This is a genomic window from Nonomuraea turkmeniaca, assembly GCF_005889735.1.
Taxonomy (GTDB): domain Bacteria; phylum Actinomycetota; class Actinomycetes; order Streptosporangiales; family Streptosporangiaceae; genus Nonomuraea; species Nonomuraea turkmeniaca.
This window is the reverse complement of the sequence record NZ_VCKY01000009.1, coordinates 1-57,671: the sequence shown is the minus strand read 5'-3', so window position 1 is coordinate 57,671 and position 57,671 is coordinate 1. Positions and strand designations below refer to the sequence as shown.

Annotated in this window: 55 protein-coding genes (1 of these 55 running past the window's edge); 46 read left to right on the top strand and 9 right to left on the bottom strand. The window is 69.9% G+C overall.

The features are described from left to right. The 22 genes from pgsA to ETD86_RS04155 all read left to right on the top strand — a co-directional run. A protein-coding gene (pgsA, locus tag ETD86_RS04260) for a phosphatidylinositol phosphate synthase (RefSeq protein ID WP_138664754.1) crosses the window boundary here: on the top strand, positions 1–583 show its 3' portion. 41 nt of this gene lie to the left of the window's left edge; 583 of the gene's 624 nt are visible here — the last part of the coding sequence; its start codon lies beyond the left edge, outside the window; its stop codon occupies positions 581–583. After that, complete coding sequence (locus tag ETD86_RS04255) at positions 580–1,503, top strand: phosphatidylinositol mannoside acyltransferase (RefSeq protein ID WP_138664753.1); 924 nt, start codon at positions 580–582, stop codon at positions 1,501–1,503. The genes pgsA and ETD86_RS04255 overlap by 4 nt, the downstream gene beginning before the upstream one ends. Next, positions 1,500–2,630 carry a glycosyltransferase family 4 protein gene (locus ETD86_RS04250; protein WP_138664752.1) on the top strand — a complete coding sequence of 377 codons (1,131 nt, stop codon included), beginning with the start codon at positions 1,500–1,502 and terminating at the stop codon, positions 2,628–2,630. The genes ETD86_RS04255 and ETD86_RS04250 overlap by 4 nt, the downstream gene beginning before the upstream one ends. 37 nt (positions 2,631–2,667) lie before the next feature. After that, positions 2,668–3,198: a LemA family protein gene (locus ETD86_RS04245; RefSeq protein WP_170222878.1), complete on the top strand. Its 531-nt coding sequence runs from the start codon at positions 2,668–2,670 to the stop codon at positions 3,196–3,198. Between the two features lie 62 nt (positions 3,199–3,260). After that, on the top strand, positions 3,261–4,274 hold the full coding sequence (locus ETD86_RS04240) for a DUF3048 domain-containing protein (protein ID WP_246147609.1): 1,014 nt from the start codon (positions 3,261–3,263) through the stop codon (positions 4,272–4,274). A gap of 120 nt (positions 4,275–4,394) precedes the next feature. Beyond that, positions 4,395–5,309, top strand: a complete 915-nt coding sequence (gene pdxS, locus ETD86_RS04235; protein WP_138664792.1) for a pyridoxal 5'-phosphate synthase lyase subunit PdxS — start codon at positions 4,395–4,397, stop codon at positions 5,307–5,309. Between the two features lie 217 nt (positions 5,310–5,526). Then, on the top strand, positions 5,527–7,206 hold the full coding sequence (locus tag ETD86_RS04230; protein ID WP_138664750.1) for an alkaline phosphatase D family protein: 1,680 nt from the start codon (positions 5,527–5,529) through the stop codon (positions 7,204–7,206). Positions 7,207–7,277: 71 nt separating this feature from the next. Continuing rightward, on the top strand, positions 7,278–7,592 hold the full coding sequence (locus ETD86_RS04225; RefSeq protein WP_246147607.1) for a MarR family winged helix-turn-helix transcriptional regulator: 315 nt from the start codon (positions 7,278–7,280) through the stop codon (positions 7,590–7,592). A gap of 83 nt (positions 7,593–7,675) precedes the next feature. Then, the gene (locus ETD86_RS04220; RefSeq protein ID WP_246147606.1) at positions 7,676–8,122 is read left to right on the top strand and encodes an MFS transporter; all 447 of its coding nucleotides are present in this window, start codon (positions 7,676–7,678) and stop codon (positions 8,120–8,122) included. Between the two features lie 23 nt (positions 8,123–8,145). Next, entirely contained in the window at positions 8,146–8,985 is an 840-nt protein-coding gene (locus tag ETD86_RS04215) for an endonuclease/exonuclease/phosphatase family protein (protein ID WP_170222875.1), read from the top strand. Between the two features lie 63 nt (positions 8,986–9,048). Continuing rightward, on the top strand, positions 9,049–9,627 hold the full coding sequence (gene pdxT, locus ETD86_RS04210; protein ID WP_138664748.1) for a pyridoxal 5'-phosphate synthase glutaminase subunit PdxT: 579 nt from the start codon (positions 9,049–9,051) through the stop codon (positions 9,625–9,627). Between the two features lie 3 nt (positions 9,628–9,630). After that, positions 9,631–10,386 (top strand): YebC/PmpR family DNA-binding transcriptional regulator, encoded by a 756-nt coding sequence (locus tag ETD86_RS04205; protein WP_138664747.1) that lies wholly within the window; start codon positions 9,631–9,633, stop codon positions 10,384–10,386. Positions 10,387–10,528: 142 nt separating this feature from the next. Then, a complete protein-coding gene (locus ETD86_RS04200) occupies positions 10,529–12,157 on the top strand; it encodes a sugar ABC transporter permease (protein WP_138664746.1) in 1,629 nt (542 codons plus the stop codon). Between the two features lie 28 nt (positions 12,158–12,185). Next, positions 12,186–13,343 (top strand): GNAT family N-acetyltransferase, encoded by a 1,158-nt coding sequence (locus ETD86_RS04195; protein ID WP_246147604.1) that lies wholly within the window; start codon positions 12,186–12,188, stop codon positions 13,341–13,343. A 126-nt stretch (positions 13,344–13,469) separates the two neighbouring features. Further along, positions 13,470–14,000, top strand: a complete 531-nt coding sequence (gene ruvC / locus ETD86_RS04190) for a crossover junction endodeoxyribonuclease RuvC (RefSeq protein ID WP_138664745.1) — start codon at positions 13,470–13,472, stop codon at positions 13,998–14,000. Between the two features lie 25 nt (positions 14,001–14,025). After that, entirely contained in the window at positions 14,026–14,646 is a 621-nt protein-coding gene (ruvA, locus tag ETD86_RS04185; RefSeq protein ID WP_138664744.1) for a Holliday junction branch migration protein RuvA, read from the top strand. 134 nt (positions 14,647–14,780) lie between these two features. After that, positions 14,781–15,821: a Holliday junction branch migration DNA helicase RuvB gene (gene ruvB, locus ETD86_RS04180; RefSeq protein WP_138664743.1), complete on the top strand. Its 1,041-nt coding sequence runs from the start codon at positions 14,781–14,783 to the stop codon at positions 15,819–15,821. 217 nt (positions 15,822–16,038) lie between these two features. Then, positions 16,039–16,413, top strand: coding sequence for a preprotein translocase subunit YajC (gene yajC / locus ETD86_RS04175; RefSeq protein WP_138664742.1), 375 nt, complete (start codon positions 16,039–16,041; stop codon positions 16,411–16,413). 43 nt (positions 16,414–16,456) lie between these two features. Next, positions 16,457–18,244: a protein translocase subunit SecD gene (gene secD / locus ETD86_RS04170; protein ID WP_342779224.1), complete on the top strand. Its 1,788-nt coding sequence runs from the start codon at positions 16,457–16,459 to the stop codon at positions 18,242–18,244. A gap of 1 nt (position 18,245) precedes the next feature. After that, a complete protein-coding gene (gene secF / locus ETD86_RS04165; RefSeq protein ID WP_138664741.1) occupies positions 18,246–19,232 on the top strand; it encodes a protein translocase subunit SecF in 987 nt (328 codons plus the stop codon). A 137-nt stretch (positions 19,233–19,369) separates the two neighbouring features. Then, positions 19,370–19,888: an adenine phosphoribosyltransferase gene (locus ETD86_RS04160; RefSeq protein WP_138664740.1), complete on the top strand. Its 519-nt coding sequence runs from the start codon at positions 19,370–19,372 to the stop codon at positions 19,886–19,888. Between the two features lie 219 nt (positions 19,889–20,107). Beyond that, a complete protein-coding gene (locus ETD86_RS04155) occupies positions 20,108–22,294 on the top strand; it encodes a RelA/SpoT family protein (protein ID WP_138664739.1) in 2,187 nt (728 codons plus the stop codon). A 15-nt stretch (positions 22,295–22,309) separates the two neighbouring features. On the opposite strand, the gene ETD86_RS57895 is transcribed toward ETD86_RS04155, so the two are convergent. The 3 genes from ETD86_RS57895 to ETD86_RS04135 all read right to left on the bottom strand — a co-directional run bounded on the left by ETD86_RS57895 (position 22,310) and on the right by ETD86_RS04135 (position 25,639). Then, positions 22,310–23,401 carry a cupin domain-containing protein gene (locus ETD86_RS57895; RefSeq protein WP_246147603.1) on the bottom strand — a complete coding sequence of 364 codons (1,092 nt, stop codon included), beginning with the start codon at positions 23,399–23,401 and terminating at the stop codon, positions 22,310–22,312. Between the two features lie 70 nt (positions 23,402–23,471). Then, complete coding sequence (locus ETD86_RS04140) at positions 23,472–24,701, bottom strand: DUF349 domain-containing protein (protein ID WP_138664738.1); 1,230 nt, start codon at positions 24,699–24,701, stop codon at positions 23,472–23,474. Between the two features lie 62 nt (positions 24,702–24,763). Next, positions 24,764–25,639: a peptidylprolyl isomerase gene (locus ETD86_RS04135; RefSeq protein ID WP_342779223.1), complete on the bottom strand. Its 876-nt coding sequence runs from the start codon at positions 25,637–25,639 to the stop codon at positions 24,764–24,766. Positions 25,640–25,777: 138 nt separating this feature from the next. Between ETD86_RS04135 and ETD86_RS04130 the strand changes: the two genes are divergently transcribed. The 3 genes from ETD86_RS04130 (at position 25,778) to aspS (ending at position 29,524) form a co-directional block, all read left to right on the top strand. Next, positions 25,778–26,458, top strand: a complete 681-nt coding sequence (locus ETD86_RS04130) for an MBL fold metallo-hydrolase (RefSeq protein ID WP_138664736.1) — start codon at positions 25,778–25,780, stop codon at positions 26,456–26,458. Next, positions 26,458–27,714 (top strand): histidine--tRNA ligase, encoded by a 1,257-nt coding sequence (gene hisS / locus ETD86_RS04125; protein WP_138664735.1) that lies wholly within the window; start codon positions 26,458–26,460, stop codon positions 27,712–27,714. The genes ETD86_RS04130 and hisS overlap by 1 nt, the downstream gene beginning before the upstream one ends. Before the next feature lie 64 nt (positions 27,715–27,778). Next, complete coding sequence (gene aspS / locus ETD86_RS04120; protein WP_138664734.1) at positions 27,779–29,524, top strand: aspartate--tRNA ligase; 1,746 nt, start codon at positions 27,779–27,781, stop codon at positions 29,522–29,524. A gap of 50 nt (positions 29,525–29,574) precedes the next feature. Here the strand turns inward: aspS and ETD86_RS04115 are convergent, their stop codons facing one another. Further along, positions 29,575–30,480 carry a peptidylprolyl isomerase gene (locus ETD86_RS04115; RefSeq protein WP_138664733.1) on the bottom strand — a complete coding sequence of 302 codons (906 nt, stop codon included), beginning with the start codon at positions 30,478–30,480 and terminating at the stop codon, positions 29,575–29,577. A 169-nt stretch (positions 30,481–30,649) separates the two neighbouring features. On the opposite strand from ETD86_RS04115, the gene ETD86_RS04110 reads away from it, so the two are divergent. The 18 genes from ETD86_RS04110 (at position 30,650) to ETD86_RS04025 (ending at position 49,187) form a co-directional block, all read left to right on the top strand. Further along, the gene (locus tag ETD86_RS04110; protein ID WP_138664732.1) at positions 30,650–31,132 is read left to right on the top strand and encodes a DUF2231 domain-containing protein; all 483 of its coding nucleotides are present in this window, start codon (positions 30,650–30,652) and stop codon (positions 31,130–31,132) included. Positions 31,133–31,201: 69 nt separating this feature from the next. Continuing rightward, positions 31,202–32,452: a replication-associated recombination protein A gene (locus tag ETD86_RS04105; RefSeq protein WP_484213958.1), complete on the top strand. Its 1,251-nt coding sequence runs from the start codon at positions 31,202–31,204 to the stop codon at positions 32,450–32,452. Positions 32,453–32,496: 44 nt separating this feature from the next. Then, entirely contained in the window at positions 32,497–33,360 is an 864-nt protein-coding gene (locus ETD86_RS04100; protein ID WP_170222874.1) for an oxygenase MpaB family protein, read from the top strand. Between the two features lie 85 nt (positions 33,361–33,445). Continuing rightward, positions 33,446–33,835 (top strand): DUF948 domain-containing protein, encoded by a 390-nt coding sequence (locus ETD86_RS04095; RefSeq protein WP_138664729.1) that lies wholly within the window; start codon positions 33,446–33,448, stop codon positions 33,833–33,835. Continuing rightward, positions 33,832–34,062, top strand: coding sequence for a hypothetical protein (locus ETD86_RS04090; RefSeq protein WP_138664728.1), 231 nt, complete (start codon positions 33,832–33,834; stop codon positions 34,060–34,062). The genes ETD86_RS04095 and ETD86_RS04090 overlap by 4 nt, the downstream gene beginning before the upstream one ends. A gap of 22 nt (positions 34,063–34,084) precedes the next feature. Beyond that, positions 34,085–36,757: an alanine--tRNA ligase gene (alaS, locus tag ETD86_RS04085; RefSeq protein WP_138664727.1), complete on the top strand. Its 2,673-nt coding sequence runs from the start codon at positions 34,085–34,087 to the stop codon at positions 36,755–36,757. 1 nt (position 36,758) lies between these two features. Further along, positions 36,759–37,238, top strand: a complete 480-nt coding sequence (gene ruvX, locus ETD86_RS04080) for a Holliday junction resolvase RuvX (protein WP_138664726.1) — start codon at positions 36,759–36,761, stop codon at positions 37,236–37,238. A gap of 193 nt (positions 37,239–37,431) precedes the next feature. Further along, positions 37,432–38,652, top strand: a complete 1,221-nt coding sequence (gene mltG, locus ETD86_RS04075) for an endolytic transglycosylase MltG (RefSeq protein ID WP_246147601.1) — start codon at positions 37,432–37,434, stop codon at positions 38,650–38,652. A gap of 211 nt (positions 38,653–38,863) precedes the next feature. Further along, positions 38,864–40,021, top strand: a complete 1,158-nt coding sequence (mltG, locus tag ETD86_RS04070) for an endolytic transglycosylase MltG (RefSeq protein ID WP_138664725.1) — start codon at positions 38,864–38,866, stop codon at positions 40,019–40,021. Positions 40,022–40,366: 345 nt separating this feature from the next. Beyond that, the gene (locus ETD86_RS04065) at positions 40,367–41,221 is read left to right on the top strand and encodes a shikimate dehydrogenase (RefSeq protein ID WP_138664724.1); all 855 of its coding nucleotides are present in this window, start codon (positions 40,367–40,369) and stop codon (positions 41,219–41,221) included. Between the two features lie 399 nt (positions 41,222–41,620). Beyond that, entirely contained in the window at positions 41,621–42,271 is a 651-nt protein-coding gene (infC, locus tag ETD86_RS04060; protein WP_281286871.1) for a translation initiation factor IF-3, read from the top strand. Positions 42,272–42,396: 125 nt separating this feature from the next. After that, positions 42,397–42,591 carry a 50S ribosomal protein L35 gene (gene rpmI, locus ETD86_RS04055; RefSeq protein WP_090761693.1) on the top strand — a complete coding sequence of 65 codons (195 nt, stop codon included), beginning with the start codon at positions 42,397–42,399 and terminating at the stop codon, positions 42,589–42,591. A gap of 24 nt (positions 42,592–42,615) precedes the next feature. Beyond that, the gene (gene rplT / locus ETD86_RS04050) at positions 42,616–42,999 is read left to right on the top strand and encodes a 50S ribosomal protein L20 (protein WP_127934456.1); all 384 of its coding nucleotides are present in this window, start codon (positions 42,616–42,618) and stop codon (positions 42,997–42,999) included. 86 nt (positions 43,000–43,085) lie between these two features. Then, positions 43,086–43,889, top strand: a complete 804-nt coding sequence (locus tag ETD86_RS04045) for a TrmH family RNA methyltransferase (protein ID WP_138664723.1) — start codon at positions 43,086–43,088, stop codon at positions 43,887–43,889. Positions 43,890–43,939: 50 nt separating this feature from the next. Beyond that, positions 43,940–45,040, top strand: coding sequence for a sensor histidine kinase (locus tag ETD86_RS04040; RefSeq protein ID WP_138664722.1), 1,101 nt, complete (start codon positions 43,940–43,942; stop codon positions 45,038–45,040). Positions 45,041–45,195: 155 nt separating this feature from the next. Continuing rightward, positions 45,196–46,236 carry a phenylalanine--tRNA ligase subunit alpha gene (gene pheS, locus ETD86_RS04035; protein ID WP_246147613.1) on the top strand — a complete coding sequence of 347 codons (1,041 nt, stop codon included), beginning with the start codon at positions 45,196–45,198 and terminating at the stop codon, positions 46,234–46,236. Next, positions 46,236–48,800, top strand: coding sequence for a phenylalanine--tRNA ligase subunit beta (locus ETD86_RS04030; protein ID WP_138664720.1), 2,565 nt, complete (start codon positions 46,236–46,238; stop codon positions 48,798–48,800). Before pheS ends, ETD86_RS04030 begins: the two co-directional genes overlap by 1 nt. A 153-nt stretch (positions 48,801–48,953) precedes the next feature. Continuing rightward, positions 48,954–49,187, top strand: a complete 234-nt coding sequence (locus tag ETD86_RS04025; protein WP_138664719.1) for a hypothetical protein — start codon at positions 48,954–48,956, stop codon at positions 49,185–49,187. Positions 49,188–49,198: 11 nt separating this feature from the next. Here the strand turns inward: ETD86_RS04025 and ETD86_RS04020 are convergent, their stop codons facing one another. Then, complete coding sequence (locus ETD86_RS04020; RefSeq protein ID WP_138664785.1) at positions 49,199–49,777, bottom strand: Uma2 family endonuclease; 579 nt, start codon at positions 49,775–49,777, stop codon at positions 49,199–49,201. A 145-nt stretch (positions 49,778–49,922) separates the two neighbouring features. On the opposite strand from ETD86_RS04020, the gene ETD86_RS04015 reads away from it, so the two are divergent. Next, positions 49,923–50,669, top strand: coding sequence for a metallophosphoesterase family protein (locus tag ETD86_RS04015; RefSeq protein ID WP_138664718.1), 747 nt, complete (start codon positions 49,923–49,925; stop codon positions 50,667–50,669). Here the strand turns inward: ETD86_RS04015 and ETD86_RS04010 are convergent. From ETD86_RS04010 to ETD86_RS03995, 4 genes are all read right to left on the bottom strand, one after another. Beyond that, a complete protein-coding gene (locus ETD86_RS04010; protein ID WP_138664717.1) occupies positions 50,666–51,970 on the bottom strand; it encodes an MFS transporter in 1,305 nt (434 codons plus the stop codon). The genes ETD86_RS04015 and ETD86_RS04010 overlap by 4 nt on opposite strands. Before the next feature lie 102 nt (positions 51,971–52,072). Next, positions 52,073–52,432, bottom strand: coding sequence for a nuclear transport factor 2 family protein (locus ETD86_RS04005; RefSeq protein ID WP_246147598.1), 360 nt, complete (start codon positions 52,430–52,432; stop codon positions 52,073–52,075). Positions 52,433–52,442: 10 nt separating this feature from the next. After that, complete coding sequence (locus ETD86_RS04000; RefSeq protein WP_138664715.1) at positions 52,443–52,850, bottom strand: hypothetical protein; 408 nt, start codon at positions 52,848–52,850, stop codon at positions 52,443–52,445. Between the two features lie 278 nt (positions 52,851–53,128). Beyond that, entirely contained in the window at positions 53,129–54,790 is a 1,662-nt protein-coding gene (locus tag ETD86_RS03995; protein WP_138664714.1) for a class I adenylate-forming enzyme family protein, read from the bottom strand. Between the two features lie 300 nt (positions 54,791–55,090). Here ETD86_RS03995 and ETD86_RS03990 point away from each other — a divergent pair, with 300 nt between their 5' ends. Further along, the gene (locus tag ETD86_RS03990; RefSeq protein ID WP_138664713.1) at positions 55,091–56,752 is read left to right on the top strand and encodes an endo-1,4-beta-xylanase; all 1,662 of its coding nucleotides are present in this window, start codon (positions 55,091–55,093) and stop codon (positions 56,750–56,752) included. Positions 56,753–57,027: 275 nt separating this feature from the next. After that, positions 57,028–57,671: maleylpyruvate isomerase family mycothiol-dependent enzyme (locus ETD86_RS03985; protein WP_138664712.1), on the top strand; the 644-nt coding region annotated here is incomplete at its 3' end.

Genomic DNA, 57,671 nt, shown 5'->3' with positions numbered 1-57,671 from the left:
GGCCATGACCCGGATACTCACCCCGCTGGGCAGGGCCCTCGTCGGCCGCGGGATCGGCCCGAACGCCGTCACGGCGATCGGCACCCTCGGCACCGTCGTGGCCGCCCTGACCTTCTTCCCCCTCGGCCACCTGACCGTGGGGGCCCTTGTGATCACGGTTTTCGTGCTGTTCGACCTGCTCGACGGTGTGGTGGCCAGGCTCGGCGGGAAGGGGGGAAGCACCTGGGGCGCGTTCCTGGACTCGACCCTCGACCGCGTGGCCGACGCGGCCATCTTCGCCGGCCTGATCTTGTATTTCGTGTCCAGGCAGGACACGCTGATGGCCTCGGTGACGCTGGTGTGCCTGATCGCCGGGACCCTGGTGTCGTACGCCAAGGCCAGGGCCGAGGGGCTCGGGCTCACGGCTGACGTCGGGCTGGCCGAGCGGCCGGAGCGGCTGGTCGTGGCGCTGGTCGCGGCCTGCTTCTCGGGGCTCGGCGTGCCGTACGTTCTGCCTGCCGGGATGTGGCTGCTGGCGGCGGCCAGCGTGATCACCGTGGGGCAGCGGGTGGTGGCCGTCTATCGGCAGGCGAGGGAGAAATGAGCGAGAAGGCATCGTTCGGCGATCGTGTGGTGGCCGCCGGTTTCGCGGCCGGGTGGAAGCTCGTGCCGCTGCTGCCCGAGCGCCCCACGGCCGCGGTCTTCCGCGTCCTGGCCGACCGGGTGTGGGCCAGGCGCGGCAAGTCGGTGCGCCGGCTGGAGTCCAACCTCGCCAGGGTGACCGGCCTCGCCCCGGGCAGCCGCGAGCTGCGCGAGCTCACCAGAGCGGGCATGCGCTCGTACTTCCGCTACTTCCACGAGATCTTCCGGCTGCCGTCCATGAGCACCGAGGAGGTCGTGCGGCGCACCCACGTCATCGGCGCCGAGCACGTCCACGACACCGTGGCGGCCGGGCGGGGCGTGGTGCTGGCGCTGCCGCACATGGGCAACTGGGATCAGGCCGGCGCCTGGCTGGTGGGCGTGGGCCATCCGTTCACGACCGTGGCCGAGCGGCTCAGGCCGGAGTCGTTGTTCCGGCGCTACGTGGCCTTCCGCGAAGGGCTCGGCATGGAGGTGCTGCCGCTGACCGGCGGCGACGGGCACAACTTCGCCACGCTGGCGATGCGGGTGCGCAAGGGCGGCGTGGTGTGCCTGCCCGCCGAGCGCGATCTGACCAAGAGCGGCGTCGAGGTGCGCTTCTTCGGCGCCACCACGAAGGTGCCCGCGGGGCCGCCGCTGCTGGCCGTGCAGACCGGGGCCGCGCTGCTGCCGGCGGTCGTCTACTTCGTGAACGGCGACTGGGGCATCCACATCCACGAGGAGATCCCGGTCCCGGAGGAGGGCACCCGGCAGGAGAAGGTCGCGGTGGTGGCGCAGCGGCTGGCCGACGTGTTCGAGAAGGGCATCTCCGAGCATCCGGAGGACTGGCACATGTTGCAGCGGCTCTGGCTGGAAGACCTGCCGCTCCCGGAGGCCGGCCCATGAAGGTGGGCATCGTGTGCCCCTACTCGTGGGACATGCCGGGCGGGGTCAAGCAGCACATCGACGACCTGGCGCAGGCGCTGATCGCGCAGGGGCACGACGTGTCGGTGATCGCGCCGGCGGCCGACGACGACGAGCTGCCCCCTTATGTGACGGGTGCGGGGCGGGCGATTCCGGTGCCGTACAACGGGGCGGTGGCCCGGATGTCGTTCGGCTTCCTGTCGGCGGCGCGGGTGCGGCGGTGGGTGCGCACGGGCCGGTTCGACGTGCTGCACATCCACGAGCCGCTGATCCCGAGCCTGGGCGTGCTGGCGTGCTGGGCGGCGAAGGGGCCGATCGTGGCCACCTTCCACGCGTCGTGGTCGCGCTCGCGGGCCATCGCGGTGGCCGAGCCGCTGCTGCAGAGCGCGCTGGAGAAGCTCAGCGGGCGCATCGCGGTCTCCGACGCGGCCCGCAAGAGCCTGGTCGAGCAGTTCGGCGGCGACGCGGTGCTCATCCCGAACGGCGTGACCGTCTCCCGCTACACCGAGGCCGAGCCGCTGGACGGGTGGGGGCCCGACGGGGCCACGCTCGGCTTCCTGGGGCGGATGGACGAGGAGCGCAAAGGGCTGCCGATCCTGCTGGAGGCGTTCGCGACGCTGGCGGCCGAGCGGCCGGAGGTGAAGCTGCTCATCGCCGGCCCGGGCGACGAGAAGGACGTCTACGACCGGGTGCCGAAGCGGTTCCGCGACCGGGTGACGGTGCTGGGCATGGTGAGCGAGGCGGACAAGATCCGGGCCTATCACTCGGTCGACGTGTTCTGCGCGCCCAACACGCGGGGGGAGAGCTTCGGCATCGTGCTGGCCGAGGCCATGGCCTCCGGGGCCACGGTGCTGGCCAGTGACATCCCGGCCTTCCGCAGGGTGCTCGGCGAGGGGCAGGCGGGCGCGTTGTTCGCCAACGGCGACGCCGGCTCGCTGGCGCGCGAGGCGGCCGCGCTGCTCGACGCGCCCGAGCGGCGCGCCAAGCTGGCCTCGGAGGCGCTGGTGGCGGTCAGGAAGTACGACTGGTCCACGGTGGCGCGGGACGTCGTACGTGTGTACGAGACGGTCACCACGAGCGGCGCGGGCCGCGTGGAGGAGGATCTGTGACCGCGGGCGGCAGGGAGGATGATCGGTGACCTCCACCATGGTCGTTCTGATCGCGGGCATCGTCGTGGTGCTCATGGCCGTGTACGTCTCCTGGCGGGCGGGCCGGCTCGATCGCCTGCACATCCGCCTGGAGCTGGCCCGCGAGTCGCTGGACGCCGCGCTGATGCGGCGCAGGGCGGTGGTGCTGGAGCTGGCCGGCTCGCGCCTGCTGGACCCGGCCACGTCGCTGGTGCTGGCCGCGGCCGCCCACGAGGCCAGGATCACCGGACCGGAGGAGCGCGAGCACGCCGAGAGCGACCTGTCGCGGACGCTGCGGGCGGCGGTGGACCAGGAGCGGTTCAGGGAGAAGTTGTCGGAGTCTCCCGGCGGCCGCGACCTGCTGGAGGAGCTCGATACGGCCGTGGCCAAGGTGGTCTACTCGCGGCGCTTCTATAACAATGCGGTGGCGGTCACCCGGACGGCGCAGCGCCGCTGGTTGGCGAGAACCCTGCGCCTGGCGGGGCACACGGAGTATCCCGATTTCTTTGAGATTGATGACAATCCGCCTGCGACTATGGCAACTGAATGACCTGATTTGGGGAAGCCAGTAAGCTTCATCCCGTTTTCGGGCTGAAGCGAGGAGTGTTGCAGGTGCGGCTACCCCGGATGATCACGCTCACACTTGCCGGAGCGGCCGTGCTGCTGCCCGTTGCGGCCTGCTCGTCGGAGGAGCCCGCTCCGGGTCAGGTGCCGCAGGCCGCCACGGTGGCGCCGAGCGAGGAGCCTGCCGAGGCGTCGGCGCACCCCTTCACCGGCAAGCCGTACGACGAGCTCAAGCCGGTGCTCGCCGTGAAGATCGAGAACACGGCGGCGGGCAAGCCGCAGATGGGGCTCAAGAGCGCGGACATCGTCTACGTCGAGCAGGTCGAGGCCGGGCTGACCCGGCTCATGGCGATCTTCTCGTCCAAGCTGCCCGCCAAGGTGGGCCCGGTCCGCAGTGCCCGCATCTCCGACCTGCACATCGCGCCGATGTTCGGCAAGCCGGCCTTCTCCTACTCGGGCGCGCAGTCCTTGATGTTGCCGCTGATCGCCGAGGCGTCCCTGTACGACGTCGGCGACACCCGCAATCCCGGGGCGTACTTCCGGCAGCCGGGCCGCTTCGCCCCCTACAACCTGTTCGCCAACACCAAGCCGCTGCTGGCCAAGGCGCCCAAGGCGAGCAAGGCCAAGGACATCGGCTTCACCTTCGGCGACGCGCCGGCCGAAGGCGGCGTGGACAAGAAGGCGTACACCGTCAAGTGGCCCGCCGCGCGCTTCACCTTCGCCTGGTCCGAGCAGCGCAAGCTGTGGATGATCTGGCAGGACGGCAAGAAGGACATGGCCGCCGAGGGCGGGCAGCTCGGGGCTCCGACGATCGTCATCCAGTACACCAAGACCGAGCGCTCCCAGTTCCACGACAAGAACGACAGCTACACGCCGCTGGTGCACACCACGGGCAAGGGCACGGCGATCGTGCTGCGCGACGGTAAAGCTTTCAAAGCGCGGTGGGAACGGGAATCGGAGAAGGACGGCACGACGTTCACCACTGAGAGCGGGGAGCCGATGAACTTCGCGCCCGGCCAGGTCTGGGTGGCCCTCGCCAGCCGCAAACCCGTCATCCCCTGATCGCTGCTACATGTAACGACATGGGCGATAAATCCTGACATCTTGGCATGTCGGGGGAGGGGTCCTCCAGGACCTACGATGGGTTTGATAACTTACCGACTGCCCTGAGAGCTCGTGAGGATGACCGTGTCCAGCAGCACGCCAGAAAACACCCCCGTCACCGGAACCGCCCGCGTCAAGCGTGGCATGGCCGAGATGCTCAAGGGCGGCGTCATCATGGACGTCGTCACCCCCGAGCAGGCGAAGATCGCGGAGGACGCCGGCGCTGTCGCGGTCATGGCGCTCGAGCGCGTTCCCGCCGACATCCGCGCGCAGGGCGGCGTGTCCAGGATGAGCGACCCCGACATGATCGACGGCATCATCAGCGCCGTGTCGATCCCCGTCATGGCCAAGGCCCGCATCGGCCACTTCGTCGAGGCCCGGGTGCTGCAGTCGCTCGGCGTGGACTACGTCGACGAGTCGGAGGTGCTGACTCCGGCCGACTACGCCAACCACATCGACAAGTGGCAGTTCACGGTGCCGTTCGTGTGCGGCGCCACCAACCTGGGCGAGGCGCTGCGCCGCATCACCGAGGGCGCTGCCATGATCCGTTCCAAGGGCGAGGCGGGCACCGGCGACGTCTCCAACGCCGTCACCCACATGCGCACCATCCGCGCCGAGATCAAGCGGCTCGCCTCGCTGCCCGAGGACGAGCTGTACGTGGCCGCCAAGGAGCTGCAGGCCCCGTATGAGCTGGTCGCCGAGGTCGCCAAGGCGGGCAAGCTGCCGGTCGTGCTGTTCACCGCGGGCGGCATCGCCACCCCGGCCGACGCCGCGATGATGATGCAGCTGGGCGCCGAGGGCGTGTTCGTGGGCTCGGGCATCTTCAAGTCGGGCGACCCGGCCAAGCGCGCCGCGGCCATCGTCAAGGCCACCACCTTCCACGACGACCCCGACGTCCTCGCCAAGGTCTCGCGCGGCCTGGGCGAGGCCATGGTCGGCATCAACGTCGACGAGATCCCCCAGCCGCACCGCCTGGCCGAGCGCGGCTGGTAGTCCGGCGCGTCGTTGCGGGCCACGCACCTGCCTCCGGTGAGATGATCACTGCGGGCGGGGGTGCCACCGGGCGACGGTGACGACGGAAATTTCCGAAAGAGGCGACATCCGCGAAGGATGTCGTCTTTTTCGTGTTGTGCGGTGTTAACTACGCAGTCATGATCGTCAGTAAGGCTACGGGAAACCCCCTCACCCTCGATCGTCCCAGGAGCCACTGATGTCCAAGCTGAACCGCCGGCACTTCCTCGTCACCGGTTTAGCGGCGGGCGCCGCCGCGGCCATCCCGGCCACCGCCGCGCACGCCGACGACCCCGCCGCCGAGACCGCCCAGAGCCTGGCCTCGCGCGGGCTGCGCGCCGACCCGTTCACGTTGGGCGTGGCCTCCGGCGACCCCGACCACGAGGGTTTCGTGTTGTGGACCAGGCTCGCCCAGGAGCCGCTCGCCGAGGACGGCCTCGGCGGCATGCCGCAGCGTCCGTTCACCGTGCAGTGGCAGGTGTACGCCGACGAGCGCCTTCGCCGCGTCGTCCGCTCCGGTGTCGCCGTGGCCGCCCCGGAGTGGGGCCACAGCGTCCACGTCGAGGTGCAGAACCTGAGCTCCGACCGCGAGTACTGGTACCGCTTCCGCGTCGGCCCGTACGTCTCGCCCGCCGGCCGCACCCGCACCGCCCCGCACCCCCTGTCGTACGGCGGCGGCCTGGCCATGGCGTTCGTCTCCTGCGCCCAGTTCGAGCACGGCTACTTCACCTCCTACCGCAGGCTGGCCGAGGAGCACCCCGACCTGATCCTGCACCTGGGCGACTACCAGTACGAGTACACCAAGAACACCTACACCATCCCCGGCGGCAACATCCGCCACCACGAAGGCCCCGAGACCGAGACCCTGGCCAACTACCGCCAGCGTCACGCCCAGTACAAGGCCGACCCCGACCTGCAGGTCGCGCACGCCGCCGCGCCCTGGCTGGTCGTGTGGGACGACCACGAGCTGGACAACAACTGGGCCGACGAGGTGCCCGAGAAGCCCGAGGTCCCGCAGCCGGGCTTCCTGACCCGCCGCGAGGCCGCCTTCCGCGCCTACTACGAGAACATGCCGCTGCGCCGCACCTCCATCCCGCGCGGCATCGACATGCAGCTCTACCGGCGCATCCGCTGGGGCAGGATGGCCACCTTCCACATGCTCGACACCCGCCAGTACCGCGACGACCAGGGCTGCGGCGACGGCTACAAGGACTGTCCCGCCTCCGTCGACCCGGCCCGCTCGATCACCGGGGCCGAGCAGGAGGCGTGGTTGATGGACGGGTTCCGCCACTCGCGGGCGCAGTGGGACATCCTCGGGCAGCAGGTCTTCTTCGCCCAGCGTGACAACAACGCCGGCCCCGCCAAGATCACCAGCCAGGACGCCTGGGACGGCTACGTCGCCTCCCGCCGCCGCATCACGCAGGGCTGGATCGACGCCGAGGTGCGCAACCCCGTCGTGCTGACCGGCGACGTGCACGCGCACTGGGCCAGCGACCTCAAGCTCGACTACGACGACCCGACCGGGCCGTCGGTGGGGGCGGAGCTGGTGGCCTCGTCGATCTCCACCGGCGGGAACGGGGCCGACTCCGACCCGGCCACGCATCCGTTCCTGACGATCAACCCGCATCTGAAGTTCTACAACAACCAGCGCGGATACGTGCTGACGAAGATCGAGCGGGAGCAGATGTCGGCCGACTTCAAGGTCGTGCCCCGGGTGACCGAGCCGGGCGCCGACGTTCACACCCGGGCCACGTTCGTCGTCGAGGACCGCGTGCCGGGGGTGCAGCAGACGTACCTGAGGCCGCTCGACCCGACGGTCCTGCGTACGGCGCCGATGACCGTCGAGGAGACGGTCCGCCTGGAGACCGAGCGCCCCTGACGATCAGAAGCCCGGCCGTACGGCCGGGCTTTCTCCGCCGGAATATCAGCCAGGCCAAGTAGCAGTACGCCGTGCTCGGCTCGCTGGAACACGGCCCCCGACGCATGACCGAGCTGGCCGAAGAGCACGCCGTACAGCTGCCGACCATGACCGTGCAGATCAACCGCCTGGAGGACGCCGGCCTGGTGGCCCGCGGCTCCGACCCGGCGGACGCGCGCGTCAGGACGGTCGAGCTGACCGGCGAGGGCCGCGACCGGCTGCGCGCCGTGCGGCAGGCCAGGATCGCCCACCTGACCACGGAGCTGGCCGCGCTCACCGGCGAGGAGCGGGCCGCGCTCGCGGCCGCGCTACCGGTCCTGGCCAAGCTCGGCGGAAAACCCCAGTAAGGAGCACGCATGACAGCCGGCGGCGGAATCCTGCGCCGTCCCCGTACGGGCTCGGCGCCGTCCTCTTCGGCTGGGGCGTCTGCGTGGCGCTGGCCTCGGTCTTCGGCGCGCCACCGCTCCAGCGCAGGGTCGGCTCCGTGAAGGTGCTGCACCTGTCGCTGGCCCTGCTGGCCGTTCTGCAGATCGGCATCGCGCTGTCCGGGCACGCCGGGATCCACACCGGGATCATCGTGTGCACGATCCTGTCCGGCATCCCCATCGGGCTCAACAACACCGTCTTCACCGAGTCCGCCATGGAGGTCTCCGACGCGCCCAGGCCCGTCGCCTCCGCGGGCTACAACTTCGTCCGCTGGATGGGTGGCGCGCTCGCCCCGTTCCTCGCCACGAAGCCGGGTGAGGAGATCGGCGTCGCCGTGCCGTACGCGCTGGGCGCCGCCTGCTGCCTGGTCGCCATGGCCATCCTGTACCTCAAGCGCCACCACCTGAGCGCCCTCGTGCACGTCGGCGCCGAGCCGGTGCCCGCTCGCTAGGATGTCCCACCATGGTGGGACACGTGCTGCTGCTTGTGGCCGGGTTGCTCACGGCGCCCGCGCGTGTCGACCAGCTGTCGGTGATGACCTGGAACGTCTGCACCGGCACCAACTCCGACTGCCGCCTCTATCGCGCGAGCTCGGTCGAACTGGCGGAGACGATCGGCACGTACGCGCTCAACCAGCCGGTCAAGCCCGATGTGATCTTCCTGCAGGAGTTCTGCACGGGCGCGACCGGCACCCTGAAGTCATGGCTGGAGCAGCGCACCGGCCGCCGATGGACCATCGGCTCGTGGGGCCTGCTCGCGGGCGGCGGCGCCCCGTACGCGTGCCACCCCGACCGGCTAGGGCGTCCCCGGGGCGCGCAGAGCATCGCCGTAGCGGTGGCGGGCGACGCCACGTTCAAGATCCACCCGCTGCCCGCGCCGCCCTGGTACGTCAAGCGCGCCGCCGTCTGCGCGACCGTCCCCGCCAGGAAGGTCCACGCCTGCGGCACCCACCTGTCCTCCGGCGCCCAGTACGACGACCGGCAGCCCGGCGCCCCGTACCGAACCCGGCAGCTCAAGCGGCTGCTCGAGCTCGCCACCAAGCCCGGCTACCGCGCGATCATCGGCGGCGACCTCAACGTGGCGCCCCCGGACAGCGGGTACGGCAGCGCCGCGGGCCGCCGCGCCGTCGTGCCGTTCTACCGGGCGTACCAGGAATGCGACCAGCGCGGCGCGCGGCGCACCGGACGCTGGACCCGCGAGGGCAAGAAGCTCGACTACCTGTTCGCCCCCAAAGGCACGGTGCGGCGCTGCCACGTCGACCGCCGCGTGACCCTGTCCGACCACAAGCCCGTCTACGTCAAGCTGGCGCTGTAGGAAGATGCCAGGCCATCCTGGTGTTGAATTGTCGGAACCCGCACCCAGACGGAAGGATCGACTGTGCCCACGATCGGTGTACTCGCTCTCCAAGGAGACGTGCGCGAGCATGTGCGCATGCTTCAGGAGGCAGGCGCGACGGCCCACGCCGTCCGCAGACCGGCCGAGCTGGACGCGGTCGACGCCCTCGTCATCCCCGGCGGCGAGTCCACCACCATGTGGAAGCTCGCCGAGACCTTCGACATGCTCCAGCCGCTGCGGATGCGGGTCAAGGAAGGCATGCCCGCCTACGGCTCCTGCGCCGGCATGATCATGCTGGCCGACAGGATCGAGGACGGCATCGCCGGGCAGCAGACGATCGGCGGCATCGACATGGTGGTCAGGCGCAACGCGTTCGGTCGTCAGGTGGACTCGTTCGAGTCGGATCTGGACTTCGCGGGCGGACGGGTGCACGCGGTGTTCATCCGCGCCCCCTGGGTCGAATCCCTCGGCGCCGACGTGGAAGTGCTGGGCCGGTGCGAGCCTGGGGATAGGATCGTCGCAGTCCGTCAAGGTCCGCTGCTCGCGACATCGTTCCACCCCGAACTCACCGGGGACGCTCGCGTGCACCGTTACTTCGTAGACATGGTTAGGGAGCTCTAAGTAATGTCCGGCCACTCCAAATGGGCGACGACGAAGCACAAGAAGGCCGCGCTCGACGCCAAGCGGGGCAAGCTGTTCGCCAAGCTCATCAAGAACATCGAAGTGGCGGCCCGCACCGGTGGCCCTGACCCGGACGCCAACCCCACCCTCTTCGACGCCATCTTCAAGGCGAAGAAGAACTCCGTGCCCAACGACAACATCGAGCGGGCCCGCAAGCGCGGTGGCGGCCTGGAGGCCGGCGGCGCCGACTGGCAGACCATCATGTACGAGGGTTACGCGCCCGGCGGCGTCGCGGTGCTCATCGAGTGCCTCACCGACAACCGCAACCGCGCCGCCTCCGAGGTGCGGGTCGCGCTGACCCGCAACGGCGGCTCCCTGGCCGACCCCGGGTCCGTGTCCTACATGTTCAACCGCAAGGGCGTCGTCATCGTGCCCAAGGACGGGCTCGACGAGGACACCGTGCTGATGGCCGTGCTGGAGGCGGGCGCCGAGGAGGTCAACGACCTGGGCGACTCGTTCGAGGTCGTCTCCGAGGCCGGCGACCTGGTGCCGGTGCGCAAGGCGCTGCAGGAGGCCGGGATCGACTACGACTCGGCGGAGTCGGGCTTCCTGCCGACGATGAGCGTGCCGCTGGACGAGGACGGCGCCAAGAAGGTGTTCCGCCTCATCGAGGCGCTGGAGGACAGCGACGACGTGCAGAACGTCTTCGCCAACTTCGACGTCAGCGACGCCGTGCTGGAGCGCCTGGGCGCCGAGTAGGCGCCCCCTTCCTGCCCAGGGGCCCCGGTTTCCCGCCGGGGCCCGGCTTGCGTGTGAGCACGTCGCGCGTGGAGGCGAAAGCCCGGGGTCTCGTACCGTCTGAGGTGCGCGATCGGGCGGGAGCGGCGTAGGGTCGGGCGACGTGACTTCCCCCAACCCCCCGCAGACGTCCTATCGGGCGATCGGCTGGCTGCTGGCCGTGCCCGCACTCTTCGGCACCCTCATCACGCTGGTGCTGCCGACGGCCCAGACGATCTGGCTCAGCTTCCAGAGCGGCGGCATCCTCAAGGAGAGCACGTACACGGGGATGTCCAACTACGCCGAGTTGCTGGACGACGCCGGGTTCTTGCGGGCGCTCGGCTTCACCGTCTCGCTGACCGTCGTGCCGCTGCTCGTGGCCGTGGTGGTGGCGCCGCTGCTGGCGCTGGCCCTCGACTGGGGCGGCACCTGGACGCGGCGGGCCGGGCGGGTCGTGCTGTCCCTGGCGGTCGTCACGTTCTCGCCCGTGGGCGTGGCGGCGGCCTGGATGCAGGGGCTGCGGCCGGAGGCGACCGGCATGCTCGCGCTGGCGGAGGGGCTGCGTGAGCCGGACACGGCGCCGGGGACGCTGCGGTTGATCATCGGCGCCGCGACGTTCGGCGTGGTGTGCGCGCTGGCGGTCATCGCGTTCCTGCCCGCTCTGCGCGGCGGCACCGCGGTGCCCGCCATGCTCGTCGTCGGCGTGCTCGTGGCACTCGCCGCCGTCGCCGTCGGCCTGCAGACCTTCTCGATCGGGCTGGTCCTCACCGGTGGCGGCCCTCAGCGGTCCACAGAGACGCTCGCGGGCCTCCAGTACAACCTTGCCTTCAGAGACGCCAGGTTCGGCTCTGGCGCGGCCGTTGCGGCCCTCACGGGGGTCCTCCTCGGCGTGCTGGGCATCGTCGCCACCGTCGTCGCCGTGGCGGCCAGGCTGCGCATCACGCTCACCCGCGCCGGCGCCCCGTCGGCGGGGCCCGCGGCGCCTCCTGGACCGGTCTCCGGTCCCGGCGGCTCGGACGGGTCGCCGAAGACGGTCGGCGTCGTCGTCGGGGTGGCGGCGCTGGTGCTCTTCCTGGCCGTGGGGATCGTGCTGGCCTGGCCCTGGATCTCCGGCGTGCTGGGCACGACCGGCAGCGAGGCGGGCGGGCTGCGTACGCAGGTCAACACCTGGGTGCCGGCCGTCACCGGAGCGCTGGTGTCGGTCGGGGTCGCCTATCTGGCCGCACTCGGCATCGGCGGCCTGCGGCCGCTGGGGCGCGGGAGCGAGTGGCTGCTGCTGGCCTTCGCGCCCTGGTTGTTCGTCGGCCCGGGCCCCCTGGGCGTCGCGAACTGGCAGAACATGCGTAACCTCGGCCTGATCGACACCTTCCTCGCGCTCTTTCCGTTCCTGCTGGTGAGCGTGCCCGCCCTGTTCGTGCTCACCCTGCTGTGCAAGGGACTGGCCGAGCGGAACGACAAGGACTTCTTCAGCGGCGTCGTGCTGCCCTCCCTGCCCATGGCGGGCATCCTGGCCGGTGCCGTCGCGCTGGTGAACGCCCAGGACCTGTTCTGGCCGCTGCTGGTCGCCCAGCGACGCGATCTGTCGACCGCGCCCGTGGCCCAGATGTTCGAGCTCAGGTCGTTCGCCGCCACCACGCCCGGAGTCGGCGTCACCACGCCGCTGCTCGTGGTCGCCGTCGCGCTGGCCGCCGTCGTGGCAGCTCAGCTGCTTTACCTGGACCGGCTCGCCGTCAGCACAAATGGTTCGCGGTAGCGTACCCGGCTGCGTAGGTTGGGCGGTTGTGGAAATTCGCGATCTGACTCCCGAGGACCTGGACGACGTCCTCGACCTCCGCAAGCGCTCGTTCGGCCCGCTGTCGGCGGCCGACACCGAGCGGTGGCGCCGCGCGTCGATCCCCTTGCTCGGTGAGGGCCGCTATCTGGGCGCGTTCGACGGTTCCAGGCTGACCGCCGCCGCCCGGCTGCGGCAGTTCACGCAGTGGTGGCACGGCCGGCCGCAGCCGATGGCCGGGATCGCGGGCGTCACCGTCAGCCCCGAGGATCGCGGCCGCGGCGTCGGAACGAAGATCATGCGGGCCGTCATCGACCGGGCCCTGTCCCTCGGCGACGCGGTGTCCGTGCTGTACCCGGCCACCACGCCCATCTACCGGGCCCTCGGCTACGAGCACGCCGGAGCGCAGCACAACGTGCGGCTCCCCGCCGAGGCACTACGCCAGATCCGGCCGTCCGGGGACGTCAAGCTGCGCAGGATGGTGCCCGGTGACGCCGCCGAGGTCATCTCCGTGCTGCACCGCGTGTACGGCGCCGCCCGCGCCAGCGGGCCGGTCTCCTGGGACGAGCGCACCTGGAACCTGTGGCTCGAGGACGAGGACGACTTCCTCTACCTCGCCGGCGACGGCTTCCTGATCTACCGCTGGAAGGGCGACGACATCCTGGTCGAAAACCTCGTCGCCGGCTCCGAGGAGACCGCCAGGACCTTGTGGTCCCTGGTCGGCACCGCCTCCTCGATCGCGCAGCACGTCATCGCGCCCGTGGCGCCCGACGACCCGGTGTTGTGGTTGCTGCGCGAGCGCGGGAAGGAGCAGGTCAAGCAGGTGCGGTGGATGTTCAGGGTGCTGGACGTGGCCGCCGCGGTGGAGCGCAGGGGCTATCCGCTGCCCGTGAGCTGCGAGGCCGTCGTCACCGTGGAGGATCCGGTGCGGGGTGGCGGCACGTGGCGGCTGGAGTTCTCCGGCGGGTCCGGCGCCGCCACGCCGATCGGGGAGTCCGGGGGCGGCGCGCCCGGCGCGGTGCTCAGCGCGAACGGCCTGGCCGCCCTGTACTCGGGCGTTCCGACGGGCACGCTCCGGCTCGCCGGGCTCATGTCCGGTGACGACCGGCACGACGAGGCCCTCGACACCGTCTTCGCCGCCAAGCCCTACATGCTCGACTACTTCTGACAGGCCGTTCCACGCGCGGGTGTGCGCTTGAGCCGGTGGGGCGGGCGTTTCACGGTGCGCGGGCATCCCGGCCGGGGTAGAGTCTGGTGCCGAACAGGTGTTCGGCGGCGCGGGAGGGGCAGGCCGGTGCGGGTGATGGGCGTCGATCCGGGGCTGACCCGGTGCGGCCTGGGGGCCGTCGAGGGGCGTCCGGGCACGCCGCTGACGCTGGTGGGCGTCGGGGTGGTCCGCACCGGCGCGGACGAGGAGCTCGGCGCTCGGCTCATCGGCATCGAGGCGGGGATCGAGCAGTGGCTCGACGACGTCCGTCCCGACGCGGTGGCGGTCGAGCGGGTCTTCAGCCAGCACAACGTACGCACCGTCATGGGCACCGCCCAGGCCGCCGGCATCGCGGTGTTGTGCGCCGCCAGGCGCGGGCTGCCCGTGGCGCTGCACACGCCGTCCGAGGTCAAGGCCGCCATCACCGGCAGCGGCACCGCCGACAAGAAGCAGATCGGCGCCATGGTCACCCGCCTGCTGCGCCTGCCCGAGATGCCCAAGCCCGCCGACGCCGCCGACGCGCTCGCCCTGGCCATCTGCCACGTGTGGCGCGGCGGCGCCCAGTCCCGGCTCGCCGAGGCCCTGGCCCGAGCCACCCGAAAGGACGTCAGGCGATGAACGCGTCGAGGGCGGAGGGGGACCTGTGATCGCGTCGGTGGCGGGACGGGTGACGGCGATCGCGCCGGAGGGGGCGGTCATCGAGGTCGGCGGCGTCGGCATGCTCACCCACTGCACGCCGGGCACGCTCGCCACGCTGCGCGTCGGCGAGGAGGCCCGGCTGGCCACGTCGCTGGTGGTGCGCGAGGAGTCGCTCACCCTCTACGGCTTCGCCACCGACGACGAGCGGGCCGTGTTCGAGCTGCTGCAGACCGCCAGCGGCGTCGGGCCCAAGCTGGCTCTGGCCATGCTCGCCGTGCACACGCCCAACGCGCTGCGGGTGGCCGTGGCGAGCGCCGACCTCAAGGCGCTCACGCAGGTGCCGGGCATCGGGCAGAAGGGCGCCCAGCGCATCGTGCTGGAGCTCAAGGACCGGCTCGGGACGCCTGAGGAGGCCGTCAACGCCGCGCTCAACGGGGAGCGGCGGGCGGCCACGTGGCGCGACCAGGTCCACTCGGGCCTCGTGGGCCTGGGCTACTCCAGCAAGGACGCCGACGAGGCGATCGCCGTCGTGGAGCCGGACGCCGACGCCGAGCTTGCCGCCGGCCGTCAGCCCCAGGTCGCCGCCCTGTTGAAGGCGGCACTGCGATCGCTGAGCGTGCGATGATCGCGCGTGCCGTGACGAACGCGATCTCTGCTGGTTTCCGTGGCCGAACAACCGCCCGCCGTCGCTGCGCGGTGAGTGCCGGGAGCCGTACGGTGAGAGCTTCGGACCCTGAGGTTCGGTTCCGGTGAGGAGGTGTGGTGGGCGAGGGATTTGAGCGCGAGCTCGTGTCGGCCGATGTCGCGGGTGACGAGCTGCAGATCGAGGCGGCCCTGCGGCCCAAGCGGCTCAGCGAGTTCATCGGCCAGGGCCGCGTGCGGGAGCAGCTGTCGCTCGTGCTCGAGAGCGCCCTGCGCCGGCGGCGCCCGCCCGACCACGTGCTGATGAGCGGCTCCCCGGGACTCGGCAAGACCACCCTGGCCATGATCGTGGCGGCCGAGCTCAACGCGCCGCTGCGCATCACCTCGGGCCCGGCGCTGGAGCGGGCGGGCGACCTCGCCGCGATCCTGTCCACGCTGGCCGAGGGCGAGGTGCTGTTCATCGACGAGATCCACAGGATGGCCAGGCCGGCCGAGGAGATGCTCTACCTCGCCATGGAGGACTTCCGGGTCGACATCGTCGTCGGGAAGGGCCCGGGCGCCACCGCCATCCCGCTCGAGATCGCGCCGTTCACCCTGGTCGGCGCCACCACGCGAGCCGGGCTGCTGCCCGCGCCGCTGCGTGACAGGTTCGGCTTCACCGCCCACATGGACTTCTACGAGGTGCCCGAGCTGGAGCAGGTGCTCTTCCGCTCGGCCAAGCTGCTCGGCGTCGAGGTTCCCGCCGAGGGCGCGCACGAGATCGCCAGGCGCTCGCGCGGCACGCCCCGCATCGCCAATCGCCTGCTGAGACGCGTACGAGACTTCGCCGACGTGCGCGCCGGCGGTGTGATCAACCGTGAGATCGCCTCCGCGGCGCTCAACCTGTACGAAGTCGACGCCGAAGGGCTCGACCGGCTCGACCGGGCGGTGCTCGGCGTGCTGCTGAGGAAGTTCGGCGGTGGCCCGGTCGGCCTGTCGACGCTGGCCGTGGCCGTGGGGGAGGAGCCGGAGACGGTCGAAGTGGTGGCCGAGCCGTTCCTCGTACGCCAGGGGCTGCTGGCCAGGACCCCGCGCGGCCGGGTGGCGACCGCCTCCGCGTGGGCGCATCTTGGAATGACACCGCCACCGGATGCGTTCGGAGCGTCACTTTTCGACTGATCACAGAACGGTTGCAACCGTTTCAAATCGGGAACTTCCCCGCGCGCCGAAACGCTGCCTCGTTGCCGCGTTTCGCAACAAGCGCCTACACTCCGTGGCTTGGCTGGCTGTGTAGGCTGACGGGCTGAGCGGCGCGGCCCGACGCAACGCACGGAATTTCCGGCGCGAGGCCGGTGTCAACTTTTTGTACGACAATGGAAGGTCGCCCCTTATGGACATGGGACAACTCGGTAGCATCCTGCCGCTGATTCTTCTGGTGGTGGTGTTCTACTTCCTGCTGATCCGCCCCCAGCGCAAGCGGCAGCAAGAGGCGGTCAAGATGCAGAACTCCCTGACACCAGGCACTCGCGTCATGACCACGACAGGCCTGTTCGCGACCGTCGTCGCGGTGGACAATGACGACGTCGTCCTCGAGGTCTCCCCCGGCATCGAGACCCGCTGGGTGAAGGCCGCGATCGGGCGCGTCATCGCGCCCGGCGAGCCTGCGGCGGCTGAGGAGCGGGACGCCGACGAGTCCGGGGACGACAAGCACGAGTCCGGCTCCACCGTGGATCGTAACGACGGCGAGGACTCCAGCACCAAGCAGTCCTGACTAAGCTCTGCGACAAACCTCTATCCGAAAGAACTGACGACCAGTGGCCCGACCGACCAGCCGCCACAGCCGACCGGGGCGAACGCTCCTGGTGCTGCTGGCGCTCATCCTCGCCCTGGGCGGGACGATGCTCCTGCAGCAGGCGTACACGCCCAAGCTGGGACTCGACCTCGCCGGCGGCACGACGGTGACCCTGTCCCCCGTGACGCAGAACGGTACCTCTCCTCCCGAGGAGATCCTGGACCGCGCGGTCAACATCATCCGCACGCGCGTCAACGGCACCGGCATCTCCGATGCGGAGGTCGCCAAGTCAGGCGACAACATCATCATCTCCATCCCGGGCGTCGGACAGAATGAGGCCATCCAGCTGGTCGCCACGACCGCAGAGCTGCGCTTCCGCCAGGTGCTCGCCATGCAGGCCACGCAGATTCCGCAGGAGCTGGCCACCAACGCGCCCACCCCGGCGGCCTCGCCTTCGGCGACCGGGTCGGCCAAGCCGTCGACCGAGCAGTCCGCCAAGCCGACCCAGTCGGCGGGCACGCCGGCGCCCAGCGCCTCTCCGACGGGCAAGGCCCTGTCGTCGGCGCTGACCGCGCCCACCCCGAGCGCGCAGCCGTCCGCCACGCAAACCGGCCAGCAGCAGGGCAAGAAGGACCAGAACGCCAAGGCCACGCCGACGGCGAGCCCGTCCGCCCAGGTCAGCACGCCGCCGATGCAGGACCCCAACGCCGGGATCGACACCCAAGGCATCGACCCCGCGGTGCTCAAGCAGTTCCAGGCGCTCGACTGCACCGACCCGAAGAAGCGCGGCCAGGGCGTCCAGGACGACCCGGCCAAGCAGTTCGCCGCCTGCGAGACCGACGGCAGCTACAAGTACGTCCTCGACGTCGCCAAGGTCGTCGGCACCGACATCGACACGGCCAGCGCGGGCGTCCAGCAGGGCACCACCGAGTGGATCGTCCAGCTCGACTTCAAGAGCAAGGGCGCGGGCGCGTGGAGCGACCTGACCACGAAGGCCTACAACTCGCAGGAGCCGCGTAACAAGGTCGCGGTCGTCCTCGACGGCGTCGTCATCACCGCGCCCAACATCATCAGCCCGATCCCCGGCGGCCGGGCCGAGATCACCGGCGGCTTCAACCAGGCCAGCGCCACCGCCCTGGCCGACCAGCTGAAGTACGGCGCGCTGCCGCTGAAGTTCAACCGCAGCTCCGTCGACACGGTCTCCTCGACCCTGGGGCAGGACCAGCTGCGGGGCGGCCTGATCGCGGGCATCATCGGCCTGGCGCTCGTCCTGGTCTACTGCCTGTTCTACTACCGGGGCCTGGGCATCGTGGCGGTGCTGAGCCTCGTGGTGGCCACGGTCATCACGTACACGTCGGTGGTCGTGCTCGGCACGAACGCCAACTTCCGGCTGTCGCTGCCGCACATCATCGGCTTGGTGGTCTCGATCGGCATCACCGCCGACTCCTTCATCGTGTACTTCGAACGTATACGCGACGAGATGAAGGAAGGCCGCCGTACGCTCCGCGCGGCCGTCGAGGTGGCCTGGGTTCGTGCCCGGCGCACGATCCTGATCGCCGACGCCGTCATGTTCATCGCCGCGATCGTGCTCTACTTCCTGGCGGTGGGCGGCGTGGCCGGGTTCGCGTTCGCGATGGGCCTGACCACGTTGATCGACGTCGTGGTGGTGTTCCTGTTCACCAAGCCGTTCATCGCCGTGCTGGCGAAGCTGAAGTTCTTCGCCAAGGGGCACCCGCTGTCCGGTCTCGACGCGGAGCGCATGAGCGAGACCAGCACGGCCAAGCGCACGACCACCCCGCAGGAGGCCTGAGATGGGACTCGCACGTCGCCTCTACCGCGGCGAGATCGACGTCGACTTCGTCGGCAAGTGGAGGCTGTGGTACAGCCTGTCGGGCCTTTTGCTGATCGTGTCGCTCGCGGGTCTGCTGATCAACGGGCTCAACCTGGGCGTTGAGTTCAAGGGCGGCAACGTCTTCTCCTTCAGCGCGCCCAGCGCGAGCATCGAGACGGTGCGCGAGACCTTCCGCGAGGAGGGCGTGCACCAGCCGATCGTGCAGACCGCGGGCAACCGCTGGCGGGTCACCACCGAGACCCTCTCGGAGGGCACCACCAACCAGGTGCAGACCGCCATCTCCAAGACCTACGGCGTCCCGGCCGACCAGGTCGACATCCAGTCGATCGGCGCCTCGTGGGGTGGTGAGGTCTCCAACAAGGCCTGGATCGGCCTGGCCGTGTTCATGCTGGCGATCATTTTGTACCTGTCGATGGCGTTCGAGCCGAAGATGGCCCTCGCGGCCATCGTCGCGCTCATCCACGACCTCGTCATCACGGCCGGCGTCTACGCCTGGTCGGGGTTCGAGGTCACGCCGGCGACCCTGCTGGGCTTCCTGACCATCCTCGGTTATTCGCTCTACGACGCGGTCGTGGTGTTCGACATGATCAAGGAGGTCACGGCCAAGCTGGGGCACACGTCGAAGATGACGTACTCGATGGCGGCCAACAACGCGCTCAACCACACGCTGATCCGGTCGCTGAACACCTCGCTGGTCGCGATCCTGCCGGTGGCGGCGATCCTGTTCATCGGCACCACGCTGCTCGGCGCGGGCACGCTGAAGGACCTGTCGCTGGCCCTGTTCGTCGGCATGATCGTCGGTACGTACTCCTCGCTCTGCGTGGCCACGCCGTTGCTGGTGACGCTGAAGGAGCGGGAGCCGAAGTACCAGGCCATCGCCAAGAGGCTCGCCTCCACGGGTGGTGGCAAGAAGGGTTCCAAAAGCGCAGCGGTAGCCAACGGGTAACCCGGACCGCGTAGACGACGCCCTCGCCCATGACCGGGCGGGGGCGTCGTGGCTTGGGCGGACTGGCCGGGATGAGGGCTGGAATGCACCATCATGGAGCCCGGCACACGGGTGCTGGAGAGAGGCGAGGGAACCCCATGAGTGAGCTGAGCACGATGATCTTGGACAGGATCCGGGACATCCCCGACTACCCCAAGCCGGGAGTCCTGTTCAAGGACATCACCCCGCTCCTGGCGGACCCGGTGGCGATGGCGGCCGTGGTGGACGAACTGGCCGGGCTGTACCAGGTGGACAAGATCGTGGGAATCGAGGCCCGCGGGTTCATCCTGGCCGCGCCGGTGGCGTACCGGGCGGGGGCCGGATTCGTGCCGGTGCGGAAGAAGGGGAAACTGCCCGCCGAAACCCTGGAAGAGTCCTACGATCTGGAGTACGGCTCCGCGACCATCGAGGTGCACCGCGACGCTTTCGCGCCCGGCGAGCGGGCCCTCATCGTCGACGACGTGCTCGCCACGGGCGGCACGGCGAAGGCGGCCGTGGATCTGGTGGAGAGGGCCGGCGCCGAGGTCGTGGGCATCGCGGTGCTCATGGAGCTGGCATTTCTCAAGGGCCGTGACCGGTTGCCGGGAGTGGAGCTGCATTCCCTGGTGATCGTCTGAACCCCGGCCCGCGACGGCCGGGGTTCGCCGCCTGGATACACTGGGGGATCTGGACTCGAACGTGAGGAGCCAATTGCGTGTGGAGCCTTTGCGGGAGGAGTCATTGCGGGAGGAGTCTGTGTGCCCCGTGATGCGGTCGTGCCCGACGTAACCGACTCCGGCAGTGCCGAGCCGGCCGGCGTCCCGGCGACGCGCCGGCGGCGGTTTGGGGGAGGGGCCATGAACCCTGTGCTGGAGCCGCTGTTCCGCACGGTCCGCGCCACCCACCCCAAGGCCGACCTGCGTCTGATCGAGCGTGCCTACGACGTGGCCGCCTACCACCACCGCGACCAGAAGCGGAAGTCCGGCGACCCGTACATCACGCATCCGCTCGCTGTGGCCACCATCCTGGCCGAGCTCGGCACCGACGACGAGACGTTGTGCGCGGCGCTGCTGCACGACACGGTCGAGGACACCGCCTACAGCCTCGACGAGCTGCGCGGCGACTTCGGCGACACCATCGGGTCCCTGGTGGACGGCGTGACCAAGCTGGACAAGGTCAAGTTCGGCGACGCCGCGCAGGCCGAGACCGTACGCAAGATGGTCGTCGCGATGGCACGTGACATTCGCGTGCTGATCATCAAACTGGCCGACCGGCTGCACAACATGCGCACCATGCGCTACCTGCCCGAGCACAAACGCCACCAGAAGTCCCGTGAGACCCTGGAGATCTTCGCCCCGCTGGCCCACCGCCTGGGCATGAACACGATCAAGTGGGAGCTCGAGGACCTCGCCTTCGCCATGCTCTACCCCAAACGCTACGACGAGATCGCGCGCATGGTGTCGGAGCGGGCGCCGCGCAGGGACCTGTTCCTGCAGGAGGTCATCGAGAAGGTCTCCGGCGACCTGCGCGAGGCGAAGATCCGCGCGATGGTCAAGGGCCGGCCGAAGCACTACTACTCGGTCTACCAGAAGATGATCGCGCGTGATGTGGCGTTCGACGACATCTACGACCTGGTGGGCATCCGCGTCCTGGTCGACAGCGTCCGCGACTGCTACGCGGCGCTCGGCACCATTCACGCCCGGTGGAACCCGGTGCCTGGGCGGTTCAAGGACTACATCGCGATGCCCAAGTTCAACATGTACCAGTCGCTGCACACGACGGTGATCGGTCCCGAGGGCAAGCCGGTCGAGCTGCAGATCCGCACGCACGCGATGCACCACAGGGCCGAGTACGGCGTGGCCGCGCACTGGAAGTACAAAGAGGAGGTCGGAGCCCCTCCGGGGAAGGTCAAGCCCGGCAGCGACATGGCCTGGCTGCGCCAGCTCCTCGACTGGCAGAAGGAGACCTCCGACCCCGGCGAGTTCCTTGACTCGCTGCGCTTCGACCTGTCGGTGTCCGAGGTTTACGTGTTCACCCCGAAGGGGCAGGTCATCGCGCTGCCCGAGGGGGCCACGCCGGTCGACTTCGCCTACGCCGTGCACACCGAGGTGGGCCACCGCTGCATCGGGGCGCGCGTCAACGGGCGGCTGGTGCCACTGGAGTCGCGGCTCGGCAACGGAGACACCGTCGAGATCTTCACCTCCAAGTCGCCGGACGCCGGGCCGTCGCGCGACTGGCTGAAGTTCGTCAAGTCGGGCCGCGCCCGCAACAAGATCCGGCAGTGGTTCTCCAAGGAGCGCCGCGAGACCGCGATCGAGGCGGGCAAGGAGGCCATCGGCCGCGCCATGCGCAAGCAGGGGCTGCCGCTGCAGCGGCTGATGTCCGGCGAGGCGCTGCTGGCGCTGGCCCGCGACCTGCGCTACCCCGACGTGTCCGCGCTGTACGCGGCCGTGGGGGAGGGGCACATCGCGGCGCAGGCCGTCGTACAGAAGCTCGTGGCCTCGATCGGCGGCGTCGACAGCGCCGAGGAGGACATCGCCGAGACCGCCCTGCCGACCCGGCTGCGCGGCCGCCCTCGGGGCGGGGGCGGCGCGGGCGTGGTCGTCGCCGGGGATGCCGACGTGTGGGTACGCCTGTCGAAGTGCTGCACTCCGGTGCCCGGTGACGAGATCGTCGGCTTCGTCACCCGCGGGCACGGCGTGTCCGTGCATCGTGCCGACTGCACCAACGTCCAGCAGCTCAAGTCGCAGCCCGACCGGTTGGTCGAGGTCAGCTGGTCGCCGAGCGACGACAGCGTGTTCCTGGTGGCCATCCAGGTGGAGGCGCTGGATCGGCCGCGGCTGCTGTCCGACGTCACCCGGACGTTGTCCGATCAGCACGTCAACATCCTGAGCGCTTCGGTGACGACGTCGCGGGATCGGGTGGCGATCAGCAAGTTCACGTTCGAGATGGGGGACCCGAAGCACCTGGGGCACGTCCTGAAGGCCGTGCGCAGCATCCAGGGCGTCTTCGACGTCTACCGGGTGAGCGGCGCCGGCAGCTGACCCGCCGCCGGCGGGTCAGCGGGGGCGGAGGTCGGGGAGGTTGACGACGATGGCCTCCTGGGTGCTGCGGGCGATCACCACGACCGCGTCCTGCGACGGGTCCGGATTCTCCTCGCGATGCGGCACGTACGGCGGCACGAAGACGTAGTCGCCCGGCTTGGTGTCCAGCCGCACCTCCCGGTCCCCCTCCAGGAACACGAACGACGGCGTGCCGCTGACCACGTAGATCGCCGTCTCCGACGCCCCGTGGTGATGGTCGGACGAGCGGGTGGCGGGCGCGACGTGCGTCTGCCCCATCCACAACCGCGCCGATCCGGCGGTGGCCCCGCTGACGGCCGCCAGCCGGCGCATGCCGGAGCTCTGGGCAGTGTCGCCCGTGAGCTCCTCAGAGGGCACGTGACGCAGCGGGCGGTGGAAGGGGTCACCCTCGGCCCGGTACCCCTCCCAGAGACGCCCTCCTGCCCGCTCGAGCGCGTCCGAGGCCACGGCCGCCAGCCGCGCCGGGTCGTCGTGCGCGGCGAGCAGCTCGGCGGCCAGGTCGGGGTCGTGCGCGCGCAGCTCGCGCAGCAGCCACTTGCCGCTGCCCTGCCACCTGCGCCCGAACCCCAGCGCCATCCTGGCCGTCTCCTGCACCACCTGCCATCGGATGAACGTCTGCTCGCCGGGATCCGTCGCCCCCGACAGGTCGTCCAGGAGGTCGGAGAGCGCGTATCTGGCCCGCTCGGCCTCCGTGTCCGTCAACCCGCCCGGACCGGCCGCCAGGCGCTCGCTCAGCGCCGCCTGCAGGTCGCTGGCCCGGCCGCTGGTCCGGTCGGCGAGCACCGCGCCCTCGGCGCACATGCGCACCAGGGTCGGCTGCCTCCGGTCGAAGTCCTTGTCCAGATAGGCGTGCAGGCTGGTCTCGCTGTGCACGAACAGCTCGACCGGCCACCCACGCCACCGCAGCGACTCGCGATAGGGGACGGGCAGGCCGTCGAGCACGACGACGACGTCCAGGTCCGAGGTGCTGGTGCGCTGCTCGGTGAGCACGCTGCCGCCGACGAAGGCGTACAGGGCCCCCGGGAACATCTCCTCGACGAGGGCACGAGCGACGCTGACGGGATCCATGTCGCCAGCCTAGATCGCACGCCACTCCGCGTGCCGCCCGATTCCCCGCGATCGGGCGGGAAAAGCGACGTCAGCTGAACTCGGCCAGCGTGCGCTCGGCCTCCTCGAGCCAGGAGCGGCGGGCCACGATGGCCTCCTCGGCCTCCTTGACGTCCTTGGCGCGCCCGGCCGCCTGCGCCTTGGCCAGCCGCTTCTCCAACTGCTCGATCGAGGTGCGCAGCTGGTCGACGGTGCTCTGCGCGCGGGCCCTGGCCTCGGGGTTGGAACGCTTCCACTCGGCGTCCTCGGCCTTGCGCACGGCCTCGTCGACCTTGCGCAGCCCGCCCTCGAGCCGGTCGCGCTGCTCGCGCGGCACCGGGCCCGCGGCCTCCCAGCGCTCCAGGATGTGGCGCAGCGCGCCCCTGGCCGTGCGTACGTCGGTGACCGGGAGGATCTTCTCCGCCTCGGCCAGCAGCTCCTCCTTGACCTGTGCGTTGGCGGCCAGCGAAGCGTCCCGCTCGGCGAAGACCGCCGAACGGGCCTGGAAGAACTGGTCCTGGGCGGCCTTGAAGCGGGCCCACAGGTCGTCCTCGGCCTCGCGCGAGGCCCGCCCCGCGCTCTTCCACTGGTGCATCAGCTCGCGGTAGACGGCCGCGGTCTGGCCCCAGTCGGTGGAGTCCGCGAGCGCCTCGGCCTCGGCGACGATGCGCTCCTTGGCCGCGCGCACCCCCTCGCGCTGCTCGTCGAGCCCCGCGAAGTACTGCTTGCGCCGCTTGGCGAACGCCGTGCGGGCGGCCGACAGCCGCTTCCACAGCGCCGCCTCGGTGACCCTGTCGATGCGGTCCGCGGCCTTCCACTCCTCGACCAGCTGGCGCAGCCGCTCGCCACCCGACTTCCAGTGGGTGGTCTCGTCGGCGATGCGCTCGGCCTCCGCGACGATGCGCTCCTTGACCGACCTGGCCTCGGCGCGCGCCTGCTCGCGGGCCGCCTTGACCTCCTCACGGCGCTGGGCGACCAGCTCCGTGAGGCCGTCCAGCCGGGACGTCAGCGCGGCCAGGTCGCCGATGGCATGGGCGTCGGCCACGGCCTCACGCAGCTTGGCGATGCTGGCCTCGGCCTGGGCCGGAGCCAGATCTGTGCCCCTGACCCGCTGCTCGAGCAGCTGAACCTGGCCAGCCAGCTCGTCGTACTTGCGATGGAAGTAGGCCAGTGCCTCTTCGGGTTCACCGGCCTGCCAGGAGCCGACGGCCCGCTCTCCCTCAGCCGTACGCACGTAGACGGTGCCGTCGTCGTCTACCCGGCCCCACGGGTCGGTGCTCACCGTATCCTCCCGCACTATCCATCAGACCCTTCGGGACTACTTCGTCCCTAGTTTGTATTACGTCAGCTCTTGGCGCTGATTGTCACGTCTTTGATTTCGACCGTTTCCTTTGGCGCCCCGGTCCCGTCGTCCCCGCCGGCGATGACGCCTGCTTTGTTCACCTTGTCCAGGATGTCGAGCCCCTTGGTGATCGTACCCACCGGCGTGTAGAGCGGGTCGAGCTGGATGTCTCCGAAAACGAGGAAGAACTGGCTTCCCGTGGTGCCCGGGTTCTGCGTTTTGGCCATCGCCATCACGCCGCGCTTGTACTGGGCGCCCTGGAGGTTCTCCTCGGCCATGACATAGCCGGGGCCGCCCGAGCCGTCCTGGCTCTTGCCGTCGGCCTTGGCGGTCGGATCACCACACTGCAGCATCGGGAACTGGGCGTTGCCGAGCCGGTGGCACTTGCTGCCGTCGTAGTACTTCTTCTTCGCCAGGAACTCCAGTGAGTTGGTCGTGCAGGGCGCCTTGGCGTTGTCGAGCTCGACCACGATGTCGCCCTGGCTCGTCTTGAACGTCATCGTCTTCGTGGCGGGCGTGGTCTTGACCTTCGCCGGCGGCATGCCGACGTCCTTGACCTGCCCGCCGGCGGTGTCCTTGACGTAGTCGCAGGTGCCCGTCGCCGCGTTGTACGGCTTGGGCCCCGTGCTCGCGCTGGGCGCCGCCGTGGCGGTGTCGGCGGGCGACGCCGTGGGCGAGGCCGCTGCCTCCGTCGCCGGCTCGTTGCCGCCGAGCAGCGCGACCGCGGTCACGATGCCGCCGACGACGATCACGACGCCCACGGTGGAGCCGATGATCGCGTTGCGCTTGGACTTCTGCTCGCGCTCGAGACGGCGCTGCATCTGCCGCTCGTAGTGCTCGCGCGCCAGCTGCTTCTGCCGGTCCTTCCCCGTGGCCACCGCTTTGCCTCCCATAGTCAATCAACTGAGGTGGGCGAATCGTATCGGCCAACGGGTAATGATTCGCAGCCCGGCGACCCGCACCGGTACCCTTCGGTTACATTCCCATTGGCTTTTCGACGAGATCACCTGAGGCAGATGCTCATCGCCGGCTTCCCCGCAGGGGCCTTCCAGACCAATTGTTACGTAGTCGCGCCTGCCGCCGGTGCGGAGTGCGTCATCGTCGATCCAGGTCAGGACGCGACCGAAGGTGTCGAGGAGCTGCTGCGGGAGCACCGGCTCAAGCCGGTGGCGGTCCTGCTCACCCACGGCCACCTCGACCACGTCTGGTCGGTCGCCCCCGTCTGCGGCGCGCGTGACGTCCCCGCGTGGATCCACCCCGAGGATCGCCACCTGCTGAGCGACCCGGCCGCGGGCTGGTCCGACACCAGCGCCTCGCTGTTCGGCGGCATCACGCTGAGCGAGCCCGACGACGTGCGCGAGCTGACCGACGGCGCCGTGCTCAAGCTGGCCGGCCTCGAGCTCGTGGTCGACCACACGCCCGGCCATACCAGGGGGTCGGTGAGCTTCCGGCTGCCTGACGACGACATCATGTTCTCGGGTGACCTGCTGTTCGCCGGCTCCATCGGACGCTCTGACCTTCCGGGGGGCGACTATCCGACGATCCTGCGCAGCCTGGCTACCAAGTGTCTGCCGCTGCCTGACGATACGGTCGTTCTGCCGGGCCACGGACCACAGACCACGATCGGCCGCGAGCGCGCTACCAACCCATACTTGAAGGAAGCCGCACCGCACGCCGGTCCCACACGAGGGATCTAATGAGCTTCCAAGCACCCAAAGGCGTCAAGGAGTACGTTCCACCGCAGGCCTCGACGTTCTACGCGATTCGCGGAGCGTTCGCGGAGACGGCCAGGCGTGCGGGTTACTCCTACCTCGAGACCGCGGTCTTCGAGGACACCCAGCTGTTCGCACGCGGCGTAGGGGAGTCCACCGACGTCGTGAGCAAGGAGATGTACACCTTCACCGACCGCGGCGGCAGGTCGCTGACGCTGCGCCCGGAGTTCACCGCCGGCGTGCTGCGCGCGGTCCTGGAGTACGGCCTGCACCGCGGCCAGCTCCCGGTGAAGGTCTGGACCGACGGTCCGGTGTTCCGCGCCGAAGCGCCCCAGGAGGGCCGCTACCGCCAGTTCTACCAGCTCGACCTGGAGGCGATCGGCAGCGAGGACCCTGCCGTCGACGCCGAGACCATCGCGCTGGCCTGGCAGTGGTATTCCGCGCTCGGCCTCACCCAGGTGCGGCTGCTGCTCAACTCGCTGGGCTGCAAGGAATGCCGCCCGCTCTACCGGGCCCGGCTGCAGGAGTTCCTGCGCGCGCTCGACCTCGACGAGGCCACCAGAGCCCGAATCGAGATCAACCCGTTGCGCGTGCTCGACGACAACCGCCCCGAGGTCCGCGCGCAGCTCGAGGGCGCGCCGCTCATCGGCGACCACCTCTGCCCGGCCTGCGCGGCCTACCACGACCGGGTCAAGCAGCTGCTGGCCGATCTGGGCGTCCCGTGGCGGGACGCGCCCAGGCTGGTGCGCGGGCTCGACTACTACACCCGCACCACCTTCGAGTTCGACCACCCGCTGCTGGGCGCGCAGTCGGGCATCGGCGGCGGCGGCCGCTACGACGGGCTCTCCGAGGCCATCGGCGGGCCGTCGCTGCCCGGCATCGGCTTCGGCCTCGGCCTCGACCGCACGGTGATCGCCCTGGAGCGGGAGGGCATCGCGCTCGCCACCCCGCCCCGCTGCGAGGTGTACGGTGTGGCGCTGGGCGACGAGGCGGCGCGCGCCATGTTCAAGCTCGTGAACGAGCTGCGCGCGGCCGGCGTCGCGGCGGACATGGCCTACGGCGGCAAGGGGCTCAAGGGCGCGATGAAGGGTGCGGACCGTTCCGGCGCCCGTTTCGCGCTGATCCTGGGCGAGCGTGACCTGGCCGCCGAGGCCGTGCAAGTGAAAGACCTGACCACCGCTGACCAGACCGAGGTGCCGCTGGCCAAGGTCGTGGACTTCTTGAAGGGGAAGGTGCAGTGATCCGCAAGTCAGCACGTGCCGGGTCGCTGCGTCCCCTCGTCTATCCGTTCGAAGGGAAAGTGCAGTGATCCGCACGCATACGGCCGGGTCGCTCCGCGAGGAGCACGCCGGGCAGCAGGTGACGCTCGCGGGATGGGTGGCCCGCCGCCGCGACCACGGCGGTGTGGTCTTCATCGACCTGCGTGACGCCTCCGGCTCCGCGCAGGTGGTCTTCCGAGAGGAGGACCACGCCCACGACCTGCGCGCCGAATACTGCGTGAAGGTCGTCGGCGCGGTCCGCCTGCGCCCCGAGGGCAACGAGAACCCCGACCTGCCCACCGGCAGGATCGAGGTCGTGGCCGACACGGTGGAGGTGCTGAGCGAGTCGGCGCCGCTGCCGTTCCCGATCGAGGGGAACGTCGGGGTGTCGGAGGAGGCGCGGCTGAAGTACCGCTACCTCGACATCCGCCGTCAGCAGGTTGCCCACGCGATGCGCACCCGCTCCAAGGCCACCTACCTCGCCAACGAGGTCATGAACGAGCTCGGCTTCGTCTACGTCGAGACGCCGACGCTGACCCGCTCCACCCCCGAGGGCGCGCGCGACTTCCTCGTGCCGGTGCGCCTGCAGCCGGGCAACTGGTACGCCCTGCCGCAGTCGCCCCAGCTGTTCAAGCAGTTGCTGCAGGTCGCCGGGCTCGAGCGTTACTACCAGCTCGCCAAGTGTTACCGCGACGAGGACCTGCGGGCCGACAGGCAGCCGGAGTTCACCCAGATCGACGTCGAGATGTCCTTCGTGGACCAGGAGGACGTCATCGAGGTCGGCGAGAAGCTGATCGGCCGGCTGTGGCGGGAGATCGCCGCCTACGAGCTGCCGACGCCGCTGCCGCGCATGACGTACGCCGACGCCATGGCCCGCTACGGCTCCGACAAGCCCGACCTGCGCTTCGGCCAGGAGCTCGTCGAGATGACCGACTACTTCGCCAACACGTCCTTCAGGGTCTTCCAGGCCGAGTACGTCGGGGCGGTCGTCATGCCGGGCGGCGCCTCTCAGACCCGCAAGGAGCTCGACGGCTGGCAGGAGTGGGCCCGCTCGCGTGGCGCCAAGGGCCTGGCCTACGTGCTCGTGCAGGAGGACGGCACGCTCGGCGGCCCGGTGGCCAAGAACCTGTCCGAGGAGGAGGCCGGCGGGCTGGCCGCCAAGGTCGGCGCCGCACCCGGCGACGCGATCTTCTTCGCGGCCGGGCCCAGGCACTCCTCCCGCGACCTGCTCGGCGCCGCCCGCCTGGAGATCGGCCGCCGTTGCGGCCTGATCGACGAGTCGGCGTGGTCGTTCCTGTGGGTGGTCGACGCCCCCATGTTCGAGCCCGTGCACGACGAGGTGGGCCGCGAGATCGGCTGGACGGCCGTGCACCACCCGTTCACCGGGCCCAAGCCGGAGTGGGCCGACAACTTCCAGGACCACCCGGGCGAGGCCCTCGCGTACGCCTACGACATGGTGTGCAACGGCATGGAGATCGGCGGCGGCTCGATCCGTATCCACCGCGCCGAGATGCAGCAGCGCGTCTTCGACGTGCTCGGCATCTCCAAGGAGGAGGCGGAGAGCAAGTTCGGCTTCCTGCTGGAGGCGTTCAAGTACGGCCCGCCGCCGCACGGCGGCATCGCCTACGGCTGGGACCGGATCTGCATGCTGCTGTCCGGCGGCGACTCGATCCGTGACGTGATCGCCTTCCCGAAGACGGCCTCCGGCTTCGACCCGCTCACGAGCGCGCCCACGCCGATCACGGCCGAGCAGCGCAAGGAGGCGGGCGTCGACGCCCAGCCCAAGGCCTGAACGGAAGAACGGCAGGTCCCGCGCGGCGGGACCTGCCGTTCTTCCATCCGTTACTTGACCGTGACGCTCTTGATGACGATCGGCGTCTTCGGGGCGGTGGAGCCGCCGTCGCCGGTGATGTCCTGGTCGTTGACGATGACGCCGTTCTTGGCGACCTTCTCGATGACGTCCAGGCCGGACTTCACCATGCCCAGCACCGAGTACTGCGGCTCGATCTGCGAGTTGTCGTCCGACAGCGAGATCGCGAACTGGCTGCTGTTCTGCCCGGCCGCGTCCTGAGGCTGGGTCAGGAAGACCACGCCCCTGGTGTACGGCACCACTCCCACGGCCTCGTCGGTGAACACATACCCCGCGTTGCCCTGGCCGTCCGTGGGATTCTTGCCGTCCGCCTTGGCCTGCGGGTCGCCGCACTGCAGCAGGAACAGGCCGGTCGTCTCGGGCGTCGCGAGCCGGTGGCACTTGGTGTTGTCGTAGAAGTGCTTCTTGGCCAGGAACGCCATCGAGTTCACCGAGCACGGGGTGGCGTTCGGGTCCACGTCGATGACGATGTCACCGTGGTTGGTGCTGATCGTCATCGTGCTGAGCTTCAGGTTGGGCTTCTTGCCCGGCAGCCCCACGAACTTGTGCGGCACCGATTCGTCGCGCTTGTACGTGCATGACACCGAGCCCGCCTTCTTCGGCGGCGTGGTGCTCGGGAGCTCCGTCGGCGCGGGGGAGGAGGGCGCGGTGGAGGCGGACGCCGAGGGCGTGCTCGCCGCCGAGGCCGTCTCGCCGCCGTCCTTGCTGACCAGAGTGGTCGCGGCGAAGATGCCGCCCGCGACCACTACGACGGCCACGCCCGCGCCGATGAAGGTGTTCCGCCTCGCATTGGAGGACTGCTCGGTAGCCGCGCGCTGCGCCTGCCGCTCCTTGTGCTCCCGCGCCAGCTCGCTCTTGCGGTCGTCGTCGCCGCTCACCGCTTGTCTCCTTCATCTTTGCCGTCACATGACCAAACAACTCCGCGCATGCTACCGGCCTCCGATATGTGCCGGACGTAAGTGGCGAAAGCCGTGATGTGCGACTTGTGAGGTCGCGAACCTTATGGTGCTCACATTCGTAGTTGAAATGAGCACTAAGGAGCCCCCCATGTTCGACCAGATCCTGGGCCTCCCGGCCCACCCGCTGATCATTCACTTCGCCGTCGTACTGACCCCGCTGTTCGTCGCCGTGGCGGCCGGCTACGCGCTGCTCCCGCGCTGGCGGCCGTACCTGGCCTGGGCCGTCGTCCTGCTCGCCCTGGCGGCGCCCGCGGCCGTGTACACGGCCAAGGAGAGCGGGGAGAGCCTCAAGGCGGCCCGCTTCGCCACCGCCGAGGGCGAGCTGGGCGCGCGCATCACCACCCACCAGAGCTTCGCCAACCCGCTGCTGCTGTCGGTGCTCGGGCTGACCGCCGTCGCCCTGCTGCTGGTGTTCGCCACCCGCCCCTCGCGCGAGTCCGTCGGTCGCGACCGGTTCGGCCGCGCCGTGACGCTGGCCCTGTCGGGCCTGACGCTGGCGCTGGCCGCGGTGGCCGGCTACTACGTCTTCCAGGCCGGCGACTCCGGAGCGAGAGCCGTGTGGGGAGTGTAATCTCGCGTTGTGGAGAGCCTGTTCGATTCGGCGGCTGAGGAGGCCACCCCGCAGCCCCTCGCGGTGCGCATGCGCCCGCGCTCGCTCGACGAGGTGATCGGCCAGCGGCACCTGCTCGGCTCGGGCACGCCGCTGCGGCGCCTGGTCGAGAGCGAGGCTCCCATGTCGCTGTTCCTCTGGGGGCCGCCCGGCACCGGCAAGACCACGCTCGCGTACGTCGTCTCCAACGTCACCAAGCGCCGTTTCGTCGAGGTCTCGGCCGTGTCCGCCGGCGTCAAGGACGTGCGGGCCGCCATCGACAACGCCCGGCGCGAGCTGGGCATGACCGGGCGGCAGACCGTGCTGTTCGTGGACGAGGTGCACCGGTTCAACAAGGCACAGCAGGACGCCCTGCTGCCCGCCGTGGAGAACCGCTGGGTCACGTTCATCGGGGCGACCACCGAAAACCCGTTCTTCTCGGTCATCTCGCCGCTGCTGTCGCGCTCCCTGCTGCTGACGCTCGAGTCCCTGTCCGAGGACGACATCCGCGTGGTGCTGGAGCGGGCCGTGGCCGACCCGCGCGGCCTGGACGGCCGCGTCACGCTCGCGCCCGAGGCCCTGGAGCATCTCGTACGCCTCGCGGGCGGGGACGCGCGCCGGTCGCTGACGTACCTGGAGGCGGCGGCGCTGCTGGCCGAGGACATCACGGTCGAGGTCGTCGAGAAGGCCGTCGACAAGGCCGCGGTGCGCTACGACCGGCAGGGCGACCAGCACTACGACGTGATCAGCGCGTTCATCAAGTCGATGCGCGGATCCGACGCCGACGCCGCCCTCCACTACCTCGCCCGCATGATCGAGGCGGGCGAGGACCCGCGCTTCATCGCCCGCCGCATCGTCATCTTCGCCTCCGAGGACGTCGGCATGGCCGATCCCACCTGCCTGCAGACCGCCGTGGCCGCCGCTCAGGCCGTGCAGCTCATCGGCCTGCCGGAGGGGCAGATCAACCTGGCGCACGCCGTCATCCACTGCGCCCTGGCCCCCAAGTCCAACGCGGTCGTCAAGGCCATCGGGGCCGCGATCGGCGACGTGCGCCGCGGCCTGATCGGCCAGGTGCCCGGCCACCTGCGCGACGCCCACTACCCGGGGGCCGCCAAGCTCGGCCACGGGGAGGGCTACAAATACCCGCACGACTTCGACCACGGGCTCGTTCGCCAGGACTACGCGCCCGAGCAGGTCCGCGACCGCCGCTACTACGAGCCGACCAGGCACGGCGCCGAGGGCCCGGTGGCCGACCGCTGGTCCAAGATCCGTGACTTCCTCCGCGGGAGACCCGACGCCTAGGTGAAAGCCGTACTAAACGGCTGTTCACGGGGAATCACACCCGTGTGAAGGCGATCGTTACCCCCGGCGGCGGCCTGTTCGGCCCTCAGTCGATCACCTGGCGCATCCACACCGAGCCGCTCGGCTGGCCCGCCGTGCTGCGCGCCTTCCAGTTACAGGCCCTGCACCCCCGCACCATCCGCGGCATCGCCCAGAACTGCCTGCTCGACGACCCCGAAGTGGCCCGCGCGCGGCTGCGGCGGCAGCTCGCCTTCATCGCGGTGCGCACGTTCGGCACCCGCGAGCAGGCCGAGCAGGCGGCCGAGCGGGTGCGGCGCGTGCACGCCCGCCTCATCGGCCTCGACACCGACACCGGCACCCTGTTCCGGGTGGACGACGAGGAGAACCTGCGGTGGGTCCACTGCGTGGAGACCTCCTCGCACCTGGAGGTGGCCCTGCGCGCCGGCGTGCCGCTCACCGCCGCGGACGCCGATGCCTACGTGGCCGAGCAGCGGCGCAGCGCGAGCCTCGTCGGGCTGCGCGACGTGCCGGGCGACGTGACGGAGCTGCGCGACCACCTCGACGGCATGCGCCCGTACCTGGCGGCCACCGACGAGGCACGCGACGCGCTGCGCCGGAGCGCCGGCCTGCAGATGTCATGGCGGCTGGCGCTCCTCGCGCCGCCGCTCGCGCTCGGCTCGCTGCCCGCCGCCGGCGCGCTCGCCTTCGCCACGCTGCCGGCGTGGGCCAAGGAGATGTACGGGTGTCACGCGGGCGGAGCCGCCGAGTACGCGGCCGGCACGGCGCTCAAGGCGTTGCGCGCTGCGGCCGCCGCCCTGCCGGAGCGGCTGGTCGCACCCGAGATCAGGGCGGCCCGCCGCCTCATGCGGGCGGTCGCGCACGCGCCGGGGGCGGGCGTGGCGGCCTGACCCGACTCGTCGTCCTCACCGATGTTGTCGCCCGGACGCGATAGGGTCGTGCCGTTCCGGCCCAGCGTACGAGGGAGATGAGCGGATGCTTACCGCGGGAGAGGTCGCCGGGCTGATCGCGGCCACGGGCTGGATTGTCCTGGTCTGCGTTCTCGCCATGGTGCTCGTCAAGCTCGCCAAGCTCCTCACGGAGACCACCAAGGCGGTCTCCGACCTCAACAACCGCCTCACGCCGCTGCTCGACGACTTGAGCGTCACGGTCAACGAGACCAACAGGCAGCTGATCGCCGTCGAGGCCATCGCCAAGGACGTGAAGCAGGTCAGCGGGCACGCGGCCAAGCTCAGCGCGGTGACGCAGACCGTCTTCACGGGGCCGCTGATCAAGGTGTCGTCGCTGACGCACGGCGTGCGCCGGGCCATCGAGGCCCGCCGGCCGGCCAGGCCAAGGTCCAGGCAGCCGAGGCGGACACGATGATCAGAAGGCTGTTCTACCTCTCGCTCGGAGCGTTCCTCGCCATCTGGGTGATGCGCAGGCTGCAGGCGCTGCACCCCAACCACGTCATCCACAGGACCGCCGACGGTGCCGCGGGCATGCTCCGGCAGGTGAGAGACTTTACCTCTGACGCGCTCGGCGAGGCCGCAGAGCGCGAAACCGAGTTGCGGGCACGCTTCGGGCTCGGCAACGCTGAAGACAACAACTGACTAAACGCAAAGGATGGCCACCATGGAGTCGGCAGAGATCGCCCGCCGCTTCCTGCGCTTCTTCGAGGAGCGTGGGCACAAGATAGTGCCCTCGGCCAGCCTGATCGCTGAGGACCCCACGCTACTCCTGGTCAATGCGGGTATGGTGCCGTTCAAGCCGTACTTCCTGGGGCAGCGCAAGCCTCCGGCGTCACGGCTGGCCACCGCGCAGAAGTGCGTGCGCACCCCCGACATCGACGAGGTCGGCAAGACCACCCGGCACGCGACGTTCTTCCAGATGCTGGGCAACTTCTCCATCGGCGACTACTTCAAGGCCGAAGTGATCCCGTTCGCGTGGGAGCTGCTCACCAGGTCCGAGTCGGACGGGGGCTTCGGCTTCCCCGAGGACAAGCTGTGGGCGACGGTCTATCTCGAGGACGACGAGGCCTACGACATCTGGCGCAACAAGGTCGGGCTGCCCGAGCACCGCATCCAGCGCCGCGACCTGGAGGACAACTACTGGCACATGGGCGTGCCAGGTCCCGGCGGTCCCTGCTCGGAGATCTACTACGACCGCGGCGCCGAATACGGCAGGGAGGGCGGCCCCGTCGCGGACGAGGACCGCTACCTCGAGGTGTGGAACCTCGTCTTCATGCAATACCAGCTCAGCCAGGTCCGCACCAAGATCGACTTCGACGTGGCGGGCGAGCTGCCGAGCAAGAACATCGACACCGGCATGGGCCTGGAGCGCATGGCGGCGATCCTGCAGGGCGTCGACAACATCTACGAGATCGACACCACCTACAAGATCCTCGACAAGGCGGCCGAGCTCACCAAGACCCGCTACGGCCGCGACCACCGCTCCGACGTCAGCCTGCGTGTCATCGCCGACCACGTCCGCACCGGCACCATGCTGGTGGCCGACGGCGTCATGCCCGGCAACGAGGGCCGCGGCTACGTGCTGCGCCGCATCCTGCGCCGTTCGGTGCGCAACCTGCGCCTGCTCGGCTCCGGCGACGAGCGCTACATGCACGAGCTCACCGACGTCGCGATCAACGTGATGGGCGAGCAATACCCCGAGCTCAAGGCCGACGCGCCGCAGATCCACGGGGTCATCGACGCCGAGGAGGCGTCCTTCCTCGGCACGCTCCGCACCGGCACCGCGATCTTCGACGTGGCGGTGGAGGAGACCAAGCGCAAGTCCGGCTCCACGCTCTCCGGCGCCCAGGCGTTCCAGCTGCACGACACCTACGGCTTCCCGATCGACCTGACGCTGGAGATGGCGTCCGAGCAGGGGCTCAAGGTCGACGAGGAGGGCTTCCGCCGGCTCATGAAGGAGCAGCGGCAGCGGGCCAAGGCCGACGCGGCGGCGAAGAAGACCGGCAACGCCGACATCTCCGTCTTCGGGCAGCTGCTCGAGGCGGCGGGCAAGGTCGAGTTCCTCGGCTACGACCAGACCGAGGCCGACACCAGCGTCGTGGGCATCCTGGCGGACGGCGTGACCGTCCCCGCGGCGGGCGCGGGCACGACCGTGGAGGTCGTGCTCGGGCGCACCCCGTTCTACGCGGAGGGCGGCGGCCAGCTCGCCGACCAGGGCGTGATCCGCACCAGCGGCGCGGAGGTCGAGATCGTCGACGTCCAGACCCCGCTGCCCGGGCTCGTCGTGCACCGCGGCAAGGTCCGCAGCGGCGAGCTGAAGGTCGGGGACGACGCGCAGGCGGAGATCGACATCGAGCGCCGCCGCGCGATCTCGCGCAGCCACAGCGCGACGCACCTCGTCCACCGCGGTTTCAAGAACGCGCTCGGCGAGACCGCGGCGCAGGCGGGCTCGGAAAACTCGCCCGGCCGCTTCCGCTTCGACTTCACCGCGTCGGGCGCGGTCCCGGTCAGCGTGCTGCGTGACGTCGAGGACGAGGTCAACGCGGTCCTCATCAACGACCTCAAGGTCAACGCCTTCTACACCTCGCAGGCGGAGGCCAGGGCGATGGGCGCGCTGGCGATGTTCGGCGAGAAGTACGGCGACGAGGTCCGCGTGGTCGAGATCGGCGACTACTCGCGCGAGCTGTGCGGCGGCACCCACGTGCACAGCTCCGGCCAGCTCGGCCTGGTCAAGGTGCTGGGCGAGCAGTCGGTCGGCGCAGGCGTGCGCCGCGTCGAGGCGCTCGTCGGCATCGACGCCTTCCGCTTCCTGGCGCGCGAGAGCGTGCTGGTCAGTCAGCTCACCGAGCAGCTCAAGGCGCGCCGCGAGGAGCTGCCCGAGCGCATCGACGGCATCGTCACCCGGCTGCGCACGGCCGAGAAGGAGCTGGAGAGGCTCCGCTCCGCGCAGGTGCTCCAGGTGGCGGGCGACCTGGCCGCCCAGGCGGGTGACCTGCGGGGAGTCTCCGTCGTGACACACCGCGCGCCTGATGGCACCGGGGCCGATGACCTGCGTAAGCTCGCGCTTGATGTGCGTGGCAGGTTCCCGGCCGACCGACCGGCGGTCATCGTGATCGCCGGTGTCCCCTCCGACCGGCCGGTGGTGGTTGCCGCGGTCAATGAGGCGGGGCGCGAGCGGGGGCTCAAGGCCGGACAGCTGGTCGGCGTCGCCGCCAAGGCGCTTGGGGGTGGCGGTGGCGGCAAGGACGATGTCGCGCAAGGCGGCGGCACACGACCGGAGGCGATCGGCGACGCGCTGCGCCTGGTTGAAGAGGCCATCGCGGGGCAGCTCGGCTGACATGAGGTTCGGTTCACGGATCGGCGTGGACGTCGGCTCCGTACGCGTCGGCGTGGCCCGCAGCGACCCTTCGGGGCTGCTGGCCACGCCGGTCGAGACTGTCAAGCGGGGCAAGGGCGACCTCGACCGCATCGCCACGATCGTGGCCGAGCACGAGGCGATCGAGGTCGTGGTGGGATTGCCCACCTCGATGTCGGGGCGTGAGGGGCAGGCGGCCACGCTGGCCCGCCAGTTCGCCGCCGACCTCGCCGCGCGGCTCGCGCCGACGCCCGTACGCCTGTTCGACGAGCGGCTGACCACGGTCGCCGCCCAGCAGGGGCTGCGGGCCAGTGGCGTGAAGGCCAAGAAGCAGCGGGGCGTCGTCGACCAGGCGGCGGCGGTCGTGCTGCTGCAGGACGCGCTCGACTCCGAGCGCGCCACGGAAAGACCACCAGGCAGGCCCGTCGCACCGCCCCCGGCGGACGACGGACCTGCCCGATGAGCGGGCGATTCACGGGGCAAGGAAACGCGGCGGCGACGGCAGGGGGCCGGTCGGCCGCTCGTGCGAGCGTGGTGCCGGCAGCAGGCCGGTCCGCAACCCGCGCGAGTGCGGTGTCCGTGGCAGGTCGGGTCGCCGGCGGTGTGCGTGTGACGGTGCGCTCTGGGAGTCGGTGGACGCTTGGCGGGGTGATCGCGTGAGCGGCACCGACAGCGGCGCCCCGAACGAGCCTGTCCAGGACGACCAGGACGGCGACGTCGGAGACGTGATTCCGTTCCGGGCCGGCGACGCCCCTTCCGAGGAGGCCGGCCCGCAGGGCGGCGAGCGGGCCGAGCCGCTCGAGGACGACGGCCCGGCGGACGTCATCCCGCTGCCCGCCCCCCGCAAGCAGGCCATGCGCAAGGCCGGGCTGATCTCCGCCGGCCTGATCGCGGGCCTGGTGGCGCTCGGGGTGGGGGTGTTCGCGGTGCTCAAGCCGTACGTCAGCCCGGACGACTTCGAAGGGACCGGCAGCGGCGCGGTGACCGTGCGCATCTCGCCCGGCTCCAGCGCGGAGGCCATCGGATCGGCCCTGGAAGAGGCCGGGGTGGTGGCGAGCACGCAGTCGTTCGTCAACGCCACGGAGGAGCGCGCCGTGGCCGACCGGCTGCATCCCGGGCACTACCGCCTGCGCAAGGGCATGGCCGCGGGCGCCGCCCTCGACCTGCTGCTCAGCCCCGCGTCCCGGGTCGTTCGGCGGGTCACCATACCTGAGGGTCTGCGGACGAGCGAGGTGCTGTACCGCGTCGCCCGCCACGCCGGGCTGCCGCTCAAGGACCTGCAGAACGTCGACAAGGCCCTGGTCGGGTTGCCCGAGTACGCCTCCGGGCTCGAAGGGTTCCTGTTCCCCGCGACGTACGAGATCGAGCCGGGGGACACGGCCGTGGACGTGCTCGCCGCGATGGTGGAGCGCTTCGGCGTCGCGGCCAGGAAGGTGCGGCTGGCTGAACAGGCGGCACGCGTCCAGCTGACGCCGCTGGAAGCGGTCACGGTGGCCAGCATGATCCAGGCGGAGGGCGGGACCGACGAGGACTATCCCAAGATCTCCCGAGTCATCTACAACCGCCTCGCGAAGGGAACGCCGCTTGAGATCGACAGCACCGTTCTGTACGCGCAGAACCGGCGAACACTGAGAGTAACGGAGCGCGATACCAAGGTGGATTCCCCCTACAACACCTATCGCCACAAAGGACTGCCGCCAGGGCCCATCGCCAATCCCGGGGAGAAGGCGCTGATGGCCGCCCTGCACCCGGCCAAGGGTGATTGGCACTGGTTTGTGACGACGGATCCGGCGCATAGAATCACCAAATTCACCAACAAAGAGAGCGAGTTCGTGAGATACCGGGAAGAGTTGAACAAGAACCTCGGGGCGAGCTGATGTTCGACGGGACCCCCTCCGGCTCCACGCAAAAGCCCCAAAACGGGGCATGCGTCCTCTTCCTGTGCCGTAGCATGGCTACCCAGAGTGATCCCCGCCGGTCATGGAAGCATGTCCGGCGGCTCCCCCAGTTCGACTCGGTAACCACTGCCGGTTGGGCACTTCCGCTTGACGCCTGGCCGGCCGCACCGGGAGATTGGCCTGCGAACCTATGAACGATCTCGATCTGAACACGCTGCTCGGCGCCGAGGACGACGAAGGTCAGACCAGGCGCCGCACCCGGAGTTCCGGCAGACGCGGTAACGGCCGCAGGCGGCGCAGGCGTCGCAACCGGGGCCGCTTCATTGCGCCGTTGCTCGCTTTCGTCGTGCTGGCGGGCATCATCGGCGGCGGTGGATATTACGGCTACCTCTGGCTCAGCGACGCCCTCGTGCCCGACGACTACACCGGCCAGGGCACCGGCGAGGTCGTCATTGAGATCAAGGACGGCCAGAGCGCCTCGGAGGTGGCTGAGGAGCTGGAGCGGCGGGGGGTCGTCGCCAGCGCCAGGGCGTTCACCAACGCCATCGGCAACGCCGGCATGAGCGACAAGTTGCAGCCCGGGTCGTACAAGATGCGCAAGCAGATGTCGGCCGCCAGCGCCGTGGCGATGCTCGTCCCGGGGAACCGGCTGCTCGCCAAGGTGACGATCCCTGAGGGCAAGCGCCTGTCCGACACCCTGATCACGCTCGCCAAGGAGACCGGTAAGCCGGTCAAGGAGTTCACCGCCGCGGCCAAGGACGTCGGCGAGCTGGATCTGCCGCGCTACGCCAAGGGGAAGCTGGAAGGCTACGCCTTCCCGGCCACGTACGAGTTCCAGCCCAAGACCACCCCGACGCAGATGCTGGCGGAGATGGTCAAGAGGTTCAACCAGACGGCCGAGAAGGTGGACCTCGAGGGAGGTGCCAAGGAGCTCGGCCACACGCCCCACGAGATCATGGTCATCGCGAGCATCGTGCAGGCCGAGGCCGGTCGGCAGGAGGACATGGCGAAGATCGCCCGTGTCATCTACAACCGGCTCGAGCGCAAGCCGCAGATGAAGCTGGAGATGGACAGCACGGTGATGTTCGCGCTGAACAAGTACGGCACCGCGGCCACCATCCCCGAGACGAGGACCAAGCACCCGTACAACACCTACATCAATCTGGGCCTGCCGCCCGGCCCGATCACCAACCCCGGTGACCACGCCATCGAAGCGGCGCTGAACCCTGCGAAGGGTGATTGGCTCTGGTTCATCGCCACCGACCCCAAGAGCAATGTCACCAAGTTCGCCTCAACGGAGGCTCAGCGCCAAGCGCTTTTCGCCGAGTACAAGAGGAACGGCGGCTGACCGGCCGTCCGCTGGGCCTACCCGGCCCGCCTCACGCCGCCCACCGCTGACGCGGGCGGGTGCCGTGAGGCGGGCCGTGGCTCGTTCGGCCCCCAAAGTCCGGGTGGTCCAGTGGCCTGTCGCGCTCTGCCGGCCATTGCCGAACCGGCCGCCCTGGAACCTCCGTCGGCGTCCGTGGCGATGAACGACAGCGTGGTCGCGCCGTAATACGAGCCGCCGCCTTCCGCCGGTCTGGAGTCTCCGCTGTCCCTACGCGAAGGTCATCGGCGGCGGCGCGGTGTGGGGCCGGCGGTGTGGTGCGGGAGTTGGCGATAAGGTCGTCGTGTTCGTTCGGAAGGAGTGCGGATGCGAGCCGCCGTGTTGGGATCGCCCATCGCCCATTCGCTCTCGCCCTACCTGCACAGAGCCGCCTATCAGGCGATGAGCCTGGACGGGTGGAGCTACGAGGCGTTCGAATGCGACGAGGCGCGGCTGCCCGGCCTGCTGCGGGAGCTGGCGCCGGTGCGCGGGCAGGGCCAGGAGGACGGCGACGCCTGGGCGGGCCTGTCGCTGACCATGCCGCTTAAGCGGGCCGTCCTGCCGTTGCTCGACTCCGTCTCCGACCTGGCCGTCGAGGTCGGCGGCGCCAACACGGTGGTGTTCCGCGACGGGCGGCGGCACGGGGACAACACCGACGTTTACGGCATCGAGCAGGCGCTGGCCGAGGCCGGGGTGCCCGCACCGAGGTCGGCCATCGTGCTGGGCGGAGGGGCCACGGCGGCCTCCACGCTGGCGGCCCTGCGCAATCTTGGGTTGTTCTCGGCGACCCTGCTGGTCCGCGACCCCGCGCGGGCGGGCGAGACGGTGGAGGTGGCCGAGCGGCTCGGCGTGGCGCTGGCGGTGGAGACGTTCGACAAGCTCGACGCGCTCACCGGGGTGGACCTGGTGGTGTCCACGCTGCCGAGCGGCGCCGCCGACGCCTTCGCTGACCGGCTGGCCGGGGTCCCCGCGCTCTTCGACGTGGTCTACTCACCCTGGCCGACCACCGCGGCGGCGGCCGTGGAGGCGGCGGGCGGCAGCGTGGTCGGAGGGTTCGCGATGTTGCTGCATCAGGCGGTGCGGCAGGTGGAGCTGATGACCGGCCGGACGGATGTGCCCGTTGAGGCAATGCGTGCCGCCGGCCAAGCGGAGATCCTCAGGCGGGCATCTCAAACGGGTTGATCACGGTCACGCCGGTGTCCGCGAAGTCCTTCACCTTGCGGGTCACCACGCTCCAGCCGTGAGCCCGCGACGATGTGGCCGACGCTCACCAGCCGAGGTCCACTTCGCGCGGGAACTCTAGATCGTCGGGCCAGCCAGGAGCGTTGAGGAGGAACTCCTCCTACGGGAAGGTGTCCGGCCTGCGGGGAAGATTCGAGGAGGCTGCGTGGTTGTGGTAATGTAGCTCTCTGATCGGTCCGGCATGCACTGCTGGACGCGCAAGCGGAGGTCTCCCTCCCACCCGAGTTGCCGAAAGGTGGCCGGGTCCAGGATCACGCCGGACTACTCCGGGGAGCTCGAGGCCACGAAAGCCACAGAGCTCAGTGGCCCCGCATGCGCGACGTGCGGGGCTTTTCGCGTGTGGGAAGCGCGGAAGGCCCTCGGCACGACGAGCACGTAGGGATCGCAAACCTAGGAGGCCCCATCAGCACTGAGCCCCGCATCAACGAGCGTATCCGAGTTCCCGAGGTTCGCCTCGTGGGCCCGAACGGCGAGCAGGTAGGCATCGTCTCGATTCACGACGCCCTCAAGCTCGCCCAGGAGGCCGACCTCGACCTTGTTGAGGTCGCGGCCACGGCTCGACCGCCCGTGTGCAAGCTCATGGACTACGGCAAGTTCAAGTACGAGTCCGCGATGAAGGCGCGCGAGGCGCGCAAGAATCAGGCGCACACGATCATCAAGGAGATCAAGCTCCGGCCGAAGATCGACCCGCACGACTACGAGACCAAGAAGGGTCACGTGGTGCGGTTCCTCAAGGCGGGGGACAAGGTCAAAGTCACGATCATGTTCCGCGGACGCGAGCAGTCCCGCCCCGAGCTGGGTTTCCGGCTGCTGCAGCGGCTCGCGGACGACGTCCAGGAGCTCGGCTTCGTGGAATCCCACGCCAAGCAGGACGGCCGCAACATGATCATGGTGATCGGTCCGCACAAGAAGAAGGCCGAGGCCAAGGCCGAAAAGGCCGCAGCCAAGGCACAGCGTGGCAGCGAGGAGACTTCCGTACAGGAAGGGTGACCTCCGGTTGGGGTTAGCCTTACAAAGCACCCCGATTAAGCCACCGGCAGACGAAAGACGCCGCGACCGGGTCGGCCAGCACCGGCCCGGCCACCGGCACGACCGAAACGAGGAGAGACGGCGACATGCCGAAGATGAAGACGCACAGTGGTGCGAAGAAGCGGTTCCGGGTCACCGGCACCGGCAAGATCAAGCGTCGCCGTGCCAATCGCGCGCACTACAACGAGTGGAAGTCGTCCACCTTGACGCGCCGTCTCAAGAACGAGGTCGTCCTTTCCGACGCCGACTCAAAGAAGATCAAGAAGCTGCTCGCCAAGTAGCGCGAACCCCCGGGGAGAAGAAACATGGCACGCGTGAAGCGGGCGCTCAACGCCAAGAAGAAGCGCAAGGTCGTCCTCGAACGAGCCACCGGTTACCGTGGCCAGCGGTCGCGTCTGTACCGCAAGGCCAAGGAGCAGATGCTCCACTCGATGACGTACGCCTACCGGGACCGCAAGGACCGCAAGGGCGCGTTCCGTCGTCTGTGGATCCAGCGGATCAACGCTGCGGCCCGGCAGAACGGCATGACGTACAACCGCCTGATCCAGGGACTGCGCCTGGCCAACATCGAAGTCGACCGCAAGATCCTCGCCGATCTCGCGGTGAACGACATTCAGACCTTCGCCACGCTCGTCGAGGCCGCCAAGAAGGCGCTCCCGGCGAACGTGAACGCTCCGGCCGCGAGCTGAAGCACTAAAGGGGGGCCCACCGGCTGACGGTGGGCCCTTTGTCATATGCACAGCCATATGCAGAGTCATATGCACTGGGGGAGAGCATGGCCGGGTCCGAGCTGACCAACGTGAAGTCGCCGCGGGTGAAGGCCGCCAGGCGCCTCACCAAGCGCGCCTTCAGGGAGCAGGACCGCAAGTTCCTGGCCGAGGGCCCGCAGGCGGTACGCGAGGCGCTGCGGCTCGACGGCGTCACCCTGGAGCTGTTCAGCACGGCCGAGGCGGAGCTGCGCCACCCCGAACTGATCACCGAGGCCACGCTCCAGGGCGTGCCCATGCACCGGGCCAGCGGCGAGGTCATGGCCGAGCTGTCCCAGACCGTGACTCCGCAGGGGCTGCTGGCGGTCTGCAAGCTCGTGCACGTCCCCCTGGACGAGGCGCTGACAGACGCGCCCCGCCTGGTGGCGGTGCTCGCGCACGTCCGGGACCCGGGCAACGCCGGGACCGTCATGCGGGCGGCCGACGCCGCCGGCGCGGACGCGGTCGTGTTCACCGACGCCTCCGTGGATCCGTACAACGGCAAGTGTGTACGCGCCAGCGCCGGCAGCATTTTTCACCTGCCCGTCGTCGTCGGTGCACCGGTGAGTGCCGCTGTGCGTCAACTGAGGGAACGAGGCTTGCGGGTGCTGGCGGCCGACGGCGCAGGCAAGCACACGCTCGACGACGTCGACCTGTCGGGTCCCACCGCGTGGATCTTCGGCAACGAGGCCTGGGGACTACCGGAGGAGATACTGACCGAAGCGGATGATGTGGTCAGAGTGCCCATCTACGGACAGGCTGAAAGCCTCAACCTGGCCACCGCTGCGGCGGTATGCCTCTACTCCTCGGCTAGGGCTCAGCGAGTGCCCTAGGCGGCTGGAAACCCGCTATTGTCGGCGTTGTAGGCGGAGGAGGCGAGGTCGTGCACGGTGCGGAAACCGACGGGCAGGTAGTGGCCGCCGCGTGCACGATAGCCATCGACGACCTCCCCGACGGTCTCATCGTGACCGACCGATATGGGTGCGTGGTGGCCGTCAACCGGGCCGCGGCCCGGCTCACCGGCGTCGCCATGGAGCGCGCGGTCGGCCGTGACATGAACGACGTCTTCCCCTTCCGCGATCACGACGGCCGTGACTGGTGGAAGGCGCTCGACCCCGAGTGCGGGCTGCGTACCCGTAGCAGGGTGCCGGAGCGGCCGCTGCACCTGCCGGGCGGGCAGGAGCTCTACGTCACCGCCCGGCTCGTCCGCGAGCCGGAGCGCGGCGGCGAGGTCGAGCGCGTCACGATCACCCTGCGCGACGGCGGCGCCCGTGCCCGGCTGGAGCGCAGCCGCGCCGACCTGGTCTCGACCGTGGCCCACGAGCTGCGTTCACCGCTGACCAGCGTCAAGGGGTTCACCGCGACTCTGCTGGCCAAGTGGACCCGGTTCACCGACGAGCAGAAACGTGTGATGCTCGAGACCGTCAACAACGACGCCGACCGCGTCACCCGGCTCATCACCGAGCTGCTCGACGTCTCGCGCATCGAGTCCGGGCGGCTGGAGGTGCGCCGCCAGGTCGTCGACCTCCCCGCGAGGGCCCGTAGGCTCATCGCGGGCCGGGTCGCCGCAGGTGAGGCGGAGGAGCGGTTCCGCCTGATCGTGGACGACGACCTGCCGGAGATGTGGCTCGACCAGGACAAGATCGACCAGATTCTGGGTAACCTGGTGGAAAATGCGCTGCGCCACGGGCGCGGCACCGTGACACTTGAGATCGAGTCCGTGGGATGGGGAGTTGCCGTGTCGGTGCGCGATGAGGGCGAGGGCATCGAGCCCGAGCTGGCTCCGCGCGTCTTCCGGCAGTTCTGGCGGGGCGGCAACAGCCGCAGGCGCGGCGGCACCGGCCTCGGGCTGTTCATCGTCAAAGGCCTGGTCGAGGCGCACGGTGGCACGATCACCGTGCAGCGGGCGCCCGAGGGCGGGGCGGAGTTTCGATTTACCGTGCCCACCGGCACGCCCGACTTCGCCTCTTCTGCCACTGTGTAGTCCGTTGCACGGAGCTGGGAGCTGAAGCGGGATTCGGTCCCGGTGGGCGGGCCCCACTAGACTCATTTTCGCTCAAGCCCTGGATACGGAGCTCACTCTTGTCTGACTACGACCCCGTCGAGGTGACACCGTTGCATGCCGACGAGGTGTCGCGCATGGAGGCCGACGCCATCGCGGCGATCAAGGCGGCCGACAGCCTCGACGCACTCAAGCAGGCCAGGCTGGCGCACGCGGGTGACCGCTCGCCCATCGCCCTGGCCAACCGCGAGATCGGCGCCCTGCCGCCGGCCGCCCGCGCCGAGGCCGGCAAGCGCGTCGGCACCACCCGCAAGGCGATCAACGAGGCGCTGGCCGCGCGCCAGGCCGAGCTGGAGGCCGAGCGCGACGCCCGGGTGCTCGTCGAGGAGACCGTCGACGTCTCCCTGCCCTGGGACCGGCGGCCGCGCGGCGCCCGCCACCCGCTGACCACGCTGCAGGAGCACATCGCCGACGCGTTCGTCGCCATGGGCTACGAAGTGGCCGAGGGGCCCGAGCTCGAAGGCGAGTGGTTCAACTTCGACGCGCTCAACATCGCCAAGGACCATCCGGCGCGCTCCGACCACGACACGTTCTTCGTGGACTCCACCGAGTCGGGCATGGTGCTGCGCACGCAGACCTCGCCGGTGCAGATCCGCGCGCTGCTCCAGCGTGACCTGCCGGTCTACGTGATCTCGCCGGGAAAGACGTTCCGCACCGACGAGCTCGACGCCACCCACACCCCGGTCTTCCACCAGACCGAGGGGCTGGCCGTGGACGAGGGCCTGACGATGGCCCACCTCAAGGGCACGCTCGACCGGTTCGCCGAGGTGATGTTCGGCAAGGGCATCACGACGCGGTTCCGGCCCAACTACTTCCCGTTCACCGAGCCGTCCGCCGAGATGGACCTCAAGTGCTTCGTCTGCCGCGGCGCCTCGGCGGTCCCCGGCAACCCGCCCTGCCGCACCTGCAAGTCGGAGGGCTGGATCGAGTGGGGCGGCTGCGGCATGGTCAACCCGCGCGTGCTGGTCGCGTGTGGTGTGGACCCGTCGCGTTACTCCGGGTTCGCGTTCGGCATGGGCATCGAGCGGACCCTGATGTTCCGCCACAACGCCGAGGACATGCGAGACATGATCGAAGGAGACGTGCGCTTCACGCTCCCGTTCGGAATGGAGATCTGATGAAGGTCCCGCTTTCCTGGCTGCGGGAGTACGTCGATCTCCCGGCGGTCACCGCCCACGAGGTGGCCGACAAGCTCACCATGGCAGGGCTCAAGCTCGAGTCGATCGCCTCCCACGGCCACGACGTCAAGAACGTCGTGGTCGGCGAGGTGCTCGAGATCGAGGAGTTGACCGGCTTCAAGAAGCCGATCCGGCACTGCAAGGTCGAGACCGGCGAGGCGACGCCCCGCGAGATCGTCTGCGGCGCCACCAACTTCGCCGCCGGCGACCGGGTGCCGGTCGTCCTGCCCGGCGGCGTGCTGCCCGGCGGGTTCGAGGTCGGGGCGCGCAAGACGTACGGGCGCATGTCCGAGGGCATGATCTGCTCCGAGCGGGAGCTCGGGCTGAGCGACGAGCACGCCGGCATCATGGTGCTGCCGCCGGACACGCCGATCGGCGCGGACGTGGTCGAGCTGCTCGGGCTGCGCGACGACGTGATCGAGCTGGAGATCACGCCGGACATCGGTTACGCCCTGTCGATTCGAGGCGTGGCGCGCGAGGCGGCGATCGCGTTCGGGGTGGCCTTCCGCGACCCCGCCGACGCGAGCTCCGTCGGGCTGCCCACGGAGACCAGCCCGGCGTGGTCGGCCTCGATCGCCGACCCGACCGCCTGCGACCGGTTCGTGCTGCGCGAGGTCACCGGCTTCGACCCGGCCAAGCCCAGCCCGCTCTGGATGCGGACACGCCTCACGCGGGCCGGCATGCGGCCGGTGTCCCTGGCCGTCGACATCACCAACTACCTGATGCTGGAGCTCGGGCAGCCGCTGCACGCGTTCGACCGGGCCAAGCTCAGCGGCGAGATCGTCGTACGCCGGGCCGTGGCCGGCGAGCGCCTGGAGACGCTCGACCACGTCGTACGCGAGCTCGACCCCGACGACATCCTCATCACCGACCGGTCGGGCCCGATCTCGATGGCGGGCACCATGGGCGGGCTGGACACCGAGATCTCCGACGAGTCCACCGACATCGTCATCGAGGCCGCCCACTTCTCCGCCACCGGCATCTCGCGCGAGTCCCGCAGGCACGGGCTGGTGTCCGAGTCGTCCAAGCGGTTCGAACGCGGCGTCGACCGCGAGCTGCCGCTCGTCGCCTCCTGGCGGGCCGTGCAGCTGCTGGCCGAGCTCGGCGGCGCGACCGTCCAGCCCGGGGTCACGCACGCCGAAGCCGACGTGACGCCGCCGCGCATCGCGATCCCGTCCGGCTACCCGAGCGCCGTGGCGGGGGTGACCTACTCCAAGGACACCGTGGTCGCCAGGCTGCAGCAGGTCGGCTGCGTCGTCGTGGACGGCGACGACCCTGCGGTGCGCAAGGGCGGCGTCGACCCGACCGGGGTCGTGACCGGCGGCGCGCTGGCGGCCAAGCTGGCCGTCACCGGCGATGACATGATCACGGTGACGCCGCCGTCCTGGCGGCCCGACCTCACCGACCCCAACGACCTGGCCGAAGAGGTCATCCGGCTGGAGGGGTACGCCACCCTGCCGTCGCTGCTGCCCAGCGCCCCCGCCGGGGCCGGGCTCACCGAGGGACAGCGACTGCGCAGGCGGGTCGGGCGGGCGCTGGCCGAGGGCGGCTACGTCGAGGTGCTCAGCTACCCGTTCATCAGCGCCGACGACTTCGACCGGATGTTGCTGCCCGCCGACGACGCGCGCCGCCGCGCCGCGCGGCTGGCCAACCCGCTGTCGGAGGATGAGCCGCTGATGCGCACCACGCTGCTGCCGGGGCTGCTCAAGACCCTGGTACGCAACGTCGGGCGCGGCTTCACCGACGTGGCGCTGTTCGAGACCGGGGCCGTCTACCGGCCGCGGGAGGGCGCCCCGGACGTCGCTCCGGTGCTCGGCGTCGAACGCCGGCCCACCCCTGAGGAGCTGGCCTCGATCGAGGCGGCGCTGCCCGACCAGCCGATGCGGGTCGCGGTGGTGCTGGCCGGCGAGTTCGAGCGGTCCGGCTGGTGGGGCGGCGGCCGCCAGGCCTCGTGGGCCGACGCGGTGCAGGCCGCGCGGCTGGTCGCGGCCGAGGCGCGGCTGGAGTTGTCGGTCACCGCCGACCAGCACGAGCCCTGGCATCCCGGGCGCTGCGCCGCTCTCTACGTGGGCGACACGCTCGTGGGGCACGCGGGCGAGCTGCATCCGCGGGCGATCGAGGCGTACGGCCTGCCGCCGCGCACCGCCGCGATGGAGCTGGAGCTGTCGCGCCTGGAGCCGGCTATGCCGGGGCCGGTCGACGCGCCCGCCGTGTCGTCGTACCCGGTGGCCACCCAGGACGTGGCGTTGATCGTGCCGGACTTCACGCCGGTGGCGGACGTGGAGGCGGCCCTGCGCGACGGGGCCGGGGAGCTGCTGGAGTCGATCCGGCTGTTCGACGTGTACGCCGGGGAGCAGGTGGGCGAGGGGAACAAGTCGCTCGCTTACACGATGCGGTTCCGGGCGCCTGACCGCACGTTGACGGTGGAGGAGACGACGGCGGCGCGGGACTCGGCGGTGGCCATGGCGGCCGATCGCCTGGGGGCTCACCTGCGGAGCGCCTGAACCTGTGAAAGGGCCGGTACGGCGGAGGCCGTGCCGGCCCTCCATGTTCTCGATCTCGGCGAGGTCGCGAAGAGGACCAGATCCGGTCGATCATCAAGCGGGTGCCGACGCTCGGTTCATCGTGTGCGTGGCCGACTGGCAGAATGCGGTCTCATGAGGCGGCTACTGGTGTTCGGCGAGCGAGAAGACGCCGAGGAGGTTGCTGAGACGCTGGCCGAGTGGTTCCCCGAGCTCGGGATGCCGCGGGTCGTGCGGGAGACGCTGGCCGGGGAGGACGACGCCGAGGACGCGCAGTGGGTGGTCGTCATCGAAGGGCTCGGCGAGGACGCGCTGGCGAAAGTGGACCAGTTGGTGGAGCAGCACGACGGGTGGCGGGAGACGGGCTGAGCCTGGCCTGGTCAGATGCGATCGATCTCGGTGAGGTCGATGTCGATGTCGAAGGGGACGGTGACCTTCAGCCTCTCGTGGTGGATACCGGTGAGGGCGTAGGAGTTGGTGGCGGGGTCCAGCTCATAGGCATAGACGACTGCCTTGTCCGAGTGGTCTTCGACGCGCCAGAAATGTGGGATCCCGGCCTCGGCATAGAGGGCGGGCTTGCGCTTACGGTCTCTCACTTCGGACTCCGGCGAGACGACTTCGACGGCCAGTATGAGAGCTTGCCCCCGGTAGAACGTCTGCCTGGGGCGATCTTCTGCGCTGGTGGGAATGACGAAGAGATCAGGCTCGGGCCGTTGGTGCTTGTCGAGTATGACGCTCATTTCGCGACGCACACGAAGGTCTTTCGGGGCCACGCGGCGTATTTCGCTCTCGAGGAGCGATACGACCCGCATGTGGAAGGAGGCTTGGGGGCTCACGAAGACCAAGCTTCCATCGATCAACTCTGTGTGCGCAGGCAAATCCGGAATGTGATCGAGATCTTCGGCGACGAAGCCCCCGGGTGGCGGGAAGACCCAGTCAGGCAGCGAGGAAGACGTCATCTCTTGGATCACCGCTTCGGCCGTCATGCTGCAACGGTACCAATCTAATCCCCTCACGCCAGGTGAATGGACGGATACTTAGAGAGTCGTTCGTTGGGCGCGAACGGCTCTCCCATCGCGGCCACGATCGGGGCAGAGTGGCGGCATGCGAGTCGCCGTGCTGTCCGACATCCATGGTGTGCTGCCCGCGCTCGAAGCCGTGCTGGCCGAGCCCGACGTGGCCACCGCCGACCTCATCGTGCTGACCGGGGACATGGCGGCGGGGCCGATGCCGGTGGAGACGCTCGATGTGCTCGTGGCGCTGGAGGAACGGGCGCTGTGGGTGAGCGGGAACGCCGACAGGGAGCTCGTGGAGGTGGCTCGGGGGAGGGCGCATCCTCGTGCGGTCACCCGGTGGGCGGGGGAGCGGCTGCGAAGTGATCAGGTCGAGTTGCTGGCGGGGTTGCCGGCGCGGCAGGTGGTCGAGCTCGGGCGGCTCGGGGTGACCTTGTTCGTGCACGCCACGCCGCGCAGTGACGAGGAGGTGATCCTGGTCGACAGCTCGCTGGAGCGGTGGGCTGATGTGCTGGCGGGCGAGACGGCCGAGACCCTGGTGGTGGGGAACACGCACATGCCGTTCGTGCGGCTGGCCGATCGGGTGCTGGTCGTCAACCCGGGATCGGTCGGCATGCCCTACGGGAGGGGCGGAGTGGCGCACTGGGCGTTGCTGGATGGGGAGAGAGGCGCGGTCAGCCTGCGGTGGACGCCCCTCGATGCGGCCAGGGTGGGGGAGCGGCTGGCCGCCGAGAGCGGGTTCGAACAGATCGAGGAGTGGGTGGGGGAGTACGTGACCAGCGTCCACTCCGACGCCGAGGCGTTGCGGGTGTTCGCCCAGGCCGAGAATCGCGGCTAGGCGGTGGCCTCCTGTGCCGCCGACTCCTCGCGGCGGGCCCTTTCCGCCAGGGCGTGCTCGTCCGTCCTGGCGTCGTAGCGGCGGAACTTCGGCAGGGCCGCGGCCAGGCCCAGCACGGCGGCGACGCACAGCAGGCCGCCCGCGCTGAGCGAGAAGCGGGTGCCGCCGAAGTTCGCCATCAGGCTGGCCCTGGCGTTGCCGAGCATCGGGCCGCTGGCGTACGACAGCAGCTCGATGCCCGCCAGGCGCCCGCGCAGCTCCTGCGGGATCGTCTGGTTCCACATCGTCATTCGGAAGATGCCGCTGACCATGTCGGCCGCGCCCGCCAGCGCGATGCAGACGAAGACCAGCCACACGTTCGGGGCCAGGCCGGTCAGCGCGACCGCCACGCCCCACAGTGCCGCGGCGACGATCACGCCCAGGCCCTGCCGCTGCACCCGCGCCGTCCAGCCGCCGGTGAGGGAGGCGATCAGGGCGCCGATCGCGGCGGCCGAATACAGCAGGCCGAGCGCCTGGGGCGCGTGCAGCTCGTCGGCCAGGAAGGGGAAGAGCGCCGTCGCCATCGCGAACACCATGGCCGCGATGTCCACCAGGTAGGTTCCCATCAGGTCGCTGCGCCCCACTGCGTACCGTATGCCCTCGACCAGCGATTTCAGCGACGCCGGCGCGGCGTCCTCGGCGGCCGGCAGGGATCTGATCCGCCACAGCAGCGCCAGCGACAGCAGGAAGGTGACCGTGTCCACGCCGTACGCCGCCGCCGCGCCGGCCGAGGTCACCAGCAGCCCGCCCAGGGCAGGGGCCACGATGGCGCCGAAGTTCCAGCGCAGGCTGGCCAGCGCTGCTGCCGCGCCCTGGTGTTCGTGCTTGACGACCTGCTGGAACACCGCCTCCATGCTGGGGCGCTGCAGGCAGGCGACGCCCGTGGAGATCGCGCCCACCACGTACAGGACCCAGACCTGCGGGTTCTGCAGCAGCGCGTTGACCGTGAGGGCGGCTGACGTGACCAGGAGACCCAGCTCGCTCAGTATGATGATCTTGCGGCGGTCGAGGGCGTCGGCGATGGCGCCGCCCCACAGACCGCACACCACCATGGGCACGAACTCCGCCAGGCTCACCAGCCCGACCGCCAGGTAGGAGTCCGTCAGCTCCTTCATCTGGTACGGCACCGCCACCAGGGTGATGAACGTGCCGAACATCGTGATGACCCCGGCCCCGAACAGCAGGCGGTAATCGCGCGAATCGCGCAGTGGGCTCAGGTCGATGGCAAGGTGACGAAGGAAGCGCTTGACTCGATCGGGCACGAAGGTAGATTGTCCGGCGGAAGTTGCGGGTCAGGCAACTCGATTTCCCACGTCATGGACATGACCAAGGCCCCGGTCCCCGGGGCCTTGGTCATGTCGGGATCAGGCGGTGGGGACTTTGTCCAGGAAGCCGAGGACCTTGCGGATCCTGCCGTCCTCGGCCAGCTCCACGGCGTCGAAGCCGACCGCGACCGGCTCCCCGCCCGCCGGTCCGAGGTGCCAGGTGAACCTGGCGATGTGGTGGTGGGCCTCGTAGACCTCGCCGGGGGTGAACACGAGGCCGGGGAACATGCCCTGCGCGCCCTCGATCACCGCCGCGATCCCGGCGTGACCGGCCACGTCGGCCAGCGGGTCGGTGTACGTGGCGTCCTCCGTCCACAGCTCGGCCACGGCCTTGGCGCGGGCGTCGGCGTCGGTTTCGTTCCAGGCGGCGAGGTAGCGTTCGATGAGAGTGGTGTCCATGGTCATCCCCTTAGTGGTTACGGGCCTTGCGCAGGCCCATGATCTGCAGCTCGGCGAACCCGGCGACGGTCAGCGCCTGGGCGATGGCCCAGATCGCGCCGATCGTGGTGAAGTCCAGCGCCCCCGTGACGACGGCCGCGACGCTGCCCAGGGTCCAGATGATGTTCAGGGCGATCACGGCCTTGGTGGCGGCCGGGCTGATCGTGCGACGGGTGGCCAGCAGGCCGACCGCGGCGCCGTACACGAGCAGGAAGACGCCGATCCCGCGCAGCAGGCCCGCGTCCGGGCCGAGCAGGCCGGAGACGGGGCCGGCGAAGGCGAGGTAGACCAGCCCGTTGCCGCCGGTGACGACGGCATCGGCGGTCAGCGCCAGGCGCAGGAACCTCAGGCGGTCGGTGGTGACGCTCACGGCGGTCATGTCGGGGCTCCTTCGGTGGTTCTGTGTGACACCTGAAAGATGTCAGCCACCGCGTAGGGGCCGCGATTACGCGGGAGGTAAGCGGAGGTGGCGATCCTCCGGTTCACCTGCGGCGATGCTCATGATGTGAGGCTCGTCACCGCCGCTTTGGAAGGCTTGCGGTACGTGGCCCTTGCGGCCGTTGAGCGAGAGATCGGGCAGCTCCGTGCCGCCCATGCCGTCCCCGAGCACTCCTGGGGAATCGGAGCGCCGGCTCTGGCGAGCCGCCGAAAAGTTGATCAAGTCCCGAGGATCTCCCGGCGCAGGTGGGTCTTGAGGATCTTGCCGCCGGGGTTGCGGGGCAGCTCGCCCTCGCGGAACCAGATGTGCGCCGGGATCTTGAACTTGGCGATCCGGCCCGACAGGAAGGCCTGTAGCTCCTCCGGCGTGACCGACTGGCCGGGGGCCAGGCGGATGACCGCGCCGACCTCCTCGCCCAGCTCGTCGTGCGGCACCCCGATCACGGCCGCGTCGTCGACCGCGGGGTGCTCGAACAGCGCGGCCTCCACCTCGGCGCAGTAGACGTTCTCGCCGCCCCTGATCACCATGTCCTTGGCCCGGTCCACGATGTAGACGAAGCCCTCGTCGTCGATCTTGGCGAGGTCGCCGGTGTGCACCCAGCCGCCGACGAACGTCTGGGCGGTGGCCTCGGGCTTGTTCCAGTAGCCGAGGATCACGTTCGGGCCGCGCAGGCACAGCTCGCCCACCTCGCCAGGTGGCAGCTCGTTGCCCATCGGGTCGACCACGCGCACGTCCACCACGGGGGCGGGCCGGCCGATGCTGTCGGGCTTGGCCCGGTAGTCGGCGCCGCCGTTGCCGATGGCCAGCGCGGTCGTCTCGGTCATGCCGTAGCCGTTGGAGGGCGCGCGGTCCGGGAGGTTCTCGGTGATGCGCTCCAGCAGCTTGGGCGGGGCCGGCGCGCCGCCGTACCCGAGGGTGGTCAGGGACGACAGGTCGTACTTGCCGAAGTCGGGGTGGGACATGAGCTGCCACGCGCTGGTCGGCACGCCGATCATGGCGCTGACCTTCTCGCGCTCGATCAGGCGCAGCGCCTGCTCGGGGTCCCACTTGTACATGAGCACCAGGCCGCCGCCGGTGAACATCGTCGTCGTCATGCCGGAGAAGCAGCCCGTGACGTGGAACAGCGGCACGGTCAGCAACATGATCCGGCGGGTCCCGGCCGCCGCCGCGAGGTCCTTGCCCGCCATCGCGAGCGAGTGCATGAGCCCGTAGGCCACGGTCATGGGCGACTGGCCCAGGTTGCGGTGGCTGCCCAGCGCGCCCTTGGGGTTGCCGGTCGTGCCGGAGGTGTAGAAGATCGTGGCCGGGTCGTCCGCGGACAGCTCCACGTCAGGCAGCTTCACGTCCGCCGCGACCTCGCCCAGCACCTCGTCGAAGGCTCGCGCCCCGGCCGGCGGCTCACCCCTCGTGACGATCAGCGGCACGCCCGCCGACGCCAGCCGCGCCGCCCGCTCGCCGTCCGCGATCAGCACCTTCGCGCCGGAGTCGCGCACGCCGTAGGCCAGCTCGGCCTCTGTCCACCAGGCGTTGAGCGGTACGGCCACCGCCCCGGCCGCCAGCACCGCCGAGAACGAGATCACCCATTCCGGGTAGTTGCGCATGGCCACGGCCACCCGGTCACCCTTGCGCACGGCGTACTCGTCCACCAGCCGGTTGGCCAGCGTGGCGGCCCGGCGGAAATGGTCCTCGTAGGTGATCTGCTCGTCCTCGTACACGAGGAAGACCTTCTCGCCGTGGAACCGGCTCATCTCCAGCAGCGCGCGGAACTGGGTGGGTGCGTGTTTCCACGTGCGTACCCCGGTGTCGCCGATCTCCTCCATCTCGAAGAGCTGGCCGGAGCTGGTGAGCTGCGCCTGGACCTGGGCATGCGAAAGGGACATCTGCAGAACGCTCCCCGCGGTGGACGATTATTCTGGATAAATCACAGTACCGACCGGTAGGTACGTCGCGCTAGGGCGGCCGAGCGCAGCGGGGCGGGCTCTCCCCACGTCCCCGAATCCGGCAGTGGGATCAAGACTTGTGAAACTTTCATCTTTATGCCGATAGTTTCTCTCTCCCAACTGCTGTTTTAGTCGCCGGTCGCGGCTGGTGTTGACCCTTCTCTTGCATGTAAATACCGTCTGCGATGCGATCCAAGAGGGATCGAAACTTTCGGATCGAGTGCCTGCCTGCGGAGGTAGATGTTCGTGCTTTCGTCCTCGTTCGCCAGAGTCCTCGCCTTGGCGGGGATGTCCTTAGCCTTCCTCCTGCCCGCCAGTGCGGCCGACGCGTCGGCGCCCCTGCGCACGCACGCGTCCGCCAAGGGCAAGTTCATCGGTGCGGCGCTCGCCACCGGCCCGCTGTCCAATGAGACCTCCTACCGCAACATCGCGGCCACCGAGTTCAGCCAGGTCACCGCCGAGAACGCGATGAAGTGGGACGCCACCGAGCCCAACCAGGGCCAGTTCAACTTCTCCGGCGCCGATGCCATCGTCAACTTCGCCACCCAGAACAACCAGCAGGTCCACGGCCACACTCTCGTGTGGCACAACCAGACCCCGAACTGGGTGCAGGGCCTCGGCGCCTCCGCCATGCGCACCGCCATGCAGAACCACATCAGCCAGGTCGTCGGCCGCTACGCCAACAACGCGACCGTGGTCTCGTGGGACGTGGTGAACGAGATCTTCGACGACAACGGCAACTGGCGTACCTCGTTCTGGTACAACACGCTCGGCCAGAGCTTCGTCGCCGACGCCTTCCGCGCCGCCCGCGCCGCCGACCCCAACGCCCGGCTGTGCATCAACGACTACAACGTCGAAGGCATCAACTCCAAGAGCACCGCGATGTACAACCTGGTCTCGAACCTGCGGCGGGACGGCGTGCCCGTCGACTGCGTGGGCTTCCAGGGCCACCTCGCCATCCAGTACGGCTTCCCGAACGACCTGCAGCAGAACCTGCAGCGCTTCGCCGACCTCGGCGTCCAGGTCCGGATCACCGAGCTGGACATCCGCATGCAGATGCCCAGGAACGCCACCAAGGACGCCACCCAGGCCACCTACTACCGCAACGTCGTCAACGCCTGCCTGGCCGTGACCGCCTGCGCCGGGGTCACCATCTGGGGCTTCACCGACAAGCACTCATGGGTGCCGGACACCTTCCAGGGCGAGGGCGCCGCGCTGATCTACGACGAGAACTACCAGGCGAAGCCGGCGTACAACGCCGTGCACGACGCGCTGGCCGGCGGGACCACCACCGATCCCACGCCGCCGACCACGCCGGGCACGCCGGCCGCGAGCAACGTCACGTCCAATTCCGCCGCCCTGACCTGGGCCGCCTCCACCGACAGCGGCGGCAGCGGGCTTGCCGGGTACAACGTGTACCGCGAGCAGGGCGCGACCGACACCCTGCTCGGCCAGAGCACCACGAACTCGACCACGCTGACCGGGCTGAGCCCCAACACCCAGTACCAGGTCTACGTCCGGGCCCGTGACGGCGCCGGCAACCTGTCGGCGAACTCGCCGCTGGCCACGTTCAGCACACTGTCCGGTCCTGGGGGCGGCGCGTGCTCGGCGACCGGCACCGTGCAGACCCAGTGGAGCACCGGGTACGTGGTGCAGCCGGTGACCGTCACCAACACCGGCACGTCCGCCATCACCGGCTGGACCGTCACCTTCACCCTGCCCGCCGGCCACACGCTCGCCGGCTCGTGGAATGCCGACGTGACGGTGAGCGGGCAGACCGTCACCGCCAAGAACGCGGGTTACAACGGCAGCCTGGCCCCGAACGCCAGCACCACCTTCGGGTTCCAGGTCAGCCGCCCGAACGGGAACACTCAGACGCCCAGCGGGTACACCTGCGCCTGATGCTCTTCGGCAGAATCCCCTGGGCGCTCTCCTGCCGCCCAGGGGATTCTCTCTGCTGAAGATATTGACAGTTAAACCGTTCGGGTCTGTCGTTCGCGTAGGAGGTGAACGGCTTGGCTGCCGCTCCGCGACCCGAGCCGGAAGACTCCAGCCCTCACGGGCCGGACCTTCCTGCTCTGGCCGCCGGTCGGTCGTTTCGGTAGCGGAGAGTCAGCAGTCGTATACAACAATTCCTCCTCCCGGATGAAACCGGGTCTCCAGTTCAAGGAGGATCCATGAACGAATGGGACGCCACCTCGTACGCGGGCAAGGACACCATCCTGCGTGTCGTCAGGGACGAGGCCGAGCGGCTGTTCGCACTGGCCGAACCGGAGGAGGCATGGGAGGCGCCGACCGCCTGCCCCGGCTGGACGACGCGTGACGTGGTCGCGCACATCGTCGACACGACCGAGGGGTACTTCGCCGCCTTCGACGCGGCCCGCCGCGGTCAGGACTTCGGCTCGGCGTACGGGCTGCCCGGGATGGGCGAGCGGGTCAACGAGCAGGCCGTGGCGCTTCGCGGGATTCCGCAGAAGGAACTGCTCGACCGGCTCAAGACGGACTTCGAGCGGATGCAGTCGATGCTGCGCGAGCTTGGTGAGGACGAATGGGCCGGATTCATCGTCCCGCACTTCTACATGGGGCCGGTGCCCGCGTACTTCTACGCGGCCGGGCAGCTCATGGACTACGCCGTGCACTCCTGGGACATCCGGCAGGGGACCGGCCGGGCGCACGGGCTGTCGGGGGAGGCGGCCGACCTGCTGGTGCCGTTCATGTTCGTGCTCTGGCAGTCCACGATCAAGCAGGAGGCGGACCTGGCGACGCCGTTCGAGCTCGGCATCCGGGTGGGCGGGGCCAACGGCGGCGACTTCCGTGTCTC

Coding starts and splice junctions, on each gene's coding strand:
- ETD86_RS04095 (WP_138664729.1), top strand. CDS start 33,446: ATGCTTACCGCGGGAGAGGTCGCCGGGCTGATCGCGGCCACGGGCTGG.
- ETD86_RS04065 (WP_138664724.1), top strand. CDS start 40,367: ATGCGAGCCGCCGTGTTGGGATCGCCCATCGCCCATTCGCTCTCGCCC.
- ETD86_RS04245 (WP_170222878.1), top strand. CDS start 2,668: ATGGTCGTTCTGATCGCGGGCATCGTCGTGGTGCTCATGGCCGTGTAC.
- ETD86_RS04255 (WP_138664753.1), top strand. CDS start 580: ATGAGCGAGAAGGCATCGTTCGGCGATCGTGTGGTGGCCGCCGGTTTC.
- ETD86_RS04110 (WP_138664732.1), top strand. CDS start 30,650: ATGTTCGACCAGATCCTGGGCCTCCCGGCCCACCCGCTGATCATTCAC.
- alaS (WP_138664727.1), top strand. CDS start 34,085: ATGGAGTCGGCAGAGATCGCCCGCCGCTTCCTGCGCTTCTTCGAGGAG.
- ETD86_RS04205 (WP_138664747.1), top strand. CDS start 9,631: ATGTCCGGCCACTCCAAATGGGCGACGACGAAGCACAAGAAGGCCGCG.
- hisS (WP_138664735.1), top strand. CDS start 26,458: ATGAGCTTCCAAGCACCCAAAGGCGTCAAGGAGTACGTTCCACCGCAG.
- ETD86_RS04250 (WP_138664752.1), top strand. CDS start 1,500: ATGAAGGTGGGCATCGTGTGCCCCTACTCGTGGGACATGCCGGGCGGG.
- rpmI (WP_090761693.1), top strand. CDS start 42,397: ATGCCGAAGATGAAGACGCACAGTGGTGCGAAGAAGCGGTTCCGGGTC.
- ETD86_RS04090 (WP_138664728.1), top strand. CDS start 33,832: ATGATCAGAAGGCTGTTCTACCTCTCGCTCGGAGCGTTCCTCGCCATC.
- yajC (WP_138664742.1), top strand. CDS start 16,039: ATGGGACAACTCGGTAGCATCCTGCCGCTGATTCTTCTGGTGGTGGTG.
- ETD86_RS04030 (WP_138664720.1), top strand. CDS start 46,236: ATGAAGGTCCCGCTTTCCTGGCTGCGGGAGTACGTCGATCTCCCGGCG.
- ETD86_RS04105 (WP_484213958.1), top strand. CDS start 31,202: ATGCGCCCGCGCTCGCTCGACGAGGTGATCGGCCAGCGGCACCTGCTC.
- ETD86_RS04155 (WP_138664739.1), top strand. CDS start 20,108: ATGAACCCTGTGCTGGAGCCGCTGTTCCGCACGGTCCGCGCCACCCAC.
- ETD86_RS04160 (WP_138664740.1), top strand. CDS start 19,370: ATGAGTGAGCTGAGCACGATGATCTTGGACAGGATCCGGGACATCCCC.
- ETD86_RS04025 (WP_138664719.1), top strand. CDS start 48,954: ATGAGGCGGCTACTGGTGTTCGGCGAGCGAGAAGACGCCGAGGAGGTT.
- ETD86_RS04230 (WP_138664750.1), top strand. CDS start 5,527: ATGTCCAAGCTGAACCGCCGGCACTTCCTCGTCACCGGTTTAGCGGCG.
- ETD86_RS57895 (WP_246147603.1), bottom strand. CDS start 23,401: ATGGATCCCGTCAGCGTCGCTCGTGCCCTCGTCGAGGAGATGTTCCCG.
- rplT (WP_127934456.1), top strand. CDS start 42,616: ATGGCACGCGTGAAGCGGGCGCTCAACGCCAAGAAGAAGCGCAAGGTC.
- pheS (WP_246147613.1), top strand. CDS start 45,196: ATGGAGGCCGACGCCATCGCGGCGATCAAGGCGGCCGACAGCCTCGAC.
- ETD86_RS04005 (WP_246147598.1), bottom strand. CDS start 52,432: ATGGACACCACTCTCATCGAACGCTACCTCGCCGCCTGGAACGAAACC.
- mltG (WP_138664725.1), top strand. CDS start 38,864: ATGAACGATCTCGATCTGAACACGCTGCTCGGCGCCGAGGACGACGAA.
- ETD86_RS03990 (WP_138664713.1), top strand. CDS start 55,091: ATGTTCGTGCTTTCGTCCTCGTTCGCCAGAGTCCTCGCCTTGGCGGGG.
- secF (WP_138664741.1), top strand. CDS start 18,246: ATGGGACTCGCACGTCGCCTCTACCGCGGCGAGATCGACGTCGACTTC.
- ETD86_RS04130 (WP_138664736.1), top strand. CDS start 25,778: ATGCTCATCGCCGGCTTCCCCGCAGGGGCCTTCCAGACCAATTGTTAC.
- pdxS (WP_138664792.1), top strand. CDS start 4,395: ATGACCGTGTCCAGCAGCACGCCAGAAAACACCCCCGTCACCGGAACC.
- ETD86_RS04015 (WP_138664718.1), top strand. CDS start 49,923: ATGCGAGTCGCCGTGCTGTCCGACATCCATGGTGTGCTGCCCGCGCTC.
- ETD86_RS04045 (WP_138664723.1), top strand. CDS start 43,086: ATGGCCGGGTCCGAGCTGACCAACGTGAAGTCGCCGCGGGTGAAGGCC.
- ETD86_RS03995 (WP_138664714.1), bottom strand. CDS start 54,790: ATGTCCCTTTCGCATGCCCAGGTCCAGGCGCAGCTCACCAGCTCCGGC.
- ruvX (WP_138664726.1), top strand. CDS start 36,759: ATGAGGTTCGGTTCACGGATCGGCGTGGACGTCGGCTCCGTACGCGTC.
- ETD86_RS04020 (WP_138664785.1), bottom strand. CDS start 49,777: ATGACGTCTTCCTCGCTGCCTGACTGGGTCTTCCCGCCACCCGGGGGC.
- ETD86_RS04000 (WP_138664715.1), bottom strand. CDS start 52,850: ATGACCGCCGTGAGCGTCACCACCGACCGCCTGAGGTTCCTGCGCCTG.